The sequence below is a fragment of the Bartonella sp. AA89HNZF genome (assembly GCF_042196905.1).
Taxonomy (GTDB): domain Bacteria; phylum Pseudomonadota; class Alphaproteobacteria; order Rhizobiales; family Rhizobiaceae; genus Bartonella.
In genome coordinates this window covers 8,549-66,219 of sequence record NZ_JBHIRD010000001.1, presented here as the reverse complement: position 1 = coordinate 66,219, position 57,671 = coordinate 8,549, and the positions used below count along the sequence as shown (strand labels likewise).

Here is a 57,671-nt window from a genome sequence, read left to right as displayed (position 1 = left end):
GACCGTATGGTTTTGGCGATTGATCCGTTGCATAGGCGCCGCATAGCCGATTATGATAGAGCTATGCGCGCACGAAATCGTTTGTTTTTAGATGGAAATGAAGATTGTGTTTGGTTTGATGCTTTAGAAAAGCAAATGGCAGAATTGGCGACAGCTATTTCTGCGGCGCGTGTTGATGTTATTCGGCTTTTAAATGACATGTTTACACAAATGCCGTCTCATATACCTTTTCCACGAGCTTTTTTGCAAATTGATGGTTTTTTAGAAACAGCTCTTAATGAAATATCAGCAACTGAAGTTGAAGAACAATTTTGTGATCGATTACGGCATAATCGCGCAATGGATCGTGCTGCTGGTCGGACGTTAGAAGGACCACATCGTGCAGATTTGCAGGTTTTTTATTCTGATAAAAATAGAACAGCAACATCGTGTTCAACAGGTGAACAAAAAGCGCTGCTAACAGGTTTAGTTTTGTGTCATGCACGTCTAACAGGTATGATGTCGGAAAGATCTCCCATTCTTCTTCTTGATGAAATGGCTGCTCATCTTGATTCGCATCGACGTGCTGCTCTATTTGATATTCTTGATGATTTAGCTGTACAAACATTTATGACAGGAACAGATCGTGTTTTATTTGATGACTTAAAAGGACGCGCAGAATTTTTTGAGATTAAGAATGGAGCTTTATTACTATAAAAAACATGCTAAATATTTTTCTAATAAGTGATGACTCTGAAAGAAAAGGCTTGCTATGTCAGAGATAATAACGATTTTAAATGGTCCTAATTTAAATTTTCTAGGTCAACGTGAGCCAGGAATTTATGGAACTGAAACTCTAGAAGGTATTGAAAAAAGATGCAGAGAATGGGCAAAAAAAAATGATATCATAATAAATTTTTATCAAAGTAACTGTGAAGGGCAATTAGTAGCATGGATACAAGAAGCAATAGAGGCAAGTTCTGGATTGATCATTAACCCAGCGGCTTACAGTCATACATCTGTTGCACTTCTCGATGCCCTAAAAATGTTTTCAGGGCCGAAAGTAGAAGTTCATTTATCTCATATTTATCAGCGTGAAGCTTTTCGTCACCATTCTTATACATCTGCAGGTGTAGACGCTATCATAACTGGGTGTGGAGGTGATGGATATCGGTTTGCACTTGAGTATATTGCAAAACAATTAAGCAAAATAATTAATTTGTGATAGGTAAAGAGCAAACGTTGGATAAGAGTAGTATTGGCATTGAATTCACTTGATAATTATTTTCAAATCTGTACAATATTAAGGTGTTATATTATGACAATTTTTAGTGCGTATGACGGGGGTAAATGAAGATGAAAAGCTTTGTTAGACAATTAGAGATGCTTGTGATTTTAGGGGGAGCACTGCTTTTGTCTGGTTGTAAAATTGATGTTATACAGCCATCAGGTTATGTTGCACGTCAACAGTTAATTTTGATTGTTGTTTGTGTGGCTGTTATGCTTTGCGTTGTCATTCCAGTAATGGTGAGTGTGGTATTTTTAGCTATAAAATATCGTGCATCGAATGTGAAAGCGGACTATTCTCCTGATTGGGCGCATTCAAATAAAATTGAAGCGTTGATGTGGAGTATTCCCATTGTAATCATAATGGTTTTAGGTTCATTAACAACTTATTATACCTATAAGCTTGAGCCTACAAATCCCCTTCCAGTAGAGGTGGTGGGTGAAGGAAAGCCATTGCAGATTGATGCTGTAGCTCTTGATTGGAAGTGGCTTTTTATTTATCCTGAATATGGTGTTGCATCGATTAATGAAATTTACGCGCCTGAAGGACGTCAAGTTTTATTGCAATTGACGTCAGAGAATTCTGTCAATGCCTTTTGGGTTCCCAAATTGGGTACGGTTCTTTACGCTATGCCGCAGATGAATGCTAAGTTGCATTTGGTCGCTGAAGAACAAGGGGTATTCAAAGGGACCTCAGCAAATTACAGTGGTGATGGTTTTTCGGGTATGCGGTTTAAGTGGCATTCTGTGTCTTCGCGGGATTTTGAGGATTGGATTGTAAAAGCTCGGGCTAATGGTCGAGTACTTGATCGTACATCTTATCGTCAACTTTCTATTGCGCCTCGTATGGGTGATATTGCTGCGAAGGAAAAAGATGCTGAAGTTCGTTATTTTGCACCTGTTGAGAAGCGGCTTTACTATCGTGTTGTTAATCGATGTGTCGATGAAAATACGGTGTGTAATGAAGATTTAATGAAACGTGCTGCTGCTCAGACGCTATGGGGTGCACTGTGTTCAGTATTTGATCCTGATGTTATTTAAAGGGTCAATAGAGAAAGAGCCCTTTTAATATTTTTAATATAAGGTTTCTTTTAAACTTAAATTTCATTTGAAATGGGTTGAGAAATGTTTGGAAGACTTACAGATCCTACGGCAGGTGCTTTTCATGCGCTTGCACATGAACCGATCGTTTTGTATACATGTATTGCGATTGTTTTGGTTGGTTTAATTGCTGTCGTTGCTCTGACAGCGCTTGGGTGGTGGGGAATTTTATGGCGAAATTGGATTACAACTGTTGACCATAAGCGCATAGGCATAATGTATATAGTTCTTGGAATTATTATGCTTGTTCGCGGTTTTGCGGATGCACTTATGATGCGAACGCATCAAGCTTTAGCTCTTGGGAGTGAAACAGCAGGTTATTTACCTCCTGAGCATTTTGATCAAATTTTTTCGGCGCATGGTACGATCATGATTTTTTTCATGGCTACGCCTATTTTATTTGGTCTTTTTAATTATCTTATACCGCTTCAAATTGGTGCGCGTGATGTTGCTTTTCCCTTTGCAAATAATCTGGGTTTTTGGATTACGGCAGCTGGGGCGATTTTGATTAATATATCCCTAGGTGTTGGTAATTTTGGTCGTGGTGGTTGGTTGATGTATCCACCTTTTACAGAATTACAAACGAGTCCAGATACAGGGGTAGATTATTATTTATGGTCTCTTCAGCTTTCTGGTATTGCAACAACAATGGGATCAGTGAATTTTATTGCAACGATGATTAAAATGCGTGCTCCTGGAATGACAATGATGAAAATGCCTATTTTTTGTTGGAGCGCTTTTGTCAGCAATGTTCTTATTGTAGTTATTTATCCTGTCTTAACTGTTGCTTTTGCGCTCTTGGCATGTGATCGTTATTTGAACATGAATTTCTTTACTAACGTTGGTGGTGGAAATCCAATGGTGTGGATTAATTATGTTTGGGTTTTTGGTCACCCTGAAGTGTATGTTTTGGTTGTTCCTGCTTTTGGCATTGTGTCTGAAGTTGTCTCAACTTTTTCTTCAAAACGCCTCTTTGGTTATACTTCCATGATATGGGCCATGGTGGTTATTTTGATTCTTTCGCTTCTTGTTTGGGGACATCATTTCTTTACAATGGGTGGTGGTGAAGCTGTAAATACCTTCTTTAGTATTGCTACGATGATCATCGCAGTTCCAACAGGTGTAAAAGTCTTTAATTGGCTGCTCACGATGTATAAAGGTCGGATTCGCTTTGAGCCTCCAATGCTTTGGTGCATGGGAATGATCTTTACGTTTGTTGGTGGTGGGTTAACTGGTGTTTTATTATCTATTGTTCCTGCAGATTGGCAGTTTCATAATTCGCTCTTTTTGATAGCGCATTTCCATCATACAATTATTGGAGGTGTGGTTTTCGCTTATTTAGCAGGGCTTGCTTTTTGGTTTCCAAAAGCTTTTGGTTATAAACCAAATCGCATACTAGGTATTGCATCTTTCTGGTGTTGGTTTATTGGTTTTTACCTTGCGTTTTTCCCTGTTTATGCACTTGGTTTAATGGGTGCAACACGTCGTCTCCAGCATTACATGGAACCTAGTTGGCAGCCGATGTTTATTATTGCTGCTCTAGGTGCTTTTATTATCTTGCTTGGTATCCTTTGTTTTGTGTTACAGGTTGTTTTGGCGATTTGGTACGGTATTAAGCATAAAGGTCACCTACCGGTAACGTTGAATGATTCTTGGGGTGATGCACGTACACTTGAATGGTTTACCTCTTCACCGCCTCCTGCCTACAATTTTGCCCTCCTTCCAAAGATACAGTCTGATGATGCTTATTGGAATATGAAGAAAAGTGGTTATCAACGCCCAACAAGTGGATTCACAAAAATTCATATGCCGTCGAATACATCGGCTGGAATTATTGCGGGATTCTTCTTATTAGTTGTTGGTTTTGCACTTGTTTGGCATATTTGGTGGCTTGCTGCTGTTGGACTGATTGGTTTTATTGCAACGCTTGTGTGTCATTCATTAACAGGTGATCATCATGGTTACTATATTCCAGCTGAAGAAGTGCAAAAAACTGAAGATGCCTTTACGGCTGTTCTTAAAGAACAAGGAGTGACAGTATGAGTGCTGTAACAATGAATAACGCGAGTACTATAGATGAACTTCACCACGATAGTAGCTCGGTAATGACGTTTGGTTTTTGGGTCTATATTCTTTCAGACTTAATCCTGTTTTCGACACTGTTTTCAAGTTTTGCTGTTTTTTCTGCTTCTTATGGTGGTGGTAAAGCGGGCAGTGAGTTTATAGATTTAAAGTTTGTTTTGGTTGAGACTGCTTTCTTGTTGTTTTCATCCGTCACTTATGGCTTTGCAATGGTACAAGCACATAAAAATAACATCAGTGGTGTGCGTTTATGGATGGCTATTACCTTTGTATTGGGGTGTTGCTTCATTGGTATGGAACTTTACGAATTTCATGAACTTTTGAGTGAGGTTTTTTATTTCGATCCAAATGCTTATGCGGGTATTGATCCTGCAACAGGTTTACAGCTTTTTGGACGGGAGATACTTTCTGCTTATTGGTCAGCATTTTTTGCTTTGGTTGGCACCCATGGTCTTCACGTGAGTGTTGGTCTTCTTTGGATGGTCGTGATGTTTTGTCATCTTCGTCGTAATGGTTTGGATCAGGATAATAAAACACGTTTAGCGTGCCTTTCCATTTTTTGGCATTTACTTGATATTGTATGGGTTGGTGTTTTCACCATGGTTTATCTGTTAGGAGCGTTGTGATGAGCATGCAAAATGAAACACATGGTCCCAGTACTGGTTCCTATTTGGTCGGTTTTATTCTGGCTGTATTTTTCACCTTGGGTTCTTTTATTCCTGTGATGTATGGAATGATGGAAAGTTGGGCAGTCAGTACAAAAGTTGCATATCTTATTGGGATGGCGATTATTCAGATTGTAGTACAAATTGTTTTCTTTTTACACTTGAGTTCTGGTCCAGATGCCAAGTGGAATTTAAATGCGTTATGGTTTGCTGCTATTTGTGTTTTTATTATTATTGGGGGTACATGGTGGGCTATTTCTCATTTGAATTATAATATGATGGGTGGCTCAGGACGTGTTATTGAACCGGAAATATCAAGTAGAGATGGTTCTTCAGTATCTGAGCCGTTATCAAACAAAGATATATCCGTAAGAAAACAGCCAGAAAAGATACAGGGCTCAGAGGTTTCGATGGAGCAAGGTGTAAGTACGCAAACTCCTGTAGATCAAGCACCTGGTTCAGAAATGCCCATGGGGCAGGGTCTAGGTACGCAAACTCCTGTAGATCAAGCACCTGGTTCAGAAATGCCCATGGGGCAGGGTCTAAGTACGCAAACTCCTGTAGATCAAGCACCTGGTTCAGAAATGCCCACGGGGCAGGGTCTAAGTACGCAAACTCCTGTAGATCAAGCACCTGGTTCAGAAATGCCCATGGGGCAGGGTCTAGGTACGCAAACTCCTGTAAATCAAGCACCTGGTTCAGAAATGCCCATGGGGCAAGATCAAAATACGCAGCAGTTTCCTGTGGAGTAGTTGTTAGAAATATCTACGGAGCTGATGCGGCATGTATCAGCTCCGTAGAAGAAATTCGTAGGATATAAAGCAGGAGATAAGTACAAGATATCAGTGGAATGAGTATTATTATTTTGAATATACTTTTAATTTAAAAGAGAAAGTCTGTGGGGTATTTAGTCAATCTTTAATTTTTGAGACAAATAGCTATCTGTAGAATATACAAAAAGTGATGTTTGTAAAATTTTACTACAAAGAAAGAGAATGTGCGCAATAAGTTTTTATATTGTGTGAGATAAAAAAGCTATGAAGCAGTAATATTTTTAGATTTAAAGAATTTATATTAAAGATAGCATTAAAATTATTTGTAATAATAATAATATGCAATTGAAATCAAAAATTTAGAGAATAATCAGAAAATTTAATGAAAACCGTTGCAATGACAGTTATAGGTGCTGGTTCTTTTGGTACTGCATTAGCGATAGCTCTTGCCCGTAATGGTCATAATGTTTTACTTTGGGGATATAGTCCTCAACATATCAAAGAATTACAGGAACAACGTTGTAATCAAGTATATTTACCCGATGTTCGATTTCCTGAAAATTTATTACTTGAAGCTTCCCTTGAAACTGCAATAACGGCAAGTCACAATATATTAATCGCTGTTCCAAGCCATGTATTTCATCAAGTCTTGTATAATATTCAGCCTTATTTAGATCAGCATTCACGCGTTATTTGGGCTACAAAAGGTTTAGAACATGGGACTGGACGTTTCTTACAAGAGGTTGCTCGTGAGATTTTAGGTGAAAAAATTCCTTTAGCTGTTTTTTCTGGACCAACTTTTGCTCAAGAACTAGCTATTGGTTGGCCTACTGCAATGACGATAGCAGCTTCTGATGTTGAGTTTGGTAAAGAATTGCAGCAACTTTTTCATTGTGACAAAAGTTTTAGAGTTTATAAAAGTTCAGATATGATTGGTGTTCAATTAGGGGGGGCAGTCAAAAATGTTATTGCTATTGGTGCAGGAATATCAGATGGCATAGGTTTTGGGGCAAATGCACGAATAGCTCTTATCACACGAGGACTAGCTGAAATCAGTCGTTTAGGGGGGGCTATGGGTGCTGAGCTTGCCACATTTATGGGAATGACAGGCTTAGGTGATCTGGTTTTGACATGTACTGATAATCAGTCGCGTAATCGCCGTTTTGGAATACTTCTTGGTAAAGGAATAGATATAAAAGAAGCAGAAAAACAAATTGGTCAGGTTGTGGAAGGATACTTAAATACCAAGGAAGTACATACGTTGGCGCAGCGTATTGGGGTAGAAATGCCCATTGTAGAACAAATTTATCAAATTCTCTATTGTGGTAAAAACATAACTGAAGCGGCAAACACATTACTAGGCCGCGCCCTCAAGGACGAAATACAATGATATCCTGTTTATTAATAATTCCAATCGTAAAAAATAGAAACATGCTATGATAGACATATAAAATAGATTGTATTAATGGTTGTATAAGGCAGTCATATTCCAGCAAATTATAGATTCATATCATTCGATTCTTTATGAAACATGGCTGAAATATAAAAGTTTTTGCTTTTGTCTAAGAGCTATCTCTTTTAAGATAAATTATCGTTTCCACTTACACATGTTTATGTAATGTAATGAACAAGATACTTTTATTGTCTCTTAAATTCATCTCACAATGATATTTGCAAACAGAATAATACAAGACTCATTAGGTAGAAGCATCTTATTTATGTAACGTATAAGCTAAGAATATTGGGGAAGGGATATTGTGAATCTCTGTTTTTGTAATTTTTTAAAACAAGAAGACAATCTAATTTGGGAAGAAGATGAAATTTTAAAGCTGAAAATCAGTTCCCATTTCTACAATCATTTTTAAATTCAGTTTTATGCTATCTTAAAGCAATATCTTTTAAATAATGGAGATTATCTCACACCTTTATTTTCTCATTTTCTAATGAAAGCATTTCTCTGATGTATCAGGTAAAATAGAACGCCAAAAAAACACGATTGCTGTTGCATACTCACGTGCTTGTTTTAAAGAGACCTCTCTTAAAATTCCCAAGTCCAATTTGCGACGGTGACCGTGAATAGTGTAACGATAAAGCTATTGTGCGCATCCCCATCTTTACGTTTATGAAGGAGGAAGACGATCATCATTACACCTCCCAATGTTGAGACAGCTCTTGGCACTTGAAGCTGTTCAGTAGAGATATTTAAGCCTTTTATTCTCTCACATGTCAATTTTGTTTTTTATATGCAAGAAATGATTTTTGGAATTATAACTTTGAAAGTCTAAGATTGAAAAAAATATTATTGTACTTGTTTGTGGCTGTCATTTAAGCTGAAAAATAATGTGATTATAAAGATAAAAAATTGATTTATATGAATAATTCATTTTATTTTTGTATTGAGTTAATTAAAAATATGTGTTTGCTTGTCACAAGCGGGTTAGTATGTGGATAAAAATTATTAAAAATACTTCTAATGAATCATCTCAAGTGTCAAGGGTTGTTTCAACATTAGAACATGGCAAGTAAAATGACAGTGTCAGTTTGTCATCTGTATAAACATTAAAATGGTGGTGAAAAAAGGATTTTATGTACTTCACAGGGATTTTTATATGTTTTACAGGTACCATTGTGAAATGGAATGGCGTGCATTGAGAGATATCTTTAAAAAAAATGCATGAAAGAGCAACAGCTATAGTATTTTTAGGCGTTCTATTTTAACTGATACATTAGAAGAAATGCTTTCATTAAAGAATGAGAAAAATAAAGGTGTGAGGTAAAGCGTAACCTCCATTATTAAAAAAACATTGATATAGATGCTTTTAAAATCGTAAAGCCTCATTAAAGAATAATAGTAAGATTAATGATTGATTTCTTTACGCCTTCATATTCTTCCTAAATTAGATTGTATTTGCGTTTCAAGAATAAATCAAACGGTAGGAATATTTTTTTCAATTTGCTATACAAAAGCTGAAACTAAGGGTTTTAATAATTCTCTAATCTCTGTTTCAAACTGGGGTGGCATGAGGGTTGGATATTGATTTATAAACAATGGCAAAAGCGTATGCTTTAGTAAGGTAAATAACGTCATAAAATACACACTTTATCAACCATGGATTGAAGAAATATTCCGGCTTTTATAAAATATTTTGCGAAACAAGGCATAGTACATCTGGTTTTGTGTTCACTTATTCTTACAAACATTTGCACATATGCCTTACGTCATATTATTATAAGTCAATACACTTTATATAGTTGAGAACGTACTCAATACCCGACTAAAGCACTATGTACATGATTGATTTTATTTTTTAGTGCAATGAAATAAAAATTATCCTTCTTGGGAATCGTCACTTTTTTTTAGTTCTTCAAGTATTGGCATAGACATGATGTTATAGCCTGAATCAACATAATGGATTTCACCTGTAACACCTGATGATAAGTCAGAGAGTAGATAAAGAGCAGATTTTCCAATTTCATGAATATTCACGGTACGACGTAATGGGGCATTACGGCGTTGATGTGAAAATATTGCCCGTGCAGCTGCAATACCATTACCTGCTAAGGTTCTAACAGGACCAGCGGAAATTGCATTGACGCGGATATTTTGAGGACCAAAGTCCGCTGCTAAATAACGTACCATAGCTTCTAAAGCTGCTTTAGCAACACCCATGATGTTATAATTAGGCACAACTTGCTGTGAAGCACCATAGGTAAGAGTTAAAAGTGTTCCTCCATTGGGCATAAGTTTACCCGCGCGCTGGGCAATTTCAGTAAAGGAATAAGCTGAAATAACCATCGTGCGTTGAAAGTTTTCACGTGTTGTGACATCAACGTAACGCCCTTTTAGCTGATTTTTATCTGAAAAACCAATGGCATGGACAATAAAATCAATTGTTTTCCATTCTTTTTCAAGTTGTTCAAAGACGTAATCAATATTTTCACTTTTCTCAACGTCACACTCTAGCACTAATTTGCAACCAAGTTTATCTGCTAGGGGATGAACACGTTTTCCAAAAGCATTTCCTTGATAAGTCAACGCTAATTCAGCTCCTGCTTGTGCGAGCTGACAGGCAATGCCCCAAGCAATTGAATGGTCATTCGCAATTCCCATAATAAGGCCGCGTTTGCCCTCCATCAAACCTTTCATATTATTCTCCGTAAGACCGTACTTTTTTCAATTACTAAGAACTTTTGTTTATACATAACGTTGGAAAACAAGCGTTGCATTGGTACCGCCAAAGCCAAAAGTATTTGACAATACGGTATTCAGTTGTTGATGATCACGTCGTTCACGAACGATAGGCATATCAGCAAAAGCTGGATCAAGTTCTTCAATATGGGCACTTTCACAAATAAAATTATGATTCATCATTAACAATGTATAGATTGCTTCGTGAACACCTGCTGCTCCCAGGGAATGTCCTGTTAGAGATTTGGTAGCGGAAATAGGGGGGCATTGATCACCAGCTCCAAAGACACGACGGATAGCTTTTATCTCAGGAGGGTCACCAACAGGAGTTGCTGTCGCATGGGGATTGATATAATCAATTTTATTATTGACTGTTGCAAGGGCCATGCGCATGCATCGTTCTGCTCCCTCTCCTGATGGGGCAACCATATCATGTCCATCGGATGTTGCACCGTATCCAACGATTTCTCCGTAGATTTTTGCACCACGTGCTTTAGCAAGTTCTAAATCTTCAAGAACTAAAACACCAGCCCCTCCAGCAATGACAAAACCATCACGATTAACATCATAAGCGCGTGAAGCTTTGTGAGGGGTGTCATTATATCTGCTGGACATAGCGCCCATCGCATCGAATAAAACAGAGAGTGTCCAATCCAAATCTTCGCAGCCACCAGCAAAGATGCGCTTCTGTTTACCATATTGAATTATTTCGTAAGCATTACCAATACAATGATTGGAGGTAGCACAAGCTGAAGAGATTGAATAATTGATCCCTTTTATTTTAAAGAAAGTTGCTAATGTTGCAGATGCTGTAGAACTCATCGCTTTAGGGACAACAAAAGGTCCAATACGTTTTGGACCTTTTTGGCGTGTAATGTCAGCAGCTTCTACGATTGAATGTGTTGAAGCACCTCCAGAACCCATAATAATACCCGTGTGTTCGTTCGATACTTCATGCGGTTCTAGACCTGCATCAGCAATTGCTTGATCCATAGCGATGTGATTCCATGCTGTTCCACGCCCATGAAAACGGAGAGCACGTCGATCTACGAGTTCTTCTATATTAATATCAGGTTTGCCATAAACTCTGCTACGAAAGCCTAATTCAGCATATTGAGGTGCGTAAGAAATTCCGGATTTTGCTTCACGTAAACTAGTTAAAACAGCTCCAGGATTATTTCCAATTGCGGAGACAATTCCCATTCCGGTTACAACAACTCGACGCATTCATACCTCCTCGTTCCATACAGAATAGTGAAAAGTTTTTTCTGACGGAAACAATGTTCAATCTTCTTTGAATAAAGCAACGCGTAAATCGTTTGCCTTATAAATAGTCTCTCCATCTGCTTTTAGCCACCCATCAGCTATTCCTAAGACTAAATTTCCACGTCGAATACGCTTAAAATCTATTTCATATTCAAGAATTTTGGTTTGTGGAGTTACCATCCCTGATAACTTTACTTCACCTGTTGATATCGCTCTCCCTTTTCCTGGTTCGTTTAGCCAACCAAGAAAAAAACCTGTTAATTGCCACATACCATCCAGTCCGAGACATCCTGGCATAACGGGATCGCCTATAAAGTGACAATTAAAGAACCACATGTCTGGTGTAATGTCAAATTCGGCGCGAACCATTCCTTTATCGTATTTACCTCCAGTTTCACTAATTTGAGTGATTCGATGAATCATCAACATTGGCGGTGCTGGCAATTGCGCATTACCTCTACCAAACATTTCGCCGCGAGCGCAGCTTAGAAGCTCTTCATACGTGTAGCGAGACTTTTGTTCAGCCATTGTTACTCCATTTATTTGCATATATCTTTAATTTCTGCGCTTTTCCCAACCTACTTTTAGAGCAAATTTTAAAGAGAGGGAAATGGTTTTATATCATTTTTAATGACAAAAGCCTTTTTTTATGTATTCTACATAGGTAATTATTTAAAAATGGAATACAAGATTACACCACACTATTCCCATTTTTTTGTATTTTGATCTTATTTAGCAGGAATATATTTGAGTTTGTAATATGTCAGTGAGTGCAGACAATTTAGATATGAATGAAGAGCAGCAGTTCACAAAAGAGTGTGGAAAAATTGTGCAATATTATTCCATTTCTATGTTAGAAAAACGTTTGCGTCAAAATGGTCTGCGTCCAACACGTCAGCGGTTGGAACTTGCACATATGATTTTTTCTCAAGGAAATCGTCATATTACTGCTGAAGAGCTCTATGAGGAAGCGGTGAGGGCAGGTGTACCTGTGTCTTTAGCAACGGTTTATAATACACTTCATCAATTTACGGAAGCGGGATTATTACGGATTATTGCCGTAGAAGGCTCAAAAACTTGGTTTGATACCAATACCTCTGATCACTACCATTTTTATATAGAAGGCGAAAATCGTATTCTTGATATTCCTTATAATTTGGAAGAAGCTCCCATTATTAGAAATTTGCCTAAGCCACCAGAAGGTATGGAAATTTCACATGTTGATTTAATCGTGCGATTGAAACCAAAAAATCAATCTTGTGATAGGCAGTGAGGATATTCAATGAGGAATAAAAATTAAACTTGTTGAGTTTGAGCATTCACCAGCCTTTTACTTTTTCATCAGGATAGATTCCCCATAACTGGGGTTGTTGAAGCCATCCGCGTGTATTATTAATGTTTAGTTCGCACCATTGTCCATCACATTGGCGGATATTACCAATGACGTTAGGTTCTACTTCCGCCACAAGTTCTGCGTTGTCGGTGGGTTTTTTTCGTAGCATCAGCCTTTTTGTTTTATCTTTTTGCCATGGAATAGTTATAGCAGTTCGCTTTCCCGATAAAAGCGATTGATACACCCACCCCTCATCGCCTTCTGCATCACGAATTTTGCGCCATTGATCATATTCTTGGATGATTTCAATAGGTAACCCCTTCTTTTGGTAGGTAAAAATGATAGAATAGTTGCTTCCTGGTCCGACGCGTACATTAACACGGGTAGGTTTAATCGAAGCAAATCGCGGAAGTGGTAAACCACTGGGCCCTAAATTTTGATTAAATGTTTGTGCATGCAACAAATGAGGTGAAACTAATACAATGACTGTTGCTATTAAGATACATGATGCGAGTATTGAAACGCGAAACCAACGAGAACTTTGCACACCGAACTCCTTTATTTCATCATATATTGGAAATTTAAAATCTGAAAGATAAGACTGGAAACTGATAAAAAGTATGACACACTGCTCGTTAAAGAGATCTAAACGATGAAAAAATTGCTACAAAAATATCAAAATAAGGAAAACAAAAGGTTTGTATTTCTTAGTGCTTATCTTGTTTATGAGGGGGTAGATATAAATAAACATTGGATTTTTATGTAGCTGTGCGCGTGATAAAACAGTAAAGTGTATAGGAAATTAGGGCTAAAGTATTGCATCTCTTTTCTAAGTTTGTTTCTCGAAGTAAAAGTGCATGTATGCATATTATGAACAAAGAGCTGTTCAGTAAAGGGATTATTGTGTGGCTTGAAAAGAGTTTTGAATGAACAAAATAATACGGTAAATAAAAACAGTTAAGCGTAAAAATATGAGCAGCATTGTAGAGTAGATTGATATATGAAGGGCTAACAGGATACTTTTTCGTGATAATCCACTTTATAAAATTTGCTACATTATAATTTTATGCCATGATAATGCTTATTCGTATGGTAGATAAGCTGGCTCCATCGTTCTATTTACCAGCTTTCAATGTTATGCAGTTCCTATTATTTATGGTGTTCATAAGAAGCCTTTTTGTTTTTTCTTAAATAGCTTTTATTCTATTTGCATACGAATCCCGCTTATGATGTACAAGAAGATAATCTTGATTGATTCAATATGAGAGGGTGTATGATGAGAGCTTTACGGTATTCATAGTTATTATTTAATATGAAAAACGCTTATTTATAATAATAAATCAATATGTTATACATTTTAATCGTTATTTAAATTGTAAAAATATTTTCATAAAAAATGATAAGATAAGGCACATATTCACACATATTAAAATCACAGTGGTTTCTTTGTTTATTGTCAATTTTCTTTTATACTGAGTTAGAGAAAAAGAAAATTAAATGAAATATTCAGGGGAAGGTTTGCTCGATACGCTATGAGGTGAATAACATAATTGATGAGGGGAAGAAATTTATCAAGAAAAACCAAGCTGTAATGCAGTGGTTAAAATTCTTCCCTTTGTAAAGGGATAAAATCAAGAGATATCGAAAATTATGGAATCATTTCGTTATATAAGTGAAGGGAACGAGGATTATGTATTTGATATCATATCTCTACACATACATAATCGCATATTGCAATAGTGATTTGTGCTTTGCAATATAATCTAGAATTTTCGAAAGATGCAGAATATTTTAATAGAAAAAAAGAAAACCAGCACGTGAGCGGTACATAAGAAAGAGCTATTTGAGAGATGAAAAACTATAGCAAAATGCCATTACAAAATATCCAGTACTCTCTCCTTAATTTTGTACAGCAATAAGTCGATTTAAAGAACCGAACTGCAGCTTGTTATGCAGTGCTTGAAATGCCGAAGAGTGGAGTAAAAATCACTACATTTATAGACCCAAAACACCCATTATGCTCAGATAATTCTAAATACTATAACACACGCCTTATGAGAAAAACTCATTTACAATATTCTATAAGTACAAAATTTCTGATAACCTATTTACACTACAATTCATGCCATTTTGATAACGCATACACAAAAGCATATTACTTCACTGCAACAGTTCGTCCGTTACTAACAAAACCTTCTCTTTGTGCACGCTTACGAGCAAGCTTACGTGTACGACGAATAGCCTCAGCTTTTTCACGAGCACGCCTCTCAGATGGCTTCTCATAATAACTACGCATTTTCATTTCACGGAAGATACCTTCACGCTGCATCTTTTTCTTCAACGCGCGGAGCGCTTGATCAACATTATTATCACGAACGAGTACTTGCACTATTTATCCTGCTTTTTTCAGTGTCACAAATAATAGGAAAACCTACGTCCTTTTAAAGGCATATCCAAAAGAACAAGCGCTTATATCATATAAATAAGACATTTGTCTATATTGCTTTTAAAAATTCTATTTTTTTTGTAATAAAATGCTTTTTATAATAAATGATAGAGTTCATGCTTATAAACTTATGAAAGTCCTTGTATTTGATCATTTTCATCAAGATGAATTTTTTCGGCCGTGGGATAATGGGGTAGTCCAGGCATGGTCATAACATCTCCACAAATGACAACGATAAAGCCGGCTCCCGCACAGAGACGAACTTCTCGTACGGGAATTTCAAAATCAACAGGCGCACCATATTGCTTGGGGTCAGCAGAAAAAGAATAAGGTGTTTTTGCCATACAAATAGGGTAGGCGCCAAAACCTCCTTTTTCCCAAGATTCAAGTTGTTTGAGAATAGGGGCTGAGATAATGGCGCCACGTCCACCGTATAGCTTTGTTATAATACAATTAATTTTTTGAACGAGGGGAATATCATCTTGATAGAGAACTTTAAAATCAGAATCGTGCTTTTCAATCAAGGTAACGAGTTCTTGTGCAAGTTCTATAGCGCCTTTTCCACCTTGTTCCCAATGCTTACAGATAATAGCTTTGTGTCCAGTTGTTGCAACTATTTTTTGTAATGTTTTTATTTCAGCATCGCTATCGCTGTCAAAATGATTGATAGCCACAACACAAGGAATACCGTAGTGCTTCATATTTTTTATGTGTCGTAAAAGATTGGCTGCTCCTTTTTCTAAAGCGGTGATATTTTCTTCTGTCAGGTTATTTTTATCTACACCACCATTCATTTTTAATGCACGAATAGTTGCGACGATCACGGTAGCATTTGGTACAATACCTGCTTGCCGACATTTGATGTCGAAAAACTTTTCTGCTCCAAGATCGGCTCCAAATCCTGCTTCTGTGACAACATAATCAGCGAGTTTTAAAGCAGTTTTTGTTGCTATAACTGAGTTGCAGCCATGAGCAATATTAGCAAAAGGTCCTCCATGAACGAGAACGGGATTATTTTCAATTGTCTGTACGAGATTGGGTTGTATAGCATCTTTGAGAAGAACTGCCATTGCACCTTCCGCATTGAGATCAGAAACGGTGATGGGCGTTTTATCATAACGATAAGCAACAATAATTTTCTTGAGTCTTTGTGTAAGGTTTTCTAAATTTTCAGAGAGACAAAGAAGCGCCATAATTTCTGATGCAACAGTAATATCAAAACCTGTTTGGCGTGGAAAACCATTTGTTATGCCCCCCAATGAAATGACAATATCGCGCAATGCACGATCATTCATATCAAGAACGCGTTTCCAAACAATGCGACGTGGATCAATGTTTAGAGTATTTCCCCAATAAAGATGATTATCTATCATTGCGGCAAGAAGATTATGAGCAGCTGTAATAGCATGAAAATCACCGGTAAAATGTAAATTAAGGTCATCCATTGGAATGACTTGCGCATAACCACCACCAGCAGCACCGCCTTTTACACCAAAACAGGGACCTAAAGATGGTTCTCTCAAGGTAGCTATTGTTTTTTTACCAATAAGATTAAGAGCATCACTTAGTCCAACTGTTGTTGTTGTTTTGCCTTCTCCGGCAGTTGTGGGATTGATAGCTGTGACAAGGATAAGTTTACCATCTGGATTTTTATTAAGCGATTTTATGTATTCAGAAGAAATTTTAGCTTTATCATGGCCATAGGGAATGAGATTTTCATGTGAGATACCAATTTTTTGTGCAATTTCAATAATATGTTGCTTTTTAGCAGTGCGAGCAATTTCAATATCAGTTTTAGGCATGGAAAAATTCTTTAAATTCAGCTTTTATTAATGTTTGAAATCTGTACCCATGGATTAATTAGAAAAATTCATAGAGAACAGAAAAATATTAAGATATCATAGAAATCGATGATATGCCATGCAAGAGATAATGCTAAAGAAGCACAAGAAGAGTTTTATTGTTTTTTAGGAAAAAGAATCTTTTTGCTTTTAAGCAGTAAAAATACGTTTAATTCAATTAAAAATATTGCGAAAAGAAGCTTTGGTTTGCAACAAATGCTGATGATATTAATGGATACCATAAGTGTTTCATAGTAGTATGTTCGAGAAGTAGTTTATTTATTCTTTCCAACAACACACTGAAAAAGCTTCACATGGTGGTAAACCGGAATTTATGGCGGCACATCTGAAATCCCTCTTAAGATGGGACTGCTAGGAATAAAATATCTAGAAACATTCAGTTATGGAACAATTAGAAATAAGCACGTAAAAATTACCTAACTGAGTAGAGAGTATAATCCGGAAGAGACCAAAAACAAGCGCATAGATTGAAAAAAGAAAACAACAACATACGCTACTCATGTAATCGCTACGATTATAAGCTAATAAAAGCACCTTAGAGCTGAATTGAAGGACTCATAACATTTTATTCTAGCAAAATGGCTAAAGAAACGCCCCACAACAGAATGAAATAACAAAATACAAAATAATAGATCACAAAATAAAGAATTTAAAAAGTCTGACTTTATAAGTAAGATATTGATAGATGGCGCACCCGAAGAGATTCGAACTCCTGACCCCCAGATTCGTAGTCTGGTGCTCTATCCAGCTGAGCTACGGGTGCATACATTTCAATTTTTTACATTGTCTAAGACAAAGGGTTCCTAATCGTTTCATTAAAGAAATGCAAGTGAAACTTGAGTCGTTATAAAAAAAATCTCTTTTTTTTATGATATATTTTAAAAAAGGATATAATATATTATGGCTTCAGTTGGTTTTGATATGAACATTTTTTTGTCATGACCATACAAAGCAATATGAACGATAGTTAACTTGACGTTTTAATCTATGAAAGATAGTCAAGCAGAGATGAGATGTGTTTTTTGCGGTGGGGTAAGATATATACACCCGCTGTTGGGTTTTTGTGTAAAACGCCGATATTACTGTTGAAAACTATTTCAGATGAACATGACACAGCAAGGGCGGATGTATGGCGTTATTAAAAAAGATCTTTCCATTAGTGTTTTTAATCGTTGTTTTAACGGTTACTTATTGGGTTGGAAAAAAGAGTGCAGACCAACCCATTTCTATGGTGGATAAAACAAGAGTATCGTATAAAGATTCAAATGGAAAAATGAGAAAACCACCGGTAAAGGTTGTCGTTGATCTTGTAAAAAATCAAGATTTTTATGAACAACTTAACGTTCTAGGGAGTGGACAAGCACTTGCAGAAGTCGAGCTCACCCCTTTATCTCCAGGTGTTATTGATAAGCTTTTTGTGTCAGCTGGTACAAAAGTACAAGTAGGTGATGTGATTGCAAAGCTTGATTCTAAAAAAGAGGAAATAGCGGCTGCAAAAGCAAAAGTACAACGTGATAATAATGCGTTAACGCTTTCGCGCATTCTTAAATTACGTGCTAGCAATACAGCAACAGAAGTTCAAGAAATTACAGCACGCTTAGAGTTGGATAATGCAAATTTAGTTTTGCGTAATGCTGAATTAGATCTCGATCGGCGAACAATTCGTGCACCGATTCCTGGAGTTGTTGGTATTTTGCCTGTTGATGCGGGAAATAACGTGACCCTTAATACTGTAATAGGCCGTATTGAGAATAGAGAACGTATTTTGGTCGACATATGGGCTCCTGAACGATATGTGTCGCGCATCCATAAAGGAGATGAGGTAACGGCAACATTAACTGCGCAGCCAGACAAATCTTTTGTTGGTCATATTTATGCGATTGATAATATCGTTGATCCAGAAAGTCGCACACTTCATGCTCAGGTTGAAATTAATAATGAAAAAGATACGCTTATGTCTGGTATGTCTTTTTCTGTTGCCTTGCAATTTCATAGTGGTTCTTTCCCTGTCGTTAATCCTCTTGCGGTTCAATGGAACAGTAAAGGGTCATTTGTTTGGCGTGTGAGAGAAGGGAAAGTAGAGGCTATACCCGTATCAATTATTCAGCATAAAGCAGATCAAGTTTTCGTAAAAGCACCCCTAGAAAATGGTGATCAAGTTGTCATTCAAGGAGTACAAATGCTTTATCCAGGAAGTAAAGTAACGATTGATGATCCAAAGTCTCATCAACAGCAATTACCAGCAGTTTACGGAACGGATATACAATGAGCCAAGAATTGAGCACAAAACAGCCGATGTCACAGGTCGAGCAAGGTGGTCTCATTACCTTATTTATTCGCAGACCGGTTTTTACTTTTGTTTTAAATGCTATGATCATCATTGCAGGATTTGCAGCATGGTTAAATGTTGATGTAAGAGAATTACCTGATGTTGATACTCCCGTAACAACGATTGTGACGGTGTTTTCTGGTGCGTCGGCAGAAACAATTGATCGTGAAGTTACAAAAATTATAGAAGATGCTGTTTCTCGTGTTTCAGGTGTTAAGACGATTTCTTCAACGTCTTCTTTTGGGCGCTCCCGTGTGCAGATTAATTTTAATGTTGGTGTTGATTTGAATGTTGCAGCATCTGATATTCGTGATGCCCTGTCTCGCATTACGTATACTTTACCGAAAGATGCGGATTCGCCTTTGATTATTAAAGCAGATTCCAATGCTGCTGCCATGATGTATTTGGTTGTGACGTCACCAACAATGAGTGTTGATGATTTAACCACGATTGTAGACGATCAGATTGTTGATGCAATTTCCGCTGTTGATGGTGTTGGTGATGTACAGGTTGATAGCGCTCGCACAAAGATTTTTCAGATTGATATAGATCAAGCAAAACTTGCCAGTTATGGATTAACCGTAGCAGATGTTTCTCGTGTTCTTGCTGATATGACAACGGATGTGCCAGTAGGATCATTACGCAATTCTACGCAAAATTTAGTTGTGCGTGCTACTGCACGTTTAACAACACCAGAATCTTTTGAACAAGTTGTTTTAAAACCTCATGTACATCTTGGTGATGTTGCGCATGTCACTTTATCGCCGGATATAGAAAAGGTTATTCTCCGTATCAATGGAAAGACAGGTATTGGATTAGGAGTTGTGCGTAAAGCACAATCCAACACTCTTAATATTTCTGAAGGAGTGAGAACCGTTGTTGATAATCTCAAAAGTATTGTTCCTTCTTCTGTACATATAGACGTTATTAATGACGATGCAGTTTTTATTAAAAGCGCTCTTCATGAGGTTGAAGTTGCGTTGGTTATTGCTATTTTGAGTGTTATCTTGGTCATTTTTCTTTTTCTCAGAGACATTCGTGTAACGCTGATACCTGCTGTATCTCTTCCTGTCGCTTTGATTGGTACCATTGCAGCTATTTATCTTGTAGGATTTTCATTAAATATTCTCACATTTTTAGGACTTGTTTTAGCAACAGGGCTTGTTGTGGATGATGCTATTGTTGTTCTTGAGAATATTGTTCGGTGGCGCAACATGGGTTTAGGGTCTAGGGCTGCGGCGGTGATAGGAACACGTGAAGTATTTTTTGCTGTTTTAGCAACAACATTGACTTTAGTGGCTGTGTTTGTTCCTATTTCCTTTCTTCCTGGGCAAGTTGGAGGTCTTTTTAGAGAATTTGGTTTTGTTTTGGCAATTTCTATTTTGCTTTCTTCAGTTGTTGCCTTAACGCTTTGTCCCATGTTGGCTTCGCGTTTTCTCAAAGAACATATTGAGGAGAAAGAGGAAGAGTCCCATCATTTTGCTTTTTTATATAAATTAGGTACTTTTTTTCATAAGGCATATACTTACAGTTTGCATAAGTGTTTAGAAAAGCCTTGGGCTGTTGTTTTTGCTTCACTTATTTTTGCGGGTCTTTGTGTTGGAGGCTATACGAAGCTACAACAGGAATTAACGCCAGCAGAAGACAGAGCTGTGATCTTTTTGGTTATTAATGGACCACAAGGTATTTCAACACAATATTTGAACGAGCAAGTAGAGCAAATTGAAGCAAGTCTACAGCCATTACGTGATGCAGGGGAGATTGCTAACAGTTACTCTATTGCAGGTGCTGGCGGTTCACCCAATACTGCTTTTTTGATTTTATTGCTTTCATCTTGGGATAAACGTTTACGGAGTCAGCAAGAAATCGTGAAAGATATTAATGAAAAGGTTAAACAGTTTCCCGCAGTTTTTGTGTTTGCTGCGCAGGGAAATTCTTTGGGTGTGAGAGGAACTGGGCAAGGATTACAATTTGCAATTCTTGGCAATGATTATGCAACATTACAACCCATTGCTGATAAGCTGGTGAGTACTTTACAAGATGATCCGCGTTTTATTCGTCCACGTCTTACTGTTGATGCAACACAACCGCAATTTTTCATTGAAATCAATCGAAAAAAAGCCTCCGATTTAGGGATTGATATCACCAATTTGGGCGATACATTACAAGCAATGTTGGATGGTAAAAAGATTGGTTCCATTAACGTGGATGATCATTCTTACGATGTTAAATTGATGTCGCGTAAAAATTCTATGAAGAGTCCTAGTGATTTAGAAAACATTTTTTTAAAGACCAAAGACAATCGATATGTTCCTTTATCGGTTATTGCACGTTTACATGAAAAAGCTATCTCTCCCCAATTAAAACGGGAAAAACGCATGAGTGCTGTTATTTTAAGCGCAAATCTTGCTCCAGGTATTGCTTTAGGGGAAGCTTACCAAACGGTACAGAAAATTGCTTCTCCTTTGTTATCGAAAGGGACCTATATAGTTCCCTTAGGGGAAGCTGAAACGCTTAATGAAACATCCTCCAGTTTTATGATTGTTTTTGGCATTGCCTTTTTGATTATTTTATTGATTTTGGCTGCTCAGTTTGAAAGCTTTATTTCAGGATTTATTATCATGGCCACTGTCCCATTAGGGATTGGTTGTGCTGTAATTGCTATGCTATTGAGTGGTGTGAGTCTTAATATTTACAGCCAAATTGGATTAATTTTGTTAATTGGCGTTATGGCGAAAAATGGTATTCTTATTGTTGAATTTGCAGATCAATTACGTGATCAGGGAAGAAGCGTGCGTGAAGCCGTAGAAGAAGCAGCAAACATTCGCCTTCGTCCAGTTTGCATGACAATGATTTGTGCCATTTTAGGAGGTATTCCTTTGGTTTTAGCCAAAGGTGCTGGCGCAGAGGCGCGTATAGCTTTAGGTTGGGTTATCGTTGGTGGTTTAGGTTTAGCAACTATTTTTACGCTTTATGTTACACCGGTTGTTTATCTTTTTTTAGGGCGTTTTATAAGACCAAAAGCAGAAGAAGCTATATTATTAACAAAAGAACTCAATAAAGTTAAATGATGTATCGAGTGGAAAAGATTTAAAAGTTTATTCTTGTAAAAATATCATCTTCGAATCTTATTTTTTACTTTTATATTCCTTAGTTTTTATGTGAACAGTAAAGATAGGGAGCAATAAAGGAGATGCTTTCTGCTTTGTTATTGTTTGGGCATAGATTTCATTGTCAATAACTGTATAGGATAAGCTTATGGGAGATAGCTTTTCGATTCGAAATGAAAAGGCTTTTGAAGCCGCATTAAATGCTTTAAGGAGCCATGCCGCAAAGGATGGGGTCTATGATATTCGTCGACATTTTTTAGCAGATGAACAGCGTTTTTCCCATTTTTCTCTCAGACTTGATGATCTTCTTTTCGATTTTTCAAAATGTGGGGTAACATTTAAAACATTGCAACTTTTAGATGATTTAGCTGTTGCAGCAGATGTGTTAGGACGGCGTGATGCAATGTTTTCTGGTCAAGCGATTAATACAACTGAAAAACGCTCGGTTCTTCATATTGCATTACGTTTACCTGCTGACGAAATTTTCATGTTGGATGGCCATGATCTTATTCGCGATATTCAAGATGTTCTTGAAGACATGGAAAGATTTTCTGAAAAGGTACGTGATGGAAGCTATCAGGGAAGCAATGGAGAGAGAATAAGTGATATTGTAAACATTGGTATTGGTGGATCTGATCTTGGTCCTGCAATGGTTACATATGCTTTAAAACCTTATCATGATGGTCCACGTTGTCATTTTGTTTCTAACGCTGACAGTGCTCATATTTCTGATACTCTCTCTATTTTGAATCCAGCAACAACGCTGTTTGTCATTGCTTCTAAAACTTTTACAACGGCTGAAACAATGGTAAATGCTCAAGTTGCACGTCAGTGGATTTGTTCACATTTAGGAGAAGAAGCCATTTGCACGCATTTTGTTGCTGTTTCGAGTGCGCTTGATAAAGTGGCAGAATTTGGCATAGATTCGACAAGAGTTTTTAAATTTTGGAATTGGGTTGGAGGGCGTTATTCAATTTGGTCAGCCATTGGGCTTGTTGTGATGTTTGCAATAGGTGGTCGAAATTTTCGCCAATTTCTCAATGGTGCTTTGCAAATGGACCAACATTTTAAAACCATGCCTTTGCATAAAAATATTCCTATTCGTTTTGCTCTTTTAGGGTTTTGGCATCGTGTTATTTGTGGTTATTCATCACGCTCTATTATTCCCTATGCGCAGCGTTTAATACATTTTCCAGCTTATTTACAACAGCTTGATATGGAATCAAATGGTAAGCAAGTCTCGCTGGATGGAAAACCATTAAGTTTTTCAAGTGGTCCAATTGTTTGGGGTGATTCAGGCACAAATAGTCAACATGCTTTTTTTCAGCTTCTGCATCAAGGAACAGATGTTATTCCTGTAGAATTTATTTTATTTATAAAAGGGCATGAGAAAAATTTACATTCTATGTATGAGATGTTGCTAGCAAACTGTTTAGCACAGTCAAAGGCCTTGATGAAGGGGCGTAGTATTGAAGATGCTCAGCATATCTTGATAAAAAATGGAGTTGATGAACGTGAAGCAGGTTATTTAGCTCTTCATAGAAGTTTTAAAGGAAACCGTCCCAGCATTACGCTGGTTCAGGATTTATTAACACCTTTTGCACTCGGTCGTCTTATTGCGCTTTATGAACATCGTACTTTTGTTGAAGGGATTTTAATGAATATTAATTCATTTGATCAATGGGGTGTTGAACTTGGTAAAGAATTAGCAAATGAGTTACTACCAATTCTTCGTGGAGAAAGTAAAGCGGATAATCGTGATAGTTCAACATTAGGGTTGCTAGCACATATTCAAGTAAGACGTGCAAAATAAATATAATTTTACAGTAGTTTTTGTACTAACTAAGCAAAAGTAGAATGAGAAAGAAATATGAGATAATTCTTTAATTTTACTATGCGTTCTCTTATTATCTGGATTAGATTTATGTAACAGAAAATCAAAAAAGTGCAAAAATTGTAAAAATGAGAATTTATTCGCAAAAACGATAAAGACCTTTGAGAGGTCTTTGAAGACCCTTTGAGAACACCTTTAAAACTCTTTGAAAAAAAATGAATTGGTACAAAACCTAGTGGCAAAATATACAAAACCCGCTGGCAAGCTACAGTGGCGGAGAGAGAGGGATTTGAACCCCCGATAGAGTTGCCCCTATGCCGCATTTCGAGTGCGGTGCTTTCAACCACTCAGCCATCTCTCCATAATAAAGTGAAACAAAAATCGGCACTATTCGAGTGTATAAGGGGTAGATAACCTTCAATTGTTTTTGGTACAACCTTTTTTTCTTTTTTATGGGACTTTATTGACAGAGAATAGAAATTCCTTCATATATACAAAATATAAGCGTGGGGAAATCTGCGCATATTTGTATTGAAGAAGGTTTTATCCTTCTTTGAGATCTATTAAGACTGATAAAAAGCAGCCTATTTTCCCTTATTTCAAGGCAGAAATTAAATAAGAGCTGGAGTGAACGGAAGGATAAAAAATGTTCGCAGTCATTAAAACTGGTGGTAAGCAATACCGCATTGTTGCTAATCAAGTGGTAAAAGTTGAAAAAGTTAGTGGAAATGCGGGTGATGTAGTTGAATTCAATGACATATTAATGGTTGGGCAAGAAGGTAATGCGGTTATTGGTACCCCTGTCGTTGCTGATGCATTGGTGACAGCTGAGATTTTAGAACAGACACGTGGGCGCAAGGTTATCGCATTTAAGAAGCGCCGTCGTCAAAATTCTAAACGCACGCGTGGCCATCGTCAAGAGTTTACGAGGCTTCGTGTTTTAGAAATTTTAATGGGTGGTTCAAAACCTAAAAAAGTTGCTGAGAAACCTATAAAAGAAGAAACTACATCAAAAGAAACAAAAGCTTCTGCTTCTGTTGAGAAGACGGCTAAAAAAATGGTTGAAAAAAAGACTGCGTCGCCGAAGAAAGTATCTGTAGCATCAAAGAGTAAGAAAGATTAAAGGAGAGCGTCTATGGCACATAAAAAAGCTGGTGGTTCCTCGCGTAATGGTCGTGATTCAGAATCGAAACGTCTAGGCGTTAAAAAATTTGGTGGTGAAACCGTTATTGCCGGAAATATTATTATTCGCCAGCGTGGTACACGTTGGCATCCTGGAAACAATGTCGGCATTGGAAAAGACCATACGCTTTTTGCATTATCAAATGGAAAGGTTTCTTTTCAACGCAAAGCGGGTAATCGTTCCTATGTTTCAGTCATTCCTATGGTGGAGGCAGCAGAGTAATCTGTAACACTCTCTAGCCATAAACAGGATTTCATTGAATTGTAGTTGTGGTTTTATAAGTATTAAAAGGGAAAGATGAATCTCATCTTTCCCTTTTTGCGTTGGTACTATAATAAATGTAGAAGATAAAAGGTAGAATTGGGGAAATTACTTTTCTCAATGAGGGAAAAAGTTTGTGCGTTGTTATGTTAGTATTTAGTTCTGAACATATTGATATTATGATAGAATTTGTTGATAAGTTTCTGTATAATAATAGTGAGGAGAGATTTTCTTTTTATGTATAAAGAAGTGTCGAGTAATTTCTTATAAGAGAAGCAGTTTGTTTTCAGAAAATTATGAGAAATTTAATGAGAGCATTCTTTATGTAATCATTTTGATAAAGATGGGTCTTTTTATCGGCATTGTGGTATTGATGAGTTGTCATACTGTTTTTAGGTGGTAGTGTGGATAGGTGGGGCTATTCATTTAAAAAGACATAAGGATAAAAAAATCCATAAGAAGGCAGTCAAAACTACTTTGAAAGTGACGTGTATTAAGGAATTTTCGGTAAATCGAGAGTGAAATTATATTTTTAAGGAGGACGGTGTTTAAAGATATAAAAATAACTAACGTGCAATCAGCGCCCTTCAAGAATATTTTTTCTGATTTCACTATTATTGTGTATTGTTGAAAATAAACAAGCATAAAAGCTAGGGTTAAGGCAATAACTGCTTTTCATTTTTTACTTTATTTATCTTATTTGTAGAGTTTTTCTTGATTTTAGTAGTTGGTGATGGTGCTTGAGGGTGTCGTACTTTGCAAATGTGCGACAGAGGGCATTGTGTATTTGCGATATTGATTGAAGTAAAGGTGTAGCTTAAAATATATAAATATTATATATCGAGAGTTTGATATCATAAGATGGGCAGTACGGAATTTTAAAGATGATAAGTTGCATGGAGCAATTTGTAATTATGTAATGAATTTATAAAGAGGGATAATAGGTTAAATAAACTTTGAGGAATCAATTAAAATATTAGCTGAAGTTACGGATGATTGGGAAAGATACTTTCTTGTAGGGAGAATAATGGAAAGTTATGTTGAATAACTTAGGATAATGAGAACGTTTTGAAAGCATAGTTTTTCAGGTGATTGGTGCTGTAAAAAACGGTTTTTTTGTCTTTGTAAAGTAAAAGAGTAAGAGGCAGACTTGCTTATGATGATTTTAAGCACTTGGCTAGATAATAATATCCAATTGTTTTATCGGTTACATTGAGGTATTTAAGCACCTCACTTAGCTATATTCCGTAAAATATAAATAAAGCTGTGGTGGTATTTATAGCTTGTATTTTGGGAAATGCAGCTTTGAAAAGGAATTTATCAGAGATATTGGTGTTCAAATGTGAGGCAATTTGAATTCATGATGAGATATGAGAAAGCAGAAGCAATGAATGTAGATTTTACTGATGGTGAAATCTTGTCTATAAGATCTGTAAAACTTGCAGCTGCTTTTGATCATAAAAATGATGCAATTTATGCTGCTGCTGAATTGCTTGTGCAGGTTGGTGCCGTTGATAAATGTTATCTGGCAAGTATGCTGGCACGTGAAGAAACAACCAATACTTGGCTTGGAAATGGTATAGCCATTCCTCATGGTATGGCTGAAAATCGTGATTTAATTATCAAGGATGCTGTTGCTGTTATACAGGTTCCTGCTGGTGTTGAGTGGCAGGATGGCAAGAAAGCATATTTGGTTATTGCCATTGCAGCGTGTCCAGATCGCTATAGAGAAATTTGTAAAAAATTGACGTCTCTTTTATTTGATAAAAAACAGCTTGAAGTACTTGCAACAACTATGGACAAACAGCAAATTGTTACAACTTTGTTTGACAAAAATATGAAGATAGAAAAAACTTTTATTGGTGACCTTTCGGTGTGTCAGGAATGGATTTTAGATTATCCAAGTGGTCTTCATGCACGACCAGCTTCTCTTTGGGTTGATTTTGCGAAAAAGGCTCAAAGCTCTATCAGAGTTCGCCATGGTCAATATACCGTTGAAATGAAAAATTTAGTTGGTTTATTGCAATTAGGAGCAAAAAACGGTGATGTTCTGATTTTTTCTACAGATGCTGCAGAAGGAGCACAACTTCTCAATGATGCCATTGCTATTGCAAAAAAAGTGAGTATTAGCGAAAAATGTCTGATGAGAGCAATGGAATCTCAAACAAAGGCTTTTCATGGTTGGTATCCACGCTCTATGCAAAAAGGCATTTCTGGTGTTGGAGCGAGTTCAGGATTAGCATTTGGTAAGATTTTTGTTTTAAAGCAAAATGATATTTCCATAATAGATCAGCCAATTGATTTTGCAGCTGGTGCAGCATGTCTTGAAAATGCTCTTACAAAAACAAAACATAAAATGGCATCTGTGATTTCTGATATTACAGTGCGTATGGGAGCAGATTCTGCTGCGATTTTTTCTGCGCAAATGGTTTTGCTTGAAGATGAAAATTTAATAGCTCAAGCTTGTCGTTTTATAGCGGAAGGTCATGGTGTTGCTTGGTCTTGGGATAGAGCGGTTCATCAATTTTCAGATATGTTTTTTAAGGTAGATAATCCTTTGTTAGCAGCACGTGCTGTTAATTTAGTTGATGTTGGTCGACGTGTTTTAGGTGAAATCAATCCATCCTATAGATCGTTCTTTTTAAATGATATTCCACATGGTGTAATTCTGGTTACAAATGACCTTTCTCCTTCTGATGTAGCACAACTTGATTGTACAAGGGTAAAAGGATTAGCAACAGCATGGGGAGGTCCGTTATCTCATACAGCTATTTTGGCGCGTACTCTTGGTATTCCAATGGTTGTTGCTGCAGGTGATGATATTTTAGCAATTCAGTCTGATATTCAGGCTATTATTGATGGCGATAACGGGTTTATTTACCTTGATCCTACGCTTGAAGACGTTGAAGATGCTCAAAGGCATATTGATACTGTTGCGCAAAAACGTGTCAGTGAAATAAGTGCGTGTAGATTACCAGCGCAAACGACAGATGGTCAAAGAATTCGTATCATGGCTAATGTCAACTACGCAAATCAGGTTCCTGTTGCGCTTGATTTGGGGGCTGAAGGTGTTGGACTTATGCGCACGGAATTTTTGTTTTTAGAGAATCCATATATTCCGGATGAAGAGCTACAATTTAATATATATCGGGCGATGATTACAGCTGTAGGAGATAAGCCATTAATTATTCGTGCACTTGATATTGGTGGAGATAAACAGGTTACGCATTTACATTTATCTAAAGAGGACAATCCTTTTTTAGGTGTTCGAGGAACGCGGCTTTTGTTACGTCGACGTGATCTTTTGGTGCCTCAATTACGTGCTTTATATCGAGCAGCAAAAGAGGGTGGAGATCTATGGATTGTGTTTCCGATGGTCATGTCTGTTTCAGAGATTGTTGCTATAAAAAAGATTGCAGAGGAAATCCGCAACGATATTGATGCACCAAAATTAAAACTTGGTATTATGATCGAAGTTCCAGCAGCGGCCATTATGGCAGATGTATTGAGCGCCCATGTTGATTTTTTTTCAATTGGAACCAATGACCTAACACAGTATACAATGGCTGTTGATCGGCAAAATCCGTACCTTGTGTCTGAAGCTGATAGCCTTGATCCGGCAGTTTTGCGTATGATTTATCAGACTATTCAGGGAGCTGCACAAAATAAGTGTTGGGTTAGTGTATGTGGTGGTATGGCTGGAGATCCTTTTGGTGCAATGATTTTGACTGGATTGGGAATTAATGAGCTTTCTATGATATCTTGCGATATTTCTCCAGTAAAGGCGTATTTACAGACTCATAGTTTTGAAGATATGAAAATTTTAGCACAAAAAGCATTACAATGTGAAACTGCACGAGCTGTACGTGCTCTAAGCAAGGATATAAGGTGATAAAAAACATTAAGGGGAAAGAACGAGCTCATTTTGCAGACTAATCAGATTTTTAGTGCTGTAAAACATTATCCTTTAGGACGATTATAGGCAGCATATTAATTTATAATGGTAATTTATCGTTTTACATAATGAGAACCCTGAATATTGTAGGGTTTTCTCGTTTTAAATTTCTCTATATTAAATTAATAAAAATTATTCTTTTATACATTACAAAGAGGAGTAATGTATAGATAAAAACACTCTAAGAAAGAATAAATTCCTTTTATGCATTCTCTCAAATAGCAATAGATATTGTAACATTAGGCGATAAATAGCGTGATGTTACTTGGCTTTTCTTTTTATTTAAGGAAAGATGATGCTATCCAATAGATTTTATACCATTCATAGACACCGTATGAGGTAGATGTGACAAGCTTTAAGAGATGTTTTTTAACAAACGTGTGGATGAGAAAGAAAATAGTATTTTTAGAGTATTCTGTTTTGTGATGAGACCATATCACGCTTAAAGAATGCGATAATTAAAAGTATGAAGTAATACGTAATCTCTTTTAAATAATTGAGATTACTTTAGATATTTTGAAAACTGTAAAGCTGAATTTAAAAGTATATGGTAAAAATGAAAACAGGTTTGCATTTTTATGATTTTGTATTTGATCAAAACGAGACTATTTTTTCATTTCAGAAAATAAGATATATTCATACATATTAAATTAAAAATGCAAAGTTTTTTGTCTGAATTTTATTTTCTTTAGTATCAACTAAATATAGAAGTGTGAAATTGAGTAGAGGATTTAGAGTAGGGCTTATTATGGATCCTATGAAAGAGAAAACTGACACCGTCACACTATTTTACAGCTCTCAATGTTGCAAAAATTCGTGCTATTTAAGAAAATGCATAAGAGCCACTTATCCTCTCTTAAAATGTTCTCCCCCCACATACCATCCCTTCCTATTAAGCAAGTGATTTTAATTAATTCAATATGAAAGGAGTTATGGTGAGAAAAAATTACGATATTCGAGGTTTTTATGATGTGTAAACGATGGTTCATCATTATAAATCAATATGTTATATATTGTCTGAAACATAAAAGTGATTAGCTGGTAGATCTCATTTCAAGAGAGAGTTGTTTGTAATCAAAGTTATAGTGATTAAGGATTTTCATCCTTGGAGGCAAGAAGGAGGTCGAGAATGATTTTATTGAAATGAAATTTATTATCTGAATAAACAATTTTAATATTAGGGATATAAGAAGTTCATATCGTTATTATTCTATTTATTATTAGGGTAATCAATGCTGTGAAGCGAGAAATATTTAATTATTTGGTTGCGTAAAACCATGGACTGTATGCCAATTTTAAGAGAAGTATTTTTTTGTGAAGCAGAAAGTGCGTAAATGAGCATGAAAGTTTATAACTGGTGACAATCTTTTTATTCCCATTATTGTATTCTACAAACCTATCCACGAAAAAAGTTTTTTCTTAAAAAGAAGAGATGTGCTTGTTATTCAACAGATAAAAGCTCTTATTTTAATAAATGAATTTGTTTTTTGGGTTTTGAATGTATAGTTTAGACTTGCACGTTATTTCTTTCTGGGTATAGTGCAAACTTCTGGAGAGGTGGCCGAGTGGTTGAAGGCGCACGCCTGGAACGCGTGTATATGGGAAACCATATCGAGGGTTCGAATCCCTCTCTCTCCGCCATTAATTTAAAACGAACTTTCATATGCTTGATATGACATAGTTTAAAAAGCTCAGCATTTGCAGGATTTTTTATTGTTTGAAATTGACTAGTTCGCGCCGATCTATGCCTGTCATTATGTACACTTAGAAATTACTATTGAATTTTCATCAATTTTATAATTTCTAAGCTCCTCTTCTCTCGATCTTTAGATAACCTGATCTAGCATAAACGATCTCTTCAAATATCATTAAAGGATTTTTGCCATTATCACTAACTTCTGGTAGAGCTTTTAGAATTAATGGTGATTATAGTGCTATTTGCAATTTTGTTGATTAACGGGCTAAATGCGTTTTATCCACATGAGAGATAACGAATACCTCAGCTTTTTTCACGCAATGTGCTCATTTAAAATTAATGTCATGAATATTTGTACAAAATTTTTATCTATACGATAATCAAAAAAAGGCTGACGTAATATAATAATTGAACATCATTCATGCGGCACTTTCTTTTATCTCTAAGCTTTGTATGTAAATAGATAGTCCGTGCAAAATAAATAAAGGGGCGCAAAAGCCTATAAATACACACAGGACGTATAATATAGAAAATGAAAAAAATTTTCCTGCATATAAAAGCACAATAGAGAATAAAGCTGTTATAATGCGCACACTGGCATCGCCTGCCAAAATAACCTCGGCTAAATTTTCACTAGGTGTGATAGCTTGTCCAATTGTTATTCCCGATACCCTAAAATAAAATTGCCCAATACCTAATAAAAACCCCATAATATAAAGGGAATATTGAGTAAAATTTAAATATAAAACAAAAGAGATTGCGATCACGGCAAAAGCCGGTGCCCCCCATACAAAAAAACGAATTAAAGATGGAAATTTCCGTAAATAATAAGATGAGATAAGACCATTGATCACAAAACCCAGTGCTGACAAAGCAAAAATAGAATTTTGAATAGCTGTAAATTTTATGTTATCTGATGTTATAGAAGCAAGAGCAAGTGGCAATAAAACAATAGGCCCCGTATAGAGAGAATTATTCAAAATACGATTAATCGTTAAAAACCGCAACGCAGAAATCCGCCAAAGGCATCTAAAACCAACTCCATAAGCCTTTTGAGATGGCTTTTTTAATAGCTCTTTTACTCTGTTTAGGTGTTGTATAGACTTTATACGAAACCATAAGCTGGCATTCAAAAGATAGATAAATACAATAAAGGCTATGGCTATTTTGTGCCCCAAATGCGCAATTATAAAATATATAAGCAACGGGGATATAATAACAAAAAACTGACAGCAACTAGTATAAAATGCAAAAATTCCAGCTTTTTGTTTGGGAGCTGGAACCAGCAGATTCAAGGCACTATTGTTATTTGGATTATCAGCCCCCATCAAGAGAGAAAGTAAAAAAAATACAAATAAAATAAGCACCGGATTGTTCATAAATAATAAGAAAGACAATAAACAAGCGCAAATAATTTGACTATAAAACCCAATTATAAAGCCTTGATAGTGCGCCAACACATTTCCCAAACATAAACCAGCAATTCCAATTGCGATTAAATTAACGACATTTAAAGTAGCAGACGCTTTTCCCGTTGTATCTTGGAATTGTAACAAAGAAAGGCCAATAGATAATACACCACTAGCACAAAAACTCGTCAAACAACCAATCACAATCATAAGAAACACAGAATTACGCAATAGCCTCTTCCCTCTTAAATAGAGACTCAAGCCATTTTATGATTTTCTCCATTATCAAATATGGTTCGGGACTAAATTCCAGTTTTTCGTAAAATTTTAGTCTAAATGCGTTATAGGCACTTATTTTTCGCAAGTCATCTGTCAGCATGAATTCTATACTTGGTAACGTTGTACGCATAGATTGAGACAAATAATAGGAAATTACTTTCCAATACATATAGGTACGCTCTCTTGCCAAATAATTTCCCAAGGCATATTTCAAGTGACAACCACTTAAAATATATTTCGGACAATGGTGCAACGGATAATAAATACAAATAGCACCGGCTTCATGTACGGTACAAGAAGAAATATTAATATTTTATCATTTCATAATATTATAAAAACGTTCAGTGAGCAGATCTTCCAAATTTAGTCTAGTCACAACAAGATTGGTTGCTAATTTTTGAGCAACATGAGACAAAACCAATCTTACTGTTAAAGTTCCAATAACCTTTAAGTCAGATTCTGAATAAGCTTTTTTAAAATTCTCCACCTCTATGTTTCTGTGACATATAATAACGAGCTCATCTCGTCTGAATGAACAAGATGTAATTCTAAACCAATATTATCACAAAGTTTTGAGCTCTTGAATTCTCCGTATCCTAATCTGGTATTCTTAAATCATTATAGGAACTGAGAATTTTTAAGTATTCCAACTTTTATTAAACTTTGTAACAATCTATAGGAATCTCCCCTTCACTGACTTCAACAATTATTTTCTCACCACTACAAGAACAAAAAATTATCTTTGAATTTGCTTACTTTTAGAAAGAAAAATGAGCAATACTCTTCCTTAACTAAAAGAAACACGCTCTATACCTTTTTCTTTATGATTATCAAAAAACTATTCCGTTACAATTAACCATCAATCATTAGGATAAATATTCTGCGTTTAGCCTAATAAACTGTTATAATCAATGTTTCTCTCTTTTCTAAAAATCAGCGATTTTCATTCTAGAGATACTCGTAATTGCTGTAAAATCTTTCCAAAAAAAGCCCCCTTAAACATTGCTATTAACACGATCATCCTGAGAAGTTTTATACATACACACTACATTATACGGAATGCTATGTATTTTAAAACTTACTCAACTAACCAATATTTTCTAATGGGCAAAATAAATCACGAAATTTGTGTGCTGTCACAATTCGAAAAACAATCATATATCTCCCTCTATAATTCAAGAGAATTTCATCGACCTTGTGAATATGTCAATCGCGTATTTTTTTGGAAAATCCCTTTGTATCTTTATAGAGCCTTGTTTTGGCAGCATAATTTTTAATATATCATAAATATTTTTATTTAATTTAATTTTAGAAAACTTAGTCATTATCGTGTTTCATTAAATGATATGAGTAAGGTAGGGATTCAATAGTGTTGTTTTGCAGAAAATACTGCGTCCATTCTCTATTTTGGGGTTCGCCATATTTTCCTAAAAAAGGAGATTTTGTGATAATATCAAAAGGTTCAAGCTTTTTTCCTATAACGAGAATGCATTTTGTTCTGTAGAGAGAAGATCAGAAAAAACACTTAAGCTGGAAAGTTAACATAAATATAGAACTTACTTAATTCTGTTTATATAAGACGGGGTATTGCAAACTATGAATATAGGTTCGCTATGAAAGCAGAACTCCCATAGACGATTGTACATATTTTTTGTATATACTTAGGTCATTCTCGGTTGTCAAAATCTCGCAAATTTTTAAGCATAGATCAGAATTTTTCTCTATAAACTTCGATACTTTGTATGGGGCTGGCTCCTCGAATGCAATAAAAGATGTGTTCTTTCCAAAACTTTTATAATTATCGCAATAAGTTATCAGGTCTTCCATCATATTTTTTGAGGTTAGCTTGTTGTAGAACCCAAATCTAAGCATATTTTTTGAGTATCCATTTACACCAAATAGGCAGAAAAGGCCTAATTGTGTTATTCATGGTTGCATTGAATTCTTTAAAAATGACTTGCTTCCATTTTTAATATTTGTCTATATTTTCAATTATTTGCGCTTCTGAATCCATGTTTTCCTCCCCATTGCTGTATTTTATAAGAAATTGCTACGAATGATCCTCTCCAAAGCTGATAATTCATCATCACTGTGTCCCCAAATTGCTATAATAGCTGGGCAGGTATTTAAATCGATTGTTAGGGGGAGGGGCTCGTTTTCTTTAAAAAAGAGCATAAAATGAACCACATTTTCCCAGGAATAAAGCTTTTGCCGCCATACGTTAACATCTTTTATAATATGACCGTCGATCTCGTTGATAAGGAAGATAATACGCCCTTTTTTCTTAAAGAGACTTGGTGTTTGCGAAAACACGCCTGCAATAAGGTTAACGGAGCTTTCAAGTAAACCATCTTCATAGCAATGCGCGAACAAGGTGGGTGCAATTCCTCCGTGGAGGCGGGCTCCTACTTCGATCATCACTGGACCACGAGCTGTTTGCATGATTTCCATATGCGCAGGTCCATATTCAATCCCCAGCGCGCGAATGCATTGTTTTGCATAAGAGATAAGAGGGGCATAAGAGGGATCTTGAGAATCAAGCACATCAAGTGTTTCATAAACAAAAGTACTTCCATTATGAATACCTTTTTTATATCGTGACAAACTACATATTTTTATAGCCTCTCCCTTTACAACGGCATCGACGATGTATTCTTCTCCCTCCAATCTTTCTTGGAGCAAATAAGCCTCGTTAGGTGCGCCAAAAATATTTTTTTTCTTCCAGTCTATTTCAGAGGTCCACATTACTACTTCCTCAAGATTAGAGAAAAATAAAACACCATCACTCCCTGCAGAATCATTTGGCTTTACCACATAGCCGCTGTGGCTTTCAAAACCATCGAAAGTACAATCGTTTTTTGTAAGAATCTTTGATCGGATGTAAGATAAACCATTTTCACAAAGGCGTTTTTGCATCGCTGCTTTTTTCCGTCGCCAATCGGTAGTCAAGGGGTTATTCCCAAGACAACCATAATAAGCCGCCAATTGCTCTGCACAATAGATACCTCTTTCGGCACCCGCTATTACAGCCTCTATCGTGCCGATAGGAAAGCGTTTCTTTATCTCATCTACACTATGAAGCTTCGTTTCTGCCATGCCCTTTCCCTGATAAGAAAGCATAAAGTGTGAAAAAGATGCTGCTTGAGAGACAACACCATAACAAGCATAGCCTAATTTTTGCAAAGCAGGGCCATAGAGGGCACCCGTGGAGAAAGGGTCGACAATAAGAATAGGTTTTCTCATACTTTGTTCCGCTGTGATAAAAGGAAAAGAACATAAATAAAGATTATCAATCCTATAAGGGGCAGAAGATAAACAGCTGCTTGAGGACCCATAAGGGCAGAGCTTGTAAGAAGACCAAGGATAACATAACCTGCCGACTGGGAGAGAGTATAAAGCATGCCGCTATAGCTTCCCACCAGCTCTGCTTGAGCCTCTGTTTTGGTGGCTTCAATCGTATGTTTGCGGGCATTAATTCGCATGGTATTCATTGAAAAACCAATAAAAAAGCAAAAGGCCACAGCTAAATAGGGCGATTGTGTGGTGCTAAAAATAAGATCAGCTACGCTCAACATAAGGGCTGGGAGAATAAATTCAAAACGAGGGATTTTGATAAAAGCAGCCAAAAAAGCGCCCACGCCCGCAACCGCACTGCAAAGCCCATAGTATTCAGAGCCAAAATTTTTCACACTCTGAAAAAGAATGGTTGCCAGCGTATTATAAGCGCAAATATGAAAGCCAATAAGTCCTATGCAGACGCATAAAAGTTTAAGCTCACGGGAGAGTCCATCCGCTTGCGGTGTAGGTGCTGGCTTCTTACCAGTTGCAAGTGCTGTGGTATCTGTAGCGTTGTATTCATCGCAAAAGATAATATATCCGGCTATAAGGCTTATAATGATGTCAAACAAACAAAGTGTCACAATCAAACCATTATAGCCAATTTCAGCCGCTGCCCCTCGAGGGCTGGTTGCTTCTAAGAGATAACCACTTAGTGCTGCTCCCAAAAAAGCGCCAATTTGCACCACTGTTTGCATAATTCGGGAAGCCTTTTGGGCGCTAATATAACCACTAAGTGCTAGTTTAGTATTATCAGTCTCGAGTGTGCTTAAGGTAATCAAAGAGAGATAGCCGATAGAGATAGAGACAGCGATAAAACCAAAGGGGGAATCAGCGTAATGGAAAAGAGCAATCAATAAAAGAAGGCTATAGATAATGATCCGCCTTTTGTATAAATCGATCAACCGCAGTGAGGCTTTAATGCGCACAAGTCCGCTTTTTTTCAAAAGATAGGGCATAAGGGTGCCTAAAGCCATGGTTACGCCTAGGAAAACCGATGAGGATGTTATGCGATAAGCATTCCAAAGATTACTTAAAAATAAAACCATATCAGAAAGATACAGCAGGACAACAAGCCCATAAAACCGAAACATCAGTTGTTTGTGCACATTATCCCCCCCATTTCAGAATCTCTTCAAAACACACAGTATTATAAATCAGCATACATGTTCAAAAACTGTAAACGTGTACATGTATTGCTGTGCATGTCAAGTTTTTTCGGTAGGAAAAATTGAACGCTGATGTTTATGGTAGAGATAGCTTATTTTCAGGAGAATGAGTAGGATGGAGGCTGGTATTTTTACTGCGTTTCTTGGCAGGGGGCTTGCCAATAAGGGACTATGTCCTAGAGATATATTTTGCACTTTCAAGTTGATTTTGTTTATACTCAAGGTTGAGGTTTTTCTATTGATCGTTGTTAGATGTTGTTGTGACAATAAACTTCGTTATCTATCAGAAACATTTATGGCATTAGCGCTAAGGTATTGTATTAAAACCTTTACATAGTAGTCTTTTTATAGAGAGAAGGTATTATTGGTTCAGTTTTAGGAGGCTTTATTACGGCTGATTTTGGCGTCGTCGTTGTTTGAGGGCTTATTATAATATTCTTAGTTTCAGTTTATGAATATAGCGAAACATTTGATTCAAAAGCTTTTGCTAGGCATGTTTCAATATCTCAGCGATGTTTTCCAAGAATTGCTCTGCTGCTTTTTGACGGAATCGGATATCAAATGCTTATAGCGAGGGAAGTGGTTTGAGAAAAGATAGAGTTGATTTCATTAGATTCCTATGTAGCGGAATCCAGTACTAGCTCTTAGGACAATAATATACTGAGATCGAACTCATTTCTATACATTTACACGACGCTATAGGAGTAATCCTCAGAAACTCTACTAGAATTCGTTAAAAAATGGCAGGTTATGGAGTGTGATCAAAAAATATATTTTTTACAAATACTTAATCTCATTTTAAGTTGTCTAAAATATAACCTTATCTTAAAACTAAGTCGATATACCGCCATTTATCATAAAGTTAATAAGTTATACAAAATGCGGGAGTATTGTGTTTTTCTGTTTAGAGACGAGTTAAAAAACATCTTATTGAATATTAAGAGATTTCAGACATAAAACAATTTAACTTATGGAAAGTATATAGACAAAATGTATTTTGATAAAAAAGTTTATAATTCCATGTGGTCTTCAAAGAAATTACTCGCCATTACTCAACAGAAAAACATATAATACAAACTTTTCAACCCAGTTATTGGTATAGAAATAATCCAGAAATTAGAGATTACTTAGATAATGGAAAAGCAATTGATCCGTTGCTTTTAGCACTCTTATCAGCGACAGATAGACGCAAACATACGCTTGAAATTATTGAACCTTCCTTAACGTCATCGTAAAATTTATTAATTAGCGATCGATATGTTTATTCTAGTCTTGCTTATTTTTATGCTCGAGAGCTTTCTGTTGAAAGTGCCTTTAAATTAAATCAATCTATTCTAAGACCTCATATTACATTTTATCTTCATTTACCGCCCATTACTATGCTGGAACGGTTGCAGAAAAGGGATGGTTTAAACTTAAAATACGAAGAAAAACTCTCTTTTATTGAAAAAATTTATTTGGAACGCTAACTGTAATGGGCTTATTTTAAAAGATTTAGAGAAGAGGAATAGAAAAGTTATCAATATTTATCGTGAGGATAATAGTGTGTTTATTCTTTTAGAGCCAAAGTGTGATGATAGAAGAACGACATGGAGGAGTATACTCGAGCATATTTTAATGCACGGAATAATAAGGGCAATGATGTGAGTGCAGCTTCCATACCGTAAAATTGTTTCACATATGTATAAAGGTGTAGCTTCTGAATAAAACGCACATAAAATATTAAATTTGTTTTTGTCCATAAATGTTGTGTTTTCATAGAAGAATTAATCATACAACAGCACAAAGATTGTAAAAGCCTCAAAAAAGAAATTTTGCTTTCTTAAATTTAATGATCTAAAATAAAAAATTGTAAGAATGCCTGTTTTTAAACAGGATGTATCATGCATATCGACTGGTATTCATTTTAGAGGATAATTTATGTTCACTTCAAATTTGAAGGAACGCATTGCTTTATTTGAAAATAGAACTTTTCTCTATTTTACTTTGAGCGGCTTATTTGCTACATTTGGAAGTGGACTAAATTATATTACATTGTCATGGATCGCTTACAATCAGACGGGCTCAATCCGTGGTGTAGCGTTGATGATGCTTTTCCTTTGGACGCCTGGCATTATTTTTGCGCCTATTTTTGGCATATTGGCAGATAAATATAACCGTAAAACGCAGATTATTATTTCAAATCTTGTGAGAGGTTTGGTAATCGTGGGCTGGGTAATGCTTTGGCATTTTGGTATAGAAATTGAATTGATGGTCTTATCTGCTCTTTTGGGTATTTTTATTCCTTTTTATATGCCATCAGCTATTTCTTTAATTCAAAGTATTGTGCTGAAGGAACAGCTCATCAATGCAAATGCAACCATCGATATGGTTTATGAACTTGGCACTATCGTAGGTATGGGCTTAAGTGGATTTATACTGTCCTATGCAGGAACAAAAGGAACTCTTCTAATAGGTGGTATATTCTTTATCATTGCTGGTTTATTTAATTTTGCAATGAAGGTACCTAAAAACCGAAGATCTAAAAAACAAAACCAGCAAAATTGGTGGGAAAATTATACAGCATCTCTTCATTATTTTAAACAGAATCCGGCTCTTTTTGTACCTTATATAAGCCAGATGATTATTATGACTCTTTTGATGACCATTCCTGTTATTCTCGTTCCTTATATACAAGAGGTTTTACATGCTGATAACAGGACCTTTGCAATATTTGAGGTGCTTTATTCTATGGGCGTATTGACAGGTGCGTTTTTTTCACCACTTCTTTGTAAAGTTTTATCGATAAGGAAAACATTAGCCATTTTATTAGCTTTTATGGCTATTGGCCTCGCTATTTTATCTGTTAATACACACAATTTTGTTGTTTTTCCTGTTTACTTTATGATTGGATTTGGACTTTCGAGTTGGGCTCTTTCGATTTCTTTATCACAACTCTCTTGTGATCCTGAATACCAAGGAAGATTGCAGGCAAGTTTTAATGGTATCTCTGGATGCTTGATCCTCGGATTCTATCTCATTATGGCAAGCGATAACAGTAGCATATCACCTCAATCGATATATTTTTTTCAAAGCATTGTTGCGTTTGTTGGAATTCTCATTGTACTGTTTTATAAACATGAAAAACAATAAATTGGCTTTAAGTGTGGTAAAATACGCTATTTTATAAATATTTACGCTGCAGCACATTTCACATTTTGTTTTTAAAGGGGTGGTGAGCAAATGGAAAGTTGGTGCTTAATAAATAAAGCATAAATTGATGTATGCTAGAGAATACCCTTCACTTTTTGATAATGATCCAAAAAAATTGATGCGTTTCTTTAATTCACCTCAGTGCTGTTAAGAAGACGAAAACGTAACACTTTAAATCTTCTTGAAAGTTTTTTGTCTAAGCGTAGCAGAAAGTAAAGCGATGAGGTAATATCTTATCATACGAGGAGAGTATTGCATTATTTTTGTTTTTCAAAATCCATATGAAAAATTGTATCAATTTCATCTTCATTGGAATGGGTGTTTCTACGACGATGCAAGGTTTGCACAATCTCTTTTTTTAAAACAGCATCTGTTTCACTTAAACGGTGAATACTGAGTTCCAATTCAAGAGATAATGCTAAATCCACGCACAGTTTAAGCTCTTCTCCAATGTCGAAACCGCGTTGATAGTCGTCATAAAGACCAACCAGTGTATCAGATAATTCTTTATCGCATAAAGAGGTCATGCTTAATTCCTCAACGTTGCGGGTTTCCATGCAGCTTTTTTAAGTATCACTCCACTATCATCACTTAAAATTGCCATGTATACGAACCTCATGGTTTTGTCAATTTTCTGCAAAATACGCGCTTTTAAATCAAAGCCTATTAAAGATTTTATTACTCCAAGATTTTGAAGCGCCCAATTGTAAATATGGATGGCAATGTGTTTACTATAGAATTTATAGCATTTAAAATACATTGCCAAAAGGCTTTTAATATGCGTAGAGGAAGAGTATTCTGACGATAAACCAAAAAACCTGAAATCTCTATTGCCAGTTACAGCTAAATCAGTGCCATTAATATATAAAATAAGCAAACAGGGTTTGTAAACGTCTAACTTTTTAATAACGAGTGATAATCTCATTTTTTGTAGAATACCAATTATTTTGCCTATTTTATATTGATTTTTAGACATTGATAAACTTTTTACCTTATAAAACCTATGGGAAATGCATTAGCATATTTTTGTAATAAAATTTCAGTGGTATATTGCACAGCATGAAATGAAGAGAATCGTATTAGGCTTTTTGCTTTTGAAAGAATATGACTGCAACTTTTGAGAAAGCAGTTGGCAAGAATTGGCTTGGCATGCAAACTGATAGAGTTGGCATTGGCGCATTTAGTTTTTTCATTGGCCTGTGTCCAAATGTTTTTGACTCTGGAAAATAGCCTCTGATAGGCTTGAGTTTTTCCAAGGTTATATTACAGGGGCGCAGCTCAGAAAAATACCACGGCGATTGCATTTTTTGTAATTGTCATAATTTTCGCTCCTGCTTAAATGGATACCGTAACATCCGTTTTTGTGGGGTTATGTATGTGATAACTGCTCTTCTTAAGGGGCAGTAACGATAGATATAAATAAATATAATTATTTAGTCAGCAATTATATTTATTTTGGAGTGTTTTTTTGGCTCGTCCGGAAACAAAACCTAAAACTGAGTTGGCAAAACGTTTTCGTGAAGTGCGTCACGCTCTTGGTTTTACAGAGCGTAAGCAGTTTGCTGAACATCTTGGTATCACTGCTGGCTCTATAGGAACTTATGAAACTGGTATAAGTGAGCCTACAGCTTCTGCGCTCTCCAAATATCAAGAAATTTGTGGTGTTTCATTAGATTGGCTAGTAACAGGCAATGGTGATATGTTTTCAGATATGGCAAAGGCGAAAGCAGCTGGTTTTAAACCGCAGGCGATTCCTGCTGGGCTGATGAAAAAGCTTGGACATTTAGTTTATACGACCTATCATGATGCAAAAATAACACTTTCTCCTGAAGATGTTGCGGAATTAGCAGCAGAGCTTTATGGAAGATTGCAAGAGCTTATTCAAAACCTCAATGATATAGAAGAAATCGACGCCACTTTGCCGCTTTTAAAATTACATTTAAGACGTAAAATCGAAGCTGAAAAAACACCTCTAGAAATTCATAAGATATGAACGAACAGCTCTTTTAAAAAATGGAGCTTTTTTGATTTTCTACTATATAACCAAGTTTCGAATGTAAAAATCTCACAATTTTTGAGTCTTTTATTCAACCTGAATAATAATAAATTATCATTATAAATCAACACATTGCTCTAATACAGATAAAAAATGACGAGTAGTGATATAAAAAAACTCTTTCAAAGGTGTGCATCATATATTGAAACAGATTACTTCGCAGCAAAGAGTGATGTTATCATGATAATCGTCATTATTACATTATGCTATAAGTTAAAAAATCATAAATTTGTGCTTATAAGAACAGCTATTTTATTGAGAAGTATTTTTACAAATTTATAAAAAATTATTTTTACACTCTTGCCATTCTTTTAATGCGCTTTATTTGAAAAGTAGAATTGCTCTTTAGTGAAACTATTTTTGTTAAGAGATAAATCGCAGTATTTTTGAATGGAGAGAACGGTATATTTTCAAAGTTTTGTGTTTTTATTTATTTTTTAGCTTGAATCCCTCTAGCTAAAAGGGTTGGGGACTTTTCTAGATTCGATGTTGTTGCAAAGATTTTAGGGCGATGCCGTAAAAAATAGCGGTATCGTAGGGGGAGGGTTTTGTCTTGATTTATTGGTTTTTGAAGTGCGCAAACTGAGGGTTTTGCCATGAGTGTTTCCGCGCGTTGTGATGATGTTGAACTCTGTAGGAGGAGATTCTTATGAAAAAAAAATATTCCACACCAAATTTAATTAAAGTTGTCTCTCTTAGTACGGTAATGGCCACACTCTTATCGAGTGTTTCTCCTGTTTTTGCTGCTAATCTTGCGATAGTAGGAGGGGCGAGTCAAAGTACAACTGGTACTGGTGTTGTATATCCACACGGTAGTCATGGGAGTGTTGTTTTTGCTGGTGATGATGACTACTGTGGTGCAGACAATGTTATTGGTCGTGGCGGCAAACAACAAGAGAGAGTTGGTGAAAGTCAACGAATAACCGCAGAGCAACAATATGAGAGATTTATTGGTGAGAAAGTTTTTGGAGGTCGTAAACCTTATGGCACGACTACTGAAAAGGTTACTTGGACTGGTGATGGGACATTAAGTGATCCCACTAAAGGTTATATGGGGACACCGACTGGCGGTATCGTTAGTGCAATGCCTGAGGCTTATGGTGTTTATTCTTTTGCAACGGGTTGTGGATCTGCAGCGACGGGTAATTATTCAACCGTATTTGGTGCAGGTGCGACAGCAAAGGCAGGGGGTGCACAAGCTTTTGGTGTTTCCGCACTTGCAAGTGGTATAGCAAGTGTTGCTATGGGTGTAGGCTCAGAAGCATCGGGCAAATCTTCAGTTTCTATTGGAGGGCTTGCAACTGCATTAGGTACAAATAGCATTGCTTTAGGTACAAAGGTAAAGGCAGAAAAGAGTTATACGATTGCTATAGGTACAGATGCTGAAGCTAAAGCTTCAGGTGCTATTGCAATAGGGGGCAGGCGCTCTGACAGAACCGAAGAAAATGATCCTAACAGAAAAGTAATCGCGAATGCTGAAAATGCGATTGCTATAGGTACGCAAGCTTATGCTGAAAAAGAAGATTCGGTTGCCATTGGTGTAAATTCGCAAGTGCTTGTTAGAGATGGTGTTGCTGTAGGTGGTGGGGCTATTTCTGATAGAGACAAGAATGTTGCTGGTTATGATCCTGTAACAGGTAAAGGGACAACAAAAACCAGTATAGCATGGAAGAGCACCACAGGCGCTTTTAGCGTTGGTGAAGTTGGCGGTCGTGGTAATGGTACGCTAACACGACAAATTACAGGGGTTGCAGCTGGAAGTGAAGATACTGATGCGGTAAACGTGGCGCAACTAAAAGCTATGAAAGATATCATAGCAGGGGGAGGGGGGTGGAAACTTTCTGCTAACGATACCGATCCGACAGATGTGAATTCAGGCAATACTGTAGATTTTTCAGTGAAAAGTGAAAAAGAAGCGGGAAAAGACAACTTAAAGATTGCAAAAAACACTGCAGATAATAAGCATAAAATTGAATTTACTTTAAATGATCATCTTAAATTGACGCAAGTCACCACAGGCCAAAGCACGATGAGTGATGATGGCTTTTTTGTTAACGGTGAAAGCGGTTCACGCATGACTGTAGACGGCTTTTTTATTAATGGTAATGATGGTCCAAGCATGACTATTGATGGTATTGATGCAGCCAAGCAAAAGATCACAAACGTAGCAGATGGGTCTGAACCTAACGATGCAGTGAATTATAAACAGTTGCAAGAGGTGAAAAACGCGAACAAAACGAGTTGGCAGCTTGCTGTTAACGGTGGAAATGCTACGGCTATTGGTCCAAATGGTACAGTAAATTTTCAGTCAGTTGACAATAAAGGTACAAAAAATATCAAGATCGAAAAAGATAATGATCACAATGTCACATTTGATCTAGCTGATGATATTCAGGTAATGACTGTCACAGCAGGAGACAGCATTATGGATGCTGCTGGCTTTAGATTTGACGGTGATGAGGGGCCGAGCATAACTGTTAATGGCATTCATGCTGGTAATAAAACGATTAAAGGGGTAGCGGCAGGGGAAGAAGATACTGATGCTGTAAATTATAAGCAGTTGACGGAGGTAAGAACACTTGCTGAAGCAGGCTGGAAACTTTCTGTTGATGGGAACAATGCTACAGATGTTAAAGCTGGGAGTACAGTAGATCTTGTTGCGGATGCGGGTGAGGACGGAAGCAAAAATATAAAGATTGCAAAAGACAGTAATAAAGTTACATTTTCTTTGAATGATAACCTTAAGCTTACGAGTGTCACGACAGGCAACAGCATTATGAGTGATGAGGGCTTTAAGTTTATTGATGGTAATGGACCAAGCATAACTTTGAATGGTATTAATGCTGGTGATAAAAAAATTACAGGAGTAGCTAAGGCAGAAGGCAATACTGATGCTGTAAATTATGAACAGCTGAAAGAGGTAAGGACACTTGCAGAAAATGGCTGGAAACTTTCTGTTGATGGTAACAATGCTACAGATGTTAAAGCTGGGAGTACAGTAGATTTTGTTGCTGGTGAAAATGAAGATGGTAGCAAAAATATAAAGATTGCAAAAGACAGTAATAAAGTTACATTTTCTTTGAATGATACTCTTAAGCTCACGAGTGTCACGACAGGCAACAGCATTATGAGCAACGATGGCTTTAAGTTTGTTGATGGTGGTCCAAGCATAACTATGAAAGGTATTGATGCTGGTGGCAAAAAGATTACAAAAGTGAAAGCTGGTACTGATGATACTGATGCAGTAAATTATAAACAGCTGAAAGACTTTACAGCGGGGATGGAAACGGGCTGGAAACTTGCTGTTGAAGATGAAGAAGCTACAGATGTTGAAGCAGGAAGTACAGTAAAGTTTGTTGCAGTTAAGCATAAAGACGATGATAATAATGAGAGTGAGAACACAAATATAAAAATTACCAAAGGTGATAACAATGAAGTAAAGTTTGATTTAAGCGAATATATTAAAGTTGGTCGTGTAGAAACAGGGGACAGCAGAATGAGTAATGCCGGTTTCATGATCAAAGATGGCCCAAGAATGACCAAGGGTGGTATTCATGCCGCCAATACAAAAATTACAGGAGTCGCAGATGGTAGCAATGAGCATGATGCTGTTAATCTTTCACAATTATATAAAATGAAGTTTGAGATAGAAGACAATAGTCTTGTTAAATGGAGTAAAAGTAAAAAAAATATTACCATTGGTGCTGAAAAAGAAGGTATCGAAATCAATATTGCGAACTCTGAAGGCAAGGATCGAATTATTTCTGGCGTTGCAGTTGGAAAAGTCAGTTCCGATTCAACAGAAGCAATAAATGGCCATCAACTGTTTAATTATATTACTAATATAGTGGATTTTTTTGGTGGTGAGGAGACAGATATACTTAATGGTATCAAACCAACGTTTACTGTTCAGAATACAAAACACGACAATGTAACGGATGCTTTCGCTGCTGTTGATACTTCTATCACAGATATTTATAGTCAGATTAATAATGTAACAGAAAATAGTCTTGTTAAATGGAAAGAAGATCAGAAGCTTATCACTATTGGTGCTGAAAAAGGCGGTACGAAAATTGATATTAGAGGTACTGAGGGAGAACGAACCATTGCAGGTGTAAAAAATGGTGAAATTTCCAAAGACTCCATGGAAGCTGTAAATGGTAGTCAAATTAATACAATCTCTGGAGATATTGCAAAATTCTTTGGTGGTGGTACTTCATTTGAAAATGGTGTTTTTGTTGGACCACAGTATAATTTATCTACCGTTTCTGCAGATGGTAAGGTAGAACAGAAAACCTTTGAAAATGTTGGTGATGCTTTGACTGGGCTTGATGCGAATGTCAAAAATGTGAATAGTCGTTTAACACATGTAGTCAATAATTTTACTGAGGAAATTCAGGGTCTCTCTAAAGATGCTTTATTGTGGAGCAGTTCTGAGAGTGCATTTGTTGCACTTCATGAAAAAGATGGACAGAAGACAGATAGTAAGATTAAGTTCCTTGCGGATGGCGATATTTCAGGAGATTCAACAGATGCAATAAATGGTTCTCAACTTTATAAGATGGGCGATAAGATTGCGAATTATTTTGGCGGTGGTGCTAAATATGAGAATGGAGAATGGACGGGGCCTGTATTCAAAGTTTCTCGTAACGATCCTGATGGTAATATTGTTGAGAATAGGTATACGAATGTTGCTGATGCTTTTGAAGGTGTCGATAGTTCTATTACGGATATCTATAATCAGATTAACAATGTAACAGAAAATAGCCTTGTAAAGCAGGAGGGAGAAGATGGTCTTATTACTGTGGGTAAAGCAACCGGTGGTACTGAAATCAGCCTTGTAAATAAAGATAAGCAAGAAAGAACACTTTCCGGTGTAAAAGATGGAGAACTTTCTCGAACATCTACTGAAGCAGTAAATGGTTCACAACTTTTTGCTACGAATGAGAAGGTTACAACTGTTACTGATAATCTTAAAACAGTCGCTCAAAATACATCGAAATATTTTGGTGGTAGTGCAGATGTATTGAACGGTATAGAACCAGCTTTCCTTATTCAGGGGGAGACCTATCATAATGTTACGGAAGCGTTTACAGGTGTTAATACTTCTATCACAAATATTGATAATAAGATTTCCGAAGTGGTAAAAAATAGTCTTGTTAAGCAAGATGGAGGTGCATCAGGTATTATTACTATTGGTAAGGATACCGCTGGTACTGAGATCAATATTGCAGGTGTTGGTGGTTCAGGACGTAAAATTTCTGGCGTGCGGGAGGCAGAGAAGGGTGATGAAGCTGTTAACAAAGACCAACTTGATAAAAGCATAAAGGATATTACTAAAGATATTGAGACAGTAACTGCTGCTGCGGTTCTCTATGATAAGAATGACGATAATAGTGTTAATTATGGTAGTGTAACTTTGGGCGGCGATAAGAACAACGGACCAGTTGCTCTTCATAACGTAAAAGATGGTAGCATTTCTGAAAATTCCAACGATGCAATCAATGGTAGTCAGATTAATAAAATATCAGCAGATATTGCAAAGTTTTTTGGTGGTGGTGCAAAGTTCATTAACGGTGCTTTTGAAGGGCTGAAATATACTTTATCCGCTATTGTAGGTGGTGAAGTAGGGAAGGCTAATTTTTACAATGTTGGTGATGCTTTAACAGGTCTTGATAAAAATGTTCAAGATGTGAATCAACGCTTAACGAATGTATCCAATGAGTTTAACCAGAAAATTGAAGATTTCTCTAAAGATGCTTTACTGTGGGATGATGAGGAAGAAGCATTTGTGGCACGTCATGAAAAAGATGGCAAGAAAACAAACAGCAAATTGAAGTATCTTTTAGATGGTGAGATTGCTCAAGGTTCAACAGATGCCATTACGGGCAACCAACTTTATTCCATGAATAACCAACTTGCAAATTATTTCGGTGGCGGTGCCAAATATGAGAATGGCAAATGGACAGATCCTACTTTTAAGATTGTTCAAGTCAATGCTGATGGTACGACTGTTGAGACAGAGCATCATAATGTCGCTGATGCTTTTGGTGACGTCAATAAAAATATGTCAAATATTAATAACCGTATTGATGATGTCATCAACAAGGTCGATTCAGATGCTTTAAAGTGGAATGATAAAGAAAAAGCCTATGATGCTGGTCGCGATGGAAAGCCGAATAAAATTATCAATGTAGCTGATGGTAAAGTTGAAAAAGGCTCGAAAGATGCCGTCAATGGTGGGCAACTTTGGGAAACCAATGAACGTGTCACTGGTGTCGAAAAAGATGTGAAGCATCTTACCAACAGAGTTGATACCATTTCCAATACGATTGCTGATATTGGTGATACAGTTATCAATATTGATGCCAAAGTTGATAACATCAATAATAGAGTTGACGGCATTGAAGAGGATGCTGTTCGTTATGATAGAGATGAAAACGGCAAAAAAACCAATAAAATCACATTAGCGGGGGGGGATGCCAGTGAACCTGTTCTGATTGATAATGTCTCTGATGGTAAAATTGAAAAAGGTTCGAAAGAGGCTGTAAATGGTGGTCAACTCCATGATTATACTCAAGAACAGATGAAGATTATTCTTGATCAATCCAAGCAGTATACAGATCAACGGGTTAATAATATTGTGATTGATGCTATTGATGATGCTGTTGATCGGGCTAAGCAATATACAGATATGAAGTTTGATGTTTTAAACTATAGTATTGAGAGTGTGAAAAAAGAGGCTAGACAAGCAGCGGCTATTGGTCTTGCGGTGTCTAACTTACGCTACAATGATACACCTGGAAAATTAAGCGTTGGATTTGGTACTGGTTTATGGCGTAGTCAATCTGCATTTGCCTTTGGTGCAGGTTACACCTCAGAAAATGGAAAATACCGTTCTAACATATCCGCAACAACTTCTGGAGGTCACTGGGGTGTAGGTGCGGGATTCAATATGACATTGAATTGATAATAAACAAAATATATAAAAATTCCTTTTCATCCCTGTCTCATGAGGCGGGGGTGAATTGTTGTTACGTATGTAAAAATACATGTATACAAATTGATAAGCGCTATAATAATAAATACAGGTTTAAAAAACAGAAAAAACCTATACACTTTCAACAAAATGAACTTCTTATTTCAAAATAAGATAATGAGTTCTTTCATAAATTATAAGTTCATTATTTTCTTCTTTAATTTTTAAATCTGAAAAATCTGTAGCACTCTACAGATAAAAAACTTTTGCTCTCTACAAATCTATTAAAAAGTTTTCTACTAAGATAAAATTATACATTCAAACGTATTCCAACTTTACTGGAAGAAGTTATAAAACAATACGCTAAATTAACTCTACCCCTTGCAAAAAACAACCAATAAGTTTAAAGGTTAAAAAACCAGTCACCAAAAATTTACTTTCTTAGAAAATGTAAAAGAGCAAAACGTATTAATCTTAAAAAACAACTTCTTTATCTTTTCAGTCAGGTACTAAATTTTTTGAATACGTTTAGAAAAAACAACTTTAAAAGACTGTATAGCGTTTAAATGTGTCTTTTTTGTGTTTATAGTTATTTCTTTCATTGGGGAGTTCACTATGAAAAAATTATATACAAAATTAGCAGGGAGCGATTTAAAATTTTCTCGTTTTTCTTTTGTTAAAGTTCTTTCGTTGGCTACAGCGGCTACATTCTTATCGAATGTTACACCTGTTTTTTCAGCAAATCCTGATTTTAGAAACACGTTTCTTGAAGGTGTAAAAAGTACCGGCGTATCTTATCTACAAAGCATTCTCTCTGTTGCTGGTTTGAATAATTCTGAAGACTATGCAAATTTTTTAACTAAAACTCTTACTGGTGTAAGTGATTATAGTCCTATAGTGAATGTTTTGCCAGAAGCCAGCGATTCGATACGTTCAATTGATATGAATGCTGGAAGTAAAAAAATAACAAGAGCAGATTTAACTCCAAGAGTTGTAAAGGGAGATCAGATAACTAGCAAGCAGGATTTGGGTAATCCTCTTGTTTATGGTGAACGAGCTCAGGGAGAAGCGCATGATGCTATTGTTTTCGGGCAAGTAGCGCAGACGAAGGCTGACCAAGGGATTGCTATCGGCTTAACTGCTTTAGCTGGTAGTAGTAGAAATACTAAAAATAGCATTGCAATCGGCTCTTCTCTAACCGATAGTTCTGATGAAAAAGAGAGAACAGTTTCATTTGGTGATTTTTCAATAGCCTTCGGTAGTAAAGCACATAGTTATGCAAATGAAGCGATTGCTATGGGATACAATGCATACGCAAAGGAGCGGGCGCCGCAGGGAGTTGCTATAGGCGCTAGATCTAATGTGACGGTTGCGGGAGGTGTTGCTCTAGGAAGCGATTCTATATCCGATAGGGCTGCTGGTGAGTTTGGCTACACTTCTTTGTTACAGGGGCCTGCAACAAACATCGAGGCGCAATGGAAAAGTACGCGGGGCTCAGTTAGTGTTGGTGATTATAGTAAGGGTATAACCAGACAAATTACAGGCGTAGCTGCTGGTTCTAATATTACCGATGCAGTGAACCTTAGACAGTTGCAGGACTTAGAAAAAGTTGTAAGACAAAACGGTTGGAAACTCTCTGTTGGAGATAAAAATGCTACCACTGTTCTCATGAATAGCGGAGTAGATTTTTCTGCTGGAAGTAGCAACCTAAATATTACAAAGGGCGGAGATGACAATAATATAAAATTTGATCTAGCTAAGGATATTGCACTGGAGAGCGTAAAGATAGGTAAAAATACCTTCGATGCCACGGGCTTAGTAATTACTGATGGTCCGAAAATAACCACCGGTGGTATTGATGCTGGAAATAAAAAGGTAACGGGTGTTACATCTGGTGATCTTAGCACAAGTTCGACAGATGCTGTTAATGGTAGTCAGATTCATACAATCACTGAGGATTTATCAAAAATTTTAGGTGGAAATGTATCCTTTGATGGAAAAAACTTTAAAGTACCAGAGTATAAATTATCGAATATTGATGAAAAAGGTGTTGTAACAGATAAACCGCATAGCGATGTTGGTTCTGCTTTTAAAGGGCTTGATGAGAATATCAAAAATGTTAACGCTCGCATTAAGGAGATCTCAGAGGGAGTTGCACAAGATTCTTTATCTTGGAGCGATGGTGAAAAAGCTTTTGTCGCTCTGCATGGGGAAGGTGATGACAGAAAAGCAAGTAAAATCACATCGCTTGCTGTAGGAGATATTACGAAAGAATCAATGGACGCCGTAAATGGTTCTCAACTTTATTCACTGGGCGATAAGGTTGCAAAATATTTCTCTGATGACGCTGAATATAAGGATGGGGAATTGAAAGTTCCTGATTTTAAGCTAAAAATTATCAATGATGATGGCACTGAAGCTGAATCAAGCTATAAGAATGTATCAGATGCATTTTCAGGTGTGGGTAAACTTTTCACAAAGGTTCAAACTGCGATCAGCGATGTAATCAGTAATCTTCTTGTTACGAAAAATGAAGATGTTATCAACATTGGTAAAGGAGTAGAAGGTAGTGAAATCAATATCGCAAACAAGAGTGGTAAGGATCGAACCCTTTCTGGTGTGAAGGCAGCAGAAAAAGACAATGAAGCTGTGAACAAAAAACAATTTGATAAAGGTTTGAAGGATCTTTCTGATACCCTTCTGTCGGATAGTTCATCTGTTGTTCTTTACGATAAAACAACAGATAATCAAACTGATTATACAAATGTAACTTTTGGTAAAGGGAAGGATTCTACACCAGTTGCGCTCCATAATGTAGCCTCCGGATCGATTGCGGACAACTCAACGGATGTTATCAATGGAGGACAGGTTCACATCCTTTCAATGGATATAGCAAAATTGTTGGGTGGAGATGCTGAATTTAAGGATGGTGCTTTTAAAGGGCCAACTTATAATTTATCCAGCATTGATAAAGGTGGTGAAGTAACAGATAAACCGCATAGCGATGTTGGTTCTGCTTTTAAAGGGCTTGATGAGAATATCAAAAATGTGAACGCTCGCATTAAGGAGGTCTCAGAGGGAGTTGCACAAGATTCTTTATCTTGGAGCGATGGTGAAAAAGCTTTTGTCGCTCTGCATGGGGAAGGTGATGACAGAAAAGCAAGCAAGATCACATCACTTGCGGCTGGCTCTATAGTATCAGGCTCGAGTGATGCGGTTAATGGCGGGCAGATTTATGATCTGAATCAGTCGCTAGCAAAGTATTTTGGTGGTGATGCTAAGTATGATGGTGATGGCTGGGTTCTTCCAGGTTTCAAGATAATGACTTTTCAAGAAGATGGAAGCTTTGTAGAGGAAGATTATGATAGCATTGCAGCCGCGTTTGCCGGTGTAAATAAGGTTTTCAAGAATCTTCATAATGAGATTTCAGACAACATTGAGCAAAATGCGTTGTTGTGGAGTGATAATGCAGGTGCGTTTGTAGCACAGCATGAAGAAGAAGGTAAAAAGGAAAACAGCAAGATCACGTTCCTTGCGAAAGGAAAGATATCAGAAGATTCTACGGATGCAATTAATGGTGGTCAGATTTATACTCTTCAACAGACATTTGCCTCATATTTTGGTGGAGGATCTGGTTATGATAAGGAAGGAAACTGGCAAGGACCAAAATTCTACGTTCAGGTCTTTAATAAGGATGGTACGAAAGGTGATAAAGAGGAGCGTAATAGTGTCTCTGAAGCATTTGATGTTGTTAATGACAGCATGAGCAATATCAACGATCGTATAAAAGAAGTTGAAAAGGATACCTCTTCGAATAGTCTGAATTGGAATAAAGAAAAAGGAAGCTATGATGCATCTCATGTTGATTCTCAGGGTGTTAAGAGTCCAAGTAAGATTATCAATGTAGTGAATGGTAAGGTAGACAGAGATTCAAAAGAAGCAGTGAATGGAGGACAGCTTTGGGAAACTCAGCAGATGATTACGGATCAGGTAAAGGATATTGAAAATAAAGTTACGGAGGGATCTGTACAATATGATAAAGATAAAAAAACGGGCAAAAAGACCAATAAAGTTACATTAGTTGGTGTAGATGACAGTTCTCCAGTATTAATAGACAATGTAGCCGATGGAAAGATTGAAAAAGATTCGAAAGAAGCGGTTAATGGCGGTCAATTAAAAGATAAGATGGATTTTGTTCTTGAAAGTGCCAATAAGTATACGGATGAGCAAATTTCTCATCTTGTAAAAGATGGAGTTAGTGGGGCTAATTCATATACGGATATGAAGGTTTCGACATTAAGTTATGTTGTTGAGGATGTTCGAAAAGAGGCAAGACAAGCAGCAGCTGTTGGTTTAGCGGTATCTAGTTTACGCTATAGTGATATCCCTGGAAAATTAACTATCGCATTTGGTAGTGGTTTATGGCGTAGTCAATCTGCTTTTGCTTTTGGTACAGGTTATACTTCAGAGAACGGTTATATTGGTTCCAACTTGTCAATTACCACTTCTGGAGGTCACTGGGGTATAAGTGCAGGGGTTAATGTGATACTCAACTAATAAACGACTAAATCCATAAAATTGATTTGCCTTTTTCTTATTTAAGAAAAGGGCAAAAATTTTACTTTCTTCCAGAGCTCTCTAAAGCTATTCTAAATGTATAAAACACCCGTAATTATATAAAATCCGAATATAAAAAGCCTATGACAACTTTTGTTGAGAATAAAAGACCTTAGTGGTAAAGATTCAAAAAATTGATTGCTATTATTTTTATTTGTTAAAATGCTTCACGCAATGTAAATACGAATATACCCTTTATAAAATGAGACAGTTTTAGCTTTTATTTTCGTATAGTTTTAAACGTATGCTTTATAATGAAACGATCTACAGATATGCAACGTACTCCAAACATAAGTATTGCTTTAGATAGTGGAGCGCAAACGGAAAAAGAATGGAGCGTTGCTGTATGCAATATGGCTCACGCTTTAGAGAAAAGCAGATCGCAATAGGTGGTGAATATAATAAGAAGAGCGAATACGGGGAAAATGATTATACAACTTGCGAAGAGTGATTATTCAACAGTAGTGGGAACTGTTTCTAAAACTTTAGAATATGGTTCGATTTCACTTGGTCACCCGTGTATATGCATTTGCTCAAGAAGCTATTTCTATGGGTTTCTATTCAAAAGCAAATGGGGTTGGAAGTATCGCTTTAGATTCCTATTCTAAAGTGACGGTTGATGGGGGCTATTGGAGACAACTCTGTGTCCGGTAGGGCTGATGGCGTTTTTGGGTATACGTCTCTTCTGCAAGGACCGGCTAAAAACACTGAATCTCAATGGAAAAGTATGAAAGTTGCAATAAGTATTGGTGTTCCTAGTAAGAACATAACGCGACAAATTATAGGTGTAGCAGCTGGTAGCAAACCTGCCGATGCAATGAACCTTAGACAATTGCAGGATTTAGAAGAAGTCGTAAGAAAAAAGGTTGGAAACTGTCTATTTCTGGTGAGGAAGCTAAAGATATGGGTGCTAGATAGTACAATAAATTTTTCATCTGGAGGAAGTAACTTCACGGTTAAAAGAGATGAGGACGATGAAAATAAGCTCATATTTGGTTTGGCTAATGATATATCATTGAAAAGCATAACATTAGGAGAGAAAAGAAAAGTCGATGCAACAGGCTTAGTAATTACTGATGTCCCGCAAATAACCACCGGTAATATTAATGCGGCAAGTAAAAAAGTAACAAATGTTGCAGAAGGAACTAGCAATACTGATGCAGTGAATTTTTCACAACTGAAGGGAATAAAAGAACAAGTAGCAGTGAGTATTTTTGTAAAATAGGATACAGCAACGAGACACATTACCATTAGTAAGGATATAGATGGGGCATTTTAGTAAAAAGCTTTCATAAATCCTCTAATGAAATAAAAAAATCTTATTCACGAAAAATAAACTGATGCCTAAGCGGATGATCAATAGGCACAAAAATTATATCTCTTTCAAAGAGATCAAAGCTAAAAAACGATACACAACCTTTGATAGAAAAAACGAAAGCTATTCTAATATTAAGTATTTTTTTACCTTCCTTAAATTGACTTTCATGAACCTACCCCTAATTACTCTTTAAAGTCGCTGCAGAAACAAAAGCTTACGTCTTAATTTTATTGATGTCCTAAAACACGCTGTAAAAGCAGGAACACGCAAGGGAAATAGGAAAGCTTTAGAGCTCTAGATCATACCTTTTTTGTGTTTTTAATCTATTATTATGAAGGGGGGTATTATGAAAAAATTATATACTACACAAAATCTGCGTGATTTGAGTTTTTCTCGCTCACATCGTCGATCATCATTGTTTAAAGTAGCTTCGTTGGGAACTGCGGTTGCCTTGTTTTTATCGAATGCTGCTCCTGTTTTTTCAGCAAATTTCGATTTAACAAAAGCATCTCTTGAAAATGTGAAGAATGCTGCCGTGGTTTATCCGCAAAGCATTATCTCTGCGTATGATTACTATGATGGTGATAAGGAAAATTATTTAACGGCATTGAATGTAGCAATGATGCCAAAAGTTAACGCTTCCGATAACTATGTAAATTTTTTAACCAAAACCCTTTCTGCTATAAGTAATGATGATCCTATTGTGAATGTTTTGAGGGCAGATGGTAAAAATTCATCTGAAAGGACATTAGATGCAGGCTGGCAATATAAAAAATCGATTATCAGTGTACAGAATGGTGAGAATACAGCGATTATTGATGCATTGAATCTTTTGCGTAATGACTCTATGACTAGAATGCAGCGCGATACCGGACTGCAACGTGACGTAGAGGGTACTAATGTCATATTTGGTAATGATATAACAAAGGCTGAAAAACTCCATGGAAAGAGTGATATTGTTGCTCTTGGTGCCAAGATAATAGTAAACGCTCCAGATTCGGTTGCTGTTGGTTATGGCGCGCAGGTGGATAATAGCTTTACTGTTGCTGTAGGTCATTTGGCGTACGCTGTAGGTAAAAAAAGTATCGCAATAGGTGGTGAAGGTAGAAGTGGTAGTAAGCCGATTCCTACTGAGGGCCGTACAATAGCGACGGGCGAAGAATCAATTGCTATTGGACATCGTGCTAAGGCGGACAGTGAGGAATCTATAGCTTTTGGTGCTTATTCAAAAACGACGATAAATTTAGGCGTTGCTCTTGGGAGCGAGTCTGTGGCTGATGTTGCTGCGGGCGCTATCGGTTATAATTCTTTAACTAAAGGCCCTTCAGATTCTGACGACATGATATGGGCGAGTACACTAGGTGCAGTAAGTGTTGGTGATGCTAAATCAGAAAAAACGCGCCAGATTGTAGGAGTGGCAGCTGGTAGTGGCGACACTGATGCCATTAATGTTGCACAGTTAAAATCATTGCAAAAATACGTAGACCAAGGTTGGACACTATCTGTTGGGGGTAAAAATGCTAAAGCTGTTGGTGTACAAGATACTGTAGATTTGTCGGCTGCAAGTGACAATCTTAAGATTACAAAAGGTGAGGAAAACAATAATGTAACATTTGATCTAGCTAATAATATTACAGTGGAACGAGTTACCGCTGGGAGAAGCTCTATCAGTGATGATGGCATTTTGTTTGCTGATGGGGCTAAAATAACTGTGGATGGCATTGATGCTGGCAATAAGCAGATTACAGGAGTGGCAGCTGGGGAAGAACCTGATGATGCAGTGAATTTTGCTCAGTTGGAGCAGGTTAATCGCGACGTTGCAGGTGTAAGTCAAAATATATCACAATATTTTGGTGGTGGTGCAGATGTATCTAATGGTAAAGCACCAACTTACACAATTCAGGGTAATTCTCATAATGATGTTGGTTCTGCTTTTAATGCTGTTGATACTTCTATCACGAATAT

General features: G+C 36.6%; 33 protein-coding genes, 3 tRNA genes and 3 pseudogenes (1 of these 39 cut by a window edge). 23 read left to right on the top strand and 16 right to left on the bottom strand.

Going from position 1 to position 57,671, the window contains the following annotated elements:
* From recF to gpsA, 7 genes are all read left to right on the top strand, one after another.
* Positions 1-696: the 3' portion of a DNA replication/repair protein RecF gene (recF, locus tag ACFIN0_RS00200; RefSeq protein WP_375606228.1), read on the top strand. Its footprint begins 438 nt before the window's first position; the window shows 696 of its 1,134 coding nt (coding positions 439-1,134); its start codon lies off the left edge, out of view; the stop codon is at positions 694-696.
* Between the two features lie 55 nt (positions 697-751).
* A complete protein-coding gene (gene aroQ, locus ACFIN0_RS00195; protein WP_375606189.1) occupies positions 752-1,204 on the top strand; it encodes a type II 3-dehydroquinate dehydratase in 453 nt (150 codons plus the stop codon).
* Positions 1,205-1,335: 131 nt separating this feature from the next.
* The gene (gene cyoA, locus ACFIN0_RS00190) at positions 1,336-2,307 is read left to right on the top strand and encodes a ubiquinol oxidase subunit II (protein ID WP_375606229.1); all 972 of its coding nucleotides are present in this window, start codon (positions 1,336-1,338) and stop codon (positions 2,305-2,307) included.
* 84 nt (positions 2,308-2,391) lie between these two features.
* A complete protein-coding gene (cyoB, locus tag ACFIN0_RS00185) occupies positions 2,392-4,410 on the top strand; it encodes a cytochrome o ubiquinol oxidase subunit I (RefSeq protein ID WP_375607850.1) in 2,019 nt (672 codons plus the stop codon).
* Entirely contained in the window at positions 4,407-5,075 is a 669-nt protein-coding gene (locus ACFIN0_RS00180) for a cytochrome (ubi)quinol oxidase subunit III (protein ID WP_375606191.1), read from the top strand. Before cyoB ends, ACFIN0_RS00180 begins: the two co-directional genes overlap by 4 nt.
* The gene (cyoD, locus tag ACFIN0_RS00175; protein WP_375701676.1) at positions 5,075-5,866 is read left to right on the top strand and encodes a cytochrome o ubiquinol oxidase subunit IV; all 792 of its coding nucleotides are present in this window, start codon (positions 5,075-5,077) and stop codon (positions 5,864-5,866) included. The genes ACFIN0_RS00180 and cyoD overlap by 1 nt, the downstream gene beginning before the upstream one ends.
* A gap of 403 nt (positions 5,867-6,269) precedes the next feature.
* Entirely contained in the window at positions 6,270-7,277 is a 1,008-nt protein-coding gene (gene gpsA / locus ACFIN0_RS00170; RefSeq protein ID WP_375610037.1) for an NAD(P)H-dependent glycerol-3-phosphate dehydrogenase, read from the top strand.
* 1,938 nt (positions 7,278-9,215) lie between these two features.
* Here the strand turns inward: gpsA and fabI are convergent.
* From fabI to fabA, 3 genes are read right to left on the bottom strand one after another with little or no spacing between them, the layout of a single operon-like run.
* Positions 9,216-10,034, bottom strand: coding sequence for an enoyl-ACP reductase FabI (gene fabI / locus ACFIN0_RS00165; RefSeq protein WP_375606194.1), 819 nt, complete (start codon positions 10,032-10,034; stop codon positions 9,216-9,218).
* Between the two features lie 48 nt (positions 10,035-10,082).
* The gene (gene fabB, locus ACFIN0_RS00160; RefSeq protein WP_375606195.1) at positions 10,083-11,303 is read right to left on the bottom strand and encodes a beta-ketoacyl-ACP synthase I; all 1,221 of its coding nucleotides are present in this window, start codon (positions 11,301-11,303) and stop codon (positions 10,083-10,085) included.
* Between the two features lie 57 nt (positions 11,304-11,360).
* Positions 11,361-11,870, bottom strand: a complete 510-nt coding sequence (gene fabA, locus ACFIN0_RS00155; protein ID WP_375606196.1) for a 3-hydroxyacyl-[acyl-carrier-protein] dehydratase FabA — start codon at positions 11,868-11,870, stop codon at positions 11,361-11,363.
* A 232-nt stretch (positions 11,871-12,102) separates the two neighbouring features.
* Between fabA and irrA the strand changes: the two genes are divergently transcribed.
* Positions 12,103-12,615, top strand: coding sequence for an iron response transcriptional regulator IrrA (gene irrA, locus ACFIN0_RS00150; protein ID WP_375610040.1), 513 nt, complete (start codon positions 12,103-12,105; stop codon positions 12,613-12,615).
* 46 nt (positions 12,616-12,661) lie between these two features.
* On the opposite strand, the gene ACFIN0_RS00145 is transcribed toward irrA, so the two are convergent.
* From ACFIN0_RS00145 to ACFIN0_RS00130, 4 genes are all read right to left on the bottom strand, one after another.
* Entirely contained in the window at positions 12,662-13,222 is a 561-nt protein-coding gene (locus ACFIN0_RS00145) for an SH3 domain-containing protein (protein ID WP_375606198.1), read from the bottom strand.
* A gap of 1,608 nt (positions 13,223-14,830) precedes the next feature.
* Positions 14,831-15,064, bottom strand: a complete 234-nt coding sequence (gene rpsU / locus ACFIN0_RS00140; RefSeq protein ID WP_273717519.1) for a 30S ribosomal protein S21 — start codon at positions 15,062-15,064, stop codon at positions 14,831-14,833.
* A gap of 185 nt (positions 15,065-15,249) precedes the next feature.
* Positions 15,250-16,923, bottom strand: coding sequence for a formate--tetrahydrofolate ligase (locus ACFIN0_RS00135; RefSeq protein WP_375701675.1), 1,674 nt, complete (start codon positions 16,921-16,923; stop codon positions 15,250-15,252).
* 746 nt (positions 16,924-17,669) lie between these two features.
* Positions 17,670-17,746, bottom strand: a tRNA-Arg gene (locus tag ACFIN0_RS00130).
* A gap of 366 nt (positions 17,747-18,112) precedes the next feature.
* Here ACFIN0_RS00130 and ACFIN0_RS00125 point away from each other — a divergent pair.
* From ACFIN0_RS00125 to pgi, 3 genes are all read left to right on the top strand, one after another.
* A complete protein-coding gene (locus ACFIN0_RS00125) occupies positions 18,113-19,252 on the top strand; it encodes an efflux RND transporter periplasmic adaptor subunit (protein WP_375606200.1) in 1,140 nt (379 codons plus the stop codon).
* Positions 19,249-22,383 carry an efflux RND transporter permease subunit gene (locus ACFIN0_RS00120; RefSeq protein WP_375610042.1) on the top strand — a complete coding sequence of 1,045 codons (3,135 nt, stop codon included), beginning with the start codon at positions 19,249-19,251 and terminating at the stop codon, positions 22,381-22,383. The genes ACFIN0_RS00125 and ACFIN0_RS00120 overlap by 4 nt, the downstream gene beginning before the upstream one ends.
* Before the next feature lie 187 nt (positions 22,384-22,570).
* Positions 22,571-24,235 carry a glucose-6-phosphate isomerase gene (gene pgi / locus ACFIN0_RS00115; RefSeq protein WP_375606202.1) on the top strand — a complete coding sequence of 555 codons (1,665 nt, stop codon included), beginning with the start codon at positions 22,571-22,573 and terminating at the stop codon, positions 24,233-24,235.
* Between the two features lie 292 nt (positions 24,236-24,527).
* On the opposite strand, the gene ACFIN0_RS00110 is transcribed toward pgi, so the two are convergent.
* Positions 24,528-24,617 (bottom strand) — tRNA-Ser (locus tag ACFIN0_RS00110).
* A 285-nt stretch (positions 24,618-24,902) separates the two neighbouring features.
* Between ACFIN0_RS00110 and rplU the strand changes: the two genes are divergently transcribed.
* The 4 genes from rplU to ACFIN0_RS00090 all read left to right on the top strand — a co-directional run bounded on the left by rplU (position 24,903) and on the right by ACFIN0_RS00090 (position 31,296).
* The gene (rplU, locus tag ACFIN0_RS00105; RefSeq protein ID WP_375701674.1) at positions 24,903-25,379 is read left to right on the top strand and encodes a 50S ribosomal protein L21; all 477 of its coding nucleotides are present in this window, start codon (positions 24,903-24,905) and stop codon (positions 25,377-25,379) included.
* A 12-nt stretch (positions 25,380-25,391) separates the two neighbouring features.
* Positions 25,392-25,661, top strand: coding sequence for a 50S ribosomal protein L27 (rpmA, locus tag ACFIN0_RS00100; RefSeq protein ID WP_273723965.1), 270 nt, complete (start codon positions 25,392-25,394; stop codon positions 25,659-25,661).
* 1,399 nt (positions 25,662-27,060) lie between these two features.
* Positions 27,061-29,592 carry a phosphoenolpyruvate--protein phosphotransferase gene (gene ptsP, locus ACFIN0_RS00095; protein ID WP_375610044.1) on the top strand — a complete coding sequence of 844 codons (2,532 nt, stop codon included), beginning with the start codon at positions 27,061-27,063 and terminating at the stop codon, positions 29,590-29,592.
* 1,614 nt (positions 29,593-31,206) lie between these two features.
* Positions 31,207-31,296: transfer RNA gene (locus ACFIN0_RS00090), tRNA-Ser, on the top strand.
* Positions 31,297-31,770: 474 nt separating this feature from the next.
* Here ACFIN0_RS00090 and ACFIN0_RS00085 read toward each other — a convergent pair.
* From ACFIN0_RS00085 to ACFIN0_RS00060, 6 genes are all read right to left on the bottom strand, one after another.
* Positions 31,771-32,991 (bottom strand): MFS transporter, encoded by a 1,221-nt coding sequence (locus ACFIN0_RS00085; protein WP_375608754.1) that lies wholly within the window; start codon positions 32,989-32,991, stop codon positions 31,771-31,773.
* A gap of 1,365 nt (positions 32,992-34,356) precedes the next feature.
* A complete protein-coding gene (locus tag ACFIN0_RS00080) occupies positions 34,357-34,488 on the bottom strand; it encodes a hypothetical protein (RefSeq protein WP_375608756.1) in 132 nt (43 codons plus the stop codon).
* Positions 34,489-34,595: 107 nt separating this feature from the next.
* Positions 34,596-34,685, bottom strand: a complete 90-nt coding sequence (locus ACFIN0_RS00075) for a YqcI/YcgG family protein (protein WP_375606207.1) — start codon at positions 34,683-34,685, stop codon at positions 34,596-34,598.
* A complete protein-coding gene (locus tag ACFIN0_RS00070) occupies positions 34,651-34,911 on the bottom strand; it encodes a hypothetical protein (protein WP_375606208.1) in 261 nt (86 codons plus the stop codon). Before ACFIN0_RS00070 ends, ACFIN0_RS00075 begins: the two co-directional genes overlap by 35 nt.
* A gap of 165 nt (positions 34,912-35,076) precedes the next feature.
* Positions 35,077-36,282, bottom strand: a complete 1,206-nt coding sequence (locus ACFIN0_RS00065) for an ATP-grasp domain-containing protein (protein ID WP_375701673.1) — start codon at positions 36,280-36,282, stop codon at positions 35,077-35,079.
* Positions 36,279-37,469 carry a hypothetical protein gene (locus ACFIN0_RS00060; protein WP_375701720.1) on the bottom strand — a complete coding sequence of 397 codons (1,191 nt, stop codon included), beginning with the start codon at positions 37,467-37,469 and terminating at the stop codon, positions 36,279-36,281. The genes ACFIN0_RS00065 and ACFIN0_RS00060 overlap by 4 nt, the downstream gene beginning before the upstream one ends.
* A gap of 1,319 nt (positions 37,470-38,788) precedes the next feature.
* On the opposite strand from ACFIN0_RS00060, the gene ACFIN0_RS00055 reads away from it, so the two are divergent.
* Both ACFIN0_RS00055 and ACFIN0_RS00050 read left to right on the top strand, forming a co-directional pair.
* Complete coding sequence (locus ACFIN0_RS00055; protein WP_375701719.1) at positions 38,789-39,013, top strand: hypothetical protein; 225 nt, start codon at positions 38,789-38,791, stop codon at positions 39,011-39,013.
* Positions 39,014-39,464: 451 nt separating this feature from the next.
* Positions 39,465-40,676 (top strand): MFS transporter, encoded by a 1,212-nt coding sequence (locus ACFIN0_RS00050; protein WP_375701672.1) that lies wholly within the window; start codon positions 39,465-39,467, stop codon positions 40,674-40,676.
* A gap of 317 nt (positions 40,677-40,993) precedes the next feature.
* On the opposite strand, the gene ACFIN0_RS00045 is transcribed toward ACFIN0_RS00050, so the two are convergent.
* Together ACFIN0_RS00045 and ACFIN0_RS00040 are read right to left on the bottom strand one after the other, a co-directional pair.
* Complete coding sequence (locus tag ACFIN0_RS00045; RefSeq protein WP_012754562.1) at positions 40,994-41,263, bottom strand: hypothetical protein; 270 nt, start codon at positions 41,261-41,263, stop codon at positions 40,994-40,996.
* A 2-nt stretch (positions 41,264-41,265) separates the two neighbouring features.
* Entirely contained in the window at positions 41,266-41,712 is a 447-nt protein-coding gene (locus ACFIN0_RS00040; protein ID WP_375606212.1) for a hypothetical protein, read from the bottom strand.
* Positions 41,713-42,204: 492 nt separating this feature from the next.
* On the opposite strand from ACFIN0_RS00040, the gene ACFIN0_RS00035 reads away from it, so the two are divergent.
* From ACFIN0_RS00035 to ACFIN0_RS00015, 6 genes and pseudogenes are all read left to right on the top strand, one after another.
* Entirely contained in the window at positions 42,205-42,729 is a 525-nt protein-coding gene (locus ACFIN0_RS00035; protein ID WP_375701671.1) for a helix-turn-helix domain-containing protein, read from the top strand.
* 712 nt (positions 42,730-43,441) lie between these two features.
* Positions 43,442-49,762, top strand: coding sequence for a Vomp family autotransporter (locus ACFIN0_RS00030; RefSeq protein WP_375701670.1), 6,321 nt, complete (start codon positions 43,442-43,444; stop codon positions 49,760-49,762).
* 624 nt (positions 49,763-50,386) lie between these two features.
* Positions 50,387-53,047: pseudogene (locus tag ACFIN0_RS00025) on the top strand (hypothetical protein); the annotation flags it as partial.
* 171 nt (positions 53,048-53,218) lie between these two features.
* Positions 53,219-54,328, top strand: a pseudogene (locus ACFIN0_RS10250) (YadA-like family protein); the annotation flags it as partial.
* 679 nt (positions 54,329-55,007) lie between these two features.
* Positions 55,008-55,613: a hypothetical protein gene (locus tag ACFIN0_RS00020; RefSeq protein WP_375610050.1), complete on the top strand. Its 606-nt coding sequence runs from the start codon at positions 55,008-55,010 to the stop codon at positions 55,611-55,613.
* 526 nt (positions 55,614-56,139) lie between these two features.
* A pseudogene (locus ACFIN0_RS00015) lies at positions 56,140-57,671 on the top strand (hypothetical protein); the annotation flags it as partial.

Excerpts from the sequence above, each read along its gene's own strand:
- aroQ (WP_375606189.1), top strand. The coding sequence starts at position 752 with ATGTCAGAGATAATAACGATTTTAAATGGTCCTAATTTAAATTTTCTA.
- cyoA (WP_375606229.1), top strand. The coding sequence starts at position 1,336 with ATGAAAAGCTTTGTTAGACAATTAGAGATGCTTGTGATTTTAGGGGGA.
- cyoB (WP_375607850.1), top strand. The coding sequence starts at position 2,392 with ATGTTTGGAAGACTTACAGATCCTACGGCAGGTGCTTTTCATGCGCTT.
- ACFIN0_RS00180 (WP_375606191.1), top strand. The coding sequence starts at position 4,407 with ATGAGTGCTGTAACAATGAATAACGCGAGTACTATAGATGAACTTCAC.
- cyoD (WP_375701676.1), top strand. The coding sequence starts at position 5,075 with ATGAGCATGCAAAATGAAACACATGGTCCCAGTACTGGTTCCTATTTG.
- gpsA (WP_375610037.1), top strand. The coding sequence starts at position 6,270 with ATGAAAACCGTTGCAATGACAGTTATAGGTGCTGGTTCTTTTGGTACT.
- fabI (WP_375606194.1), bottom strand. The coding sequence starts at position 10,034 with ATGAAAGGTTTGATGGAGGGCAAACGCGGCCTTATTATGGGAATTGCG.
- fabB (WP_375606195.1), bottom strand. The coding sequence starts at position 11,303 with ATGCGTCGAGTTGTTGTAACCGGAATGGGAATTGTCTCCGCAATTGGA.
- fabA (WP_375606196.1), bottom strand. The coding sequence starts at position 11,870 with ATGGCTGAACAAAAGTCTCGCTACACGTATGAAGAGCTTCTAAGCTGC.
- irrA (WP_375610040.1), top strand. The coding sequence starts at position 12,103 with ATGTCAGTGAGTGCAGACAATTTAGATATGAATGAAGAGCAGCAGTTC.
- ACFIN0_RS00135 (WP_375701675.1), bottom strand. The coding sequence starts at position 16,923 with ATGCCTAAAACTGATATTGAAATTGCTCGCACTGCTAAAAAGCAACAT.
- ACFIN0_RS00125 (WP_375606200.1), top strand. The coding sequence starts at position 18,113 with ATGGCGTTATTAAAAAAGATCTTTCCATTAGTGTTTTTAATCGTTGTT.
- ACFIN0_RS00120 (WP_375610042.1), top strand. The coding sequence starts at position 19,249 with ATGAGCCAAGAATTGAGCACAAAACAGCCGATGTCACAGGTCGAGCAA.
- pgi (WP_375606202.1), top strand. The coding sequence starts at position 22,571 with ATGGGAGATAGCTTTTCGATTCGAAATGAAAAGGCTTTTGAAGCCGCA.
- rplU (WP_375701674.1), top strand. The coding sequence starts at position 24,903 with ATGTTCGCAGTCATTAAAACTGGTGGTAAGCAATACCGCATTGTTGCT.
- rpmA (WP_273723965.1), top strand. The coding sequence starts at position 25,392 with ATGGCACATAAAAAAGCTGGTGGTTCCTCGCGTAATGGTCGTGATTCA.
- ptsP (WP_375610044.1), top strand. The coding sequence starts at position 27,061 with ATGATGAGATATGAGAAAGCAGAAGCAATGAATGTAGATTTTACTGAT.
- ACFIN0_RS00075 (WP_375606207.1), bottom strand. The coding sequence starts at position 34,685 with ATGTACAATCGTCTATGGGAGTTCTGCTTTCATAGCGAACCTATATTC.
- ACFIN0_RS00070 (WP_375606208.1), bottom strand. The coding sequence starts at position 34,911 with ATGCTTAGATTTGGGTTCTACAACAAGCTAACCTCAAAAAATATGATG.
- ACFIN0_RS00065 (WP_375701673.1), bottom strand. The coding sequence starts at position 36,282 with ATGAGAAAACCTATTCTTATTGTCGACCCTTTCTCCACGGGTGCCCTC.
- ACFIN0_RS00060 (WP_375701720.1), bottom strand. The coding sequence starts at position 37,469 with ATGTTTCGGTTTTATGGGCTTGTTGTCCTGCTGTATCTTTCTGATATG.
- ACFIN0_RS00050 (WP_375701672.1), top strand. The coding sequence starts at position 39,465 with ATGTTCACTTCAAATTTGAAGGAACGCATTGCTTTATTTGAAAATAGA.
- ACFIN0_RS00045 (WP_012754562.1), bottom strand. The coding sequence starts at position 41,263 with ATGACCTCTTTATGCGATAAAGAATTATCTGATACACTGGTTGGTCTT.
- ACFIN0_RS00040 (WP_375606212.1), bottom strand. The coding sequence starts at position 41,712 with ATGTCTAAAAATCAATATAAAATAGGCAAAATAATTGGTATTCTACAA.
- ACFIN0_RS00030 (WP_375701670.1), top strand. The coding sequence starts at position 43,442 with ATGAAAAAAAAATATTCCACACCAAATTTAATTAAAGTTGTCTCTCTT.
- ACFIN0_RS00020 (WP_375610050.1), top strand. The coding sequence starts at position 55,008 with ATGGGGGCTATTGGAGACAACTCTGTGTCCGGTAGGGCTGATGGCGTT.